The sequence below is a fragment of the Enterobacter sp. UPMP2060 genome, from assembly GCF_053709655.1.
On the sequence record NZ_JBSKJQ010000007.1, the window covers coordinates 111,450 to 169,120 of the forward strand.

Annotated in this window: 50 protein-coding genes (2 of these 50 cut by a window edge); 24 read left to right on the forward strand and 26 right to left on the reverse strand. The window is 56.2% G+C overall.

What is annotated here, in order from left to right; all coding sequences use genetic code 11:
- From kdsC to npr, 9 genes are all read left to right on the forward strand, one after another.
- A protein-coding gene (gene kdsC, locus ACWKXN_RS15440) for a 3-deoxy-manno-octulosonate-8-phosphatase KdsC (RefSeq protein ID WP_023309356.1) crosses the window boundary here: on the forward strand, positions 1 to 281 show its 3' end. The gene continues 286 nt to the left of window position 1, outside the view; the window shows 281 of its 567 coding nt (coding positions 287-567); the start codon falls outside the window, past its left edge; its stop codon occupies positions 279 to 281.
- Positions 278 to 853: an LPS export ABC transporter periplasmic protein LptC gene (lptC, locus tag ACWKXN_RS15445; RefSeq protein ID WP_454543994.1), complete on the forward strand. Its 576-nt coding sequence runs from the start codon at positions 278 to 280 to the stop codon at positions 851 to 853. The genes kdsC and lptC overlap by 4 nt, the downstream gene beginning before the upstream one ends.
- Positions 822 to 1,376 (forward strand): lipopolysaccharide ABC transporter substrate-binding protein LptA, encoded by a 555-nt coding sequence (gene lptA / locus ACWKXN_RS15450; protein WP_033146750.1) that lies wholly within the window; start codon positions 822 to 824, stop codon positions 1,374 to 1,376. Before lptC ends, lptA begins: the two co-directional genes overlap by 32 nt.
- 6 nt (positions 1,377 to 1,382) lie before the next feature.
- Positions 1,383 to 2,108 carry an LPS export ABC transporter ATP-binding protein gene (lptB, locus tag ACWKXN_RS15455; RefSeq protein ID WP_033146751.1) on the forward strand — a complete coding sequence of 242 codons (726 nt, stop codon included), beginning with the start codon at positions 1,383 to 1,385 and terminating at the stop codon, positions 2,106 to 2,108.
- A gap of 47 nt (positions 2,109 to 2,155) precedes the next feature.
- A complete protein-coding gene (gene rpoN / locus ACWKXN_RS15460) occupies positions 2,156 to 3,589 on the forward strand; it encodes an RNA polymerase factor sigma-54 (RefSeq protein ID WP_047060252.1) in 1,434 nt (477 codons plus the stop codon).
- Positions 3,590 to 3,611: 22 nt separating this feature from the next.
- The gene (gene hpf / locus ACWKXN_RS15465; protein ID WP_008501444.1) at positions 3,612 to 3,899 is read left to right on the forward strand and encodes a ribosome hibernation promoting factor; all 288 of its coding nucleotides are present in this window, start codon (positions 3,612 to 3,614) and stop codon (positions 3,897 to 3,899) included.
- A gap of 82 nt (positions 3,900 to 3,981) precedes the next feature.
- A complete protein-coding gene (ptsN, locus tag ACWKXN_RS15470) occupies positions 3,982 to 4,473 on the forward strand; it encodes a PTS IIA-like nitrogen regulatory protein PtsN (RefSeq protein ID WP_008501443.1) in 492 nt (163 codons plus the stop codon).
- Positions 4,474 to 4,518: 45 nt separating this feature from the next.
- Positions 4,519 to 5,373: an RNase adapter RapZ gene (rapZ, locus tag ACWKXN_RS15475; RefSeq protein WP_014885397.1), complete on the forward strand. Its 855-nt coding sequence runs from the start codon at positions 4,519 to 4,521 to the stop codon at positions 5,371 to 5,373.
- Positions 5,370 to 5,642: a PTS phosphocarrier protein NPr gene (gene npr / locus ACWKXN_RS15480; RefSeq protein WP_003861872.1), complete on the forward strand. Its 273-nt coding sequence runs from the start codon at positions 5,370 to 5,372 to the stop codon at positions 5,640 to 5,642. The genes rapZ and npr overlap by 4 nt, the downstream gene beginning before the upstream one ends.
- A gap of 39 nt (positions 5,643 to 5,681) precedes the next feature.
- Here npr and mtgA read toward each other — a convergent pair whose 3' ends face one another.
- From mtgA to lptF, 5 genes are all read right to left on the reverse strand, one after another.
- A complete protein-coding gene (gene mtgA, locus ACWKXN_RS15485; RefSeq protein WP_048981179.1) occupies positions 5,682 to 6,407 on the reverse strand; it encodes a monofunctional biosynthetic peptidoglycan transglycosylase in 726 nt (241 codons plus the stop codon).
- Positions 6,404 to 7,057, reverse strand: coding sequence for an isoprenoid biosynthesis glyoxalase ElbB (gene elbB / locus ACWKXN_RS15490; protein ID WP_182932120.1), 654 nt, complete (start codon positions 7,055 to 7,057; stop codon positions 6,404 to 6,406). Before elbB ends, mtgA begins: the two co-directional genes overlap by 4 nt.
- A 232-nt stretch (positions 7,058 to 7,289) precedes the next feature.
- Positions 7,290 to 9,623, reverse strand: coding sequence for an aerobic respiration two-component sensor histidine kinase ArcB (gene arcB / locus ACWKXN_RS15495; protein WP_143346430.1), 2,334 nt, complete (start codon positions 9,621 to 9,623; stop codon positions 7,290 to 7,292).
- 135 nt (positions 9,624 to 9,758) lie between these two features.
- The gene (gene lptG, locus ACWKXN_RS15500; RefSeq protein WP_096150976.1) at positions 9,759 to 10,841 is read right to left on the reverse strand and encodes an LPS export ABC transporter permease LptG; all 1,083 of its coding nucleotides are present in this window, start codon (positions 10,839 to 10,841) and stop codon (positions 9,759 to 9,761) included.
- Entirely contained in the window at positions 10,841 to 11,941 is a 1,101-nt protein-coding gene (lptF, locus tag ACWKXN_RS15505; RefSeq protein WP_319876790.1) for an LPS export ABC transporter permease LptF, read from the reverse strand. Before lptF ends, lptG begins: the two co-directional genes overlap by 1 nt.
- A 266-nt stretch (positions 11,942 to 12,207) precedes the next feature.
- Here lptF and pepA point away from each other — a divergent pair, with 266 nt between their 5' ends.
- From pepA to ahr, 5 genes are all read left to right on the forward strand, one after another.
- On the forward strand, positions 12,208 to 13,719 hold the full coding sequence (gene pepA / locus ACWKXN_RS15510) for a leucyl aminopeptidase (protein ID WP_023309366.1): 1,512 nt from the start codon (positions 12,208 to 12,210) through the stop codon (positions 13,717 to 13,719).
- An 86-nt stretch (positions 13,720 to 13,805) separates the two neighbouring features.
- On the forward strand, positions 13,806 to 14,249 hold the full coding sequence (gene holC, locus ACWKXN_RS15515) for a DNA polymerase III subunit chi (protein WP_008502815.1): 444 nt from the start codon (positions 13,806 to 13,808) through the stop codon (positions 14,247 to 14,249).
- A complete protein-coding gene (locus tag ACWKXN_RS15520; protein ID WP_454543995.1) occupies positions 14,249 to 17,104 on the forward strand; it encodes a valine--tRNA ligase in 2,856 nt (951 codons plus the stop codon). Before holC ends, ACWKXN_RS15520 begins: the two co-directional genes overlap by 1 nt.
- A 123-nt stretch (positions 17,105 to 17,227) precedes the next feature.
- Positions 17,228 to 17,731, forward strand: coding sequence for a GNAT family N-acetyltransferase (locus ACWKXN_RS15525; protein WP_064673374.1), 504 nt, complete (start codon positions 17,228 to 17,230; stop codon positions 17,729 to 17,731).
- An 83-nt stretch (positions 17,732 to 17,814) separates the two neighbouring features.
- Positions 17,815 to 18,834, forward strand: coding sequence for an NADPH-dependent aldehyde reductase Ahr (gene ahr, locus ACWKXN_RS15530; RefSeq protein ID WP_033146757.1), 1,020 nt, complete (start codon positions 17,815 to 17,817; stop codon positions 18,832 to 18,834).
- 92 nt (positions 18,835 to 18,926) lie between these two features.
- Here ahr and ACWKXN_RS15535 read toward each other — a convergent pair whose 3' ends face one another.
- Entirely contained in the window at positions 18,927 to 20,573 is a 1,647-nt protein-coding gene (locus ACWKXN_RS15535) for a dihydroxyacetone kinase subunit DhaK (protein ID WP_454543996.1), read from the reverse strand.
- Between the two features lie 138 nt (positions 20,574 to 20,711).
- On the opposite strand from ACWKXN_RS15535, the gene ACWKXN_RS15540 reads away from it, so the two are divergent.
- Positions 20,712 to 22,214 carry a helicase HerA-like C-terminal domain-containing protein gene (locus ACWKXN_RS15540; RefSeq protein WP_023309371.1) on the forward strand — a complete coding sequence of 501 codons (1,503 nt, stop codon included), beginning with the start codon at positions 20,712 to 20,714 and terminating at the stop codon, positions 22,212 to 22,214.
- Here the strand turns inward: ACWKXN_RS15540 and ACWKXN_RS15545 are convergent.
- A complete protein-coding gene (locus ACWKXN_RS15545) occupies positions 22,194 to 23,135 on the reverse strand; it encodes a TIGR01212 family radical SAM protein (RefSeq protein ID WP_454543997.1) in 942 nt (313 codons plus the stop codon). The genes ACWKXN_RS15540 and ACWKXN_RS15545 overlap by 21 nt on opposite strands.
- Positions 23,136 to 23,822: 687 nt before the next feature.
- Here ACWKXN_RS15545 and gltB point away from each other — a divergent pair.
- Together gltB and gltD are read left to right on the forward strand one after the other, a co-directional pair.
- Positions 23,823 to 28,283, forward strand: coding sequence for a glutamate synthase large subunit (gltB, locus tag ACWKXN_RS15550; RefSeq protein WP_048981173.1), 4,461 nt, complete (start codon positions 23,823 to 23,825; stop codon positions 28,281 to 28,283).
- Between the two features lie 9 nt (positions 28,284 to 28,292).
- A complete protein-coding gene (gltD, locus tag ACWKXN_RS15555; RefSeq protein ID WP_248235321.1) occupies positions 28,293 to 29,711 on the forward strand; it encodes a glutamate synthase small subunit in 1,419 nt (472 codons plus the stop codon).
- Positions 29,712 to 29,738: 27 nt separating this feature from the next.
- On the opposite strand, the gene sspB is transcribed toward gltD, so the two are convergent.
- The 5 genes from sspB to zapE form a co-directional block, all read right to left on the reverse strand.
- On the reverse strand, positions 29,739 to 30,236 hold the full coding sequence (gene sspB / locus ACWKXN_RS15560) for a ClpXP protease specificity-enhancing factor (protein WP_196350404.1): 498 nt from the start codon (positions 30,234 to 30,236) through the stop codon (positions 29,739 to 29,741).
- Between the two features lie 5 nt (positions 30,237 to 30,241).
- Positions 30,242 to 30,880 carry a stringent starvation protein SspA gene (gene sspA / locus ACWKXN_RS15565; protein WP_014885418.1) on the reverse strand — a complete coding sequence of 213 codons (639 nt, stop codon included), beginning with the start codon at positions 30,878 to 30,880 and terminating at the stop codon, positions 30,242 to 30,244.
- Between the two features lie 308 nt (positions 30,881 to 31,188).
- On the reverse strand, positions 31,189 to 31,581 hold the full coding sequence (rpsI, locus tag ACWKXN_RS15570) for a 30S ribosomal protein S9 (RefSeq protein WP_003860436.1): 393 nt from the start codon (positions 31,579 to 31,581) through the stop codon (positions 31,189 to 31,191).
- Between the two features lie 15 nt (positions 31,582 to 31,596).
- Positions 31,597 to 32,025: a 50S ribosomal protein L13 gene (gene rplM, locus ACWKXN_RS15575; RefSeq protein WP_006178824.1), complete on the reverse strand. Its 429-nt coding sequence runs from the start codon at positions 32,023 to 32,025 to the stop codon at positions 31,597 to 31,599.
- Positions 32,026 to 32,316: 291 nt separating this feature from the next.
- Complete coding sequence (gene zapE, locus ACWKXN_RS15580) at positions 32,317 to 33,441, reverse strand: cell division protein ZapE (protein ID WP_454543998.1); 1,125 nt, start codon at positions 33,439 to 33,441, stop codon at positions 32,317 to 32,319.
- Between the two features lie 189 nt (positions 33,442 to 33,630).
- Here zapE and zapG point away from each other — a divergent pair, with 189 nt between their 5' ends.
- The 3 genes from zapG to degS all read left to right on the forward strand — a co-directional run bounded on the left by zapG (position 33,631) and on the right by degS (position 36,727).
- Positions 33,631 to 34,029: a Z-ring associated protein ZapG gene (zapG, locus tag ACWKXN_RS15585; protein ID WP_008502832.1), complete on the forward strand. Its 399-nt coding sequence runs from the start codon at positions 33,631 to 33,633 to the stop codon at positions 34,027 to 34,029.
- Between the two features lie 171 nt (positions 34,030 to 34,200).
- Entirely contained in the window at positions 34,201 to 35,568 is a 1,368-nt protein-coding gene (degQ, locus tag ACWKXN_RS15590) for a serine endoprotease DegQ (RefSeq protein ID WP_023309385.1), read from the forward strand.
- Positions 35,569 to 35,659: 91 nt separating this feature from the next.
- Positions 35,660 to 36,727: an outer membrane-stress sensor serine endopeptidase DegS gene (degS, locus tag ACWKXN_RS15595; RefSeq protein WP_454543999.1), complete on the forward strand. Its 1,068-nt coding sequence runs from the start codon at positions 35,660 to 35,662 to the stop codon at positions 36,725 to 36,727.
- Positions 36,728 to 36,784: 57 nt separating this feature from the next.
- On the opposite strand, the gene mdh is transcribed toward degS, so the two are convergent.
- Positions 36,785 to 37,723, reverse strand: a complete 939-nt coding sequence (gene mdh, locus ACWKXN_RS15600; RefSeq protein WP_023309387.1) for a malate dehydrogenase — start codon at positions 37,721 to 37,723, stop codon at positions 36,785 to 36,787.
- 397 nt (positions 37,724 to 38,120) lie between these two features.
- Between mdh and argR the strand changes: the two genes are divergently transcribed.
- From argR to yhcN (ACWKXN_RS15615), 3 genes are all read left to right on the forward strand, one after another.
- On the forward strand, positions 38,121 to 38,591 hold the full coding sequence (gene argR / locus ACWKXN_RS15605; protein ID WP_023309388.1) for a transcriptional regulator ArgR: 471 nt from the start codon (positions 38,121 to 38,123) through the stop codon (positions 38,589 to 38,591).
- Positions 38,592 to 38,966: 375 nt separating this feature from the next.
- Positions 38,967 to 39,230 (forward strand): peroxide/acid stress response protein YhcN, encoded by a 264-nt coding sequence (gene yhcN, locus ACWKXN_RS15610; protein WP_023309389.1) that lies wholly within the window; start codon positions 38,967 to 38,969, stop codon positions 39,228 to 39,230.
- 111 nt (positions 39,231 to 39,341) lie between these two features.
- On the forward strand, positions 39,342 to 39,608 hold the full coding sequence (gene yhcN, locus ACWKXN_RS15615) for a peroxide/acid stress response protein YhcN (RefSeq protein ID WP_032659672.1): 267 nt from the start codon (positions 39,342 to 39,344) through the stop codon (positions 39,606 to 39,608).
- A 61-nt stretch (positions 39,609 to 39,669) separates the two neighbouring features.
- Here yhcN (ACWKXN_RS15615) and ACWKXN_RS15620 read toward each other — a convergent pair whose 3' ends face one another.
- The 5 genes from ACWKXN_RS15620 to aaeX form a co-directional block, all read right to left on the reverse strand.
- On the reverse strand, positions 39,670 to 39,942 hold the full coding sequence (locus ACWKXN_RS15620; protein ID WP_023309391.1) for a barstar family protein: 273 nt from the start codon (positions 39,940 to 39,942) through the stop codon (positions 39,670 to 39,672).
- Between the two features lie 45 nt (positions 39,943 to 39,987).
- Entirely contained in the window at positions 39,988 to 41,442 is a 1,455-nt protein-coding gene (locus ACWKXN_RS15625) for an NAD-dependent succinate-semialdehyde dehydrogenase (protein ID WP_182071502.1), read from the reverse strand.
- A 90-nt stretch (positions 41,443 to 41,532) separates the two neighbouring features.
- Positions 41,533 to 43,500 (reverse strand): p-hydroxybenzoic acid efflux pump subunit AaeB, encoded by a 1,968-nt coding sequence (gene aaeB / locus ACWKXN_RS15630; protein WP_048977697.1) that lies wholly within the window; start codon positions 43,498 to 43,500, stop codon positions 41,533 to 41,535.
- A gap of 5 nt (positions 43,501 to 43,505) precedes the next feature.
- Positions 43,506 to 44,438 carry a p-hydroxybenzoic acid efflux pump subunit AaeA gene (gene aaeA / locus ACWKXN_RS15635; RefSeq protein WP_454544000.1) on the reverse strand — a complete coding sequence of 311 codons (933 nt, stop codon included), beginning with the start codon at positions 44,436 to 44,438 and terminating at the stop codon, positions 43,506 to 43,508.
- 7 nt (positions 44,439 to 44,445) lie between these two features.
- Entirely contained in the window at positions 44,446 to 44,649 is a 204-nt protein-coding gene (aaeX, locus tag ACWKXN_RS15640) for a p-hydroxybenzoic acid efflux pump operon protein AaeX (RefSeq protein WP_003860416.1), read from the reverse strand.
- A 179-nt stretch (positions 44,650 to 44,828) separates the two neighbouring features.
- Between aaeX and aaeR the strand changes: the two genes are divergently transcribed.
- A complete protein-coding gene (gene aaeR, locus ACWKXN_RS15645; protein WP_023616809.1) occupies positions 44,829 to 45,755 on the forward strand; it encodes an HTH-type transcriptional activator AaeR in 927 nt (308 codons plus the stop codon).
- A gap of 77 nt (positions 45,756 to 45,832) precedes the next feature.
- On the opposite strand, the gene tldD is transcribed toward aaeR, so the two are convergent.
- From tldD to csrD, 8 genes are all read right to left on the reverse strand, one after another.
- Positions 45,833 to 47,278, reverse strand: coding sequence for a metalloprotease TldD (tldD, locus tag ACWKXN_RS15650; protein WP_029740073.1), 1,446 nt, complete (start codon positions 47,276 to 47,278; stop codon positions 45,833 to 45,835).
- Between the two features lie 84 nt (positions 47,279 to 47,362).
- Positions 47,363 to 51,166, reverse strand: coding sequence for an AsmA2 domain-containing protein YhdP (gene yhdP, locus ACWKXN_RS15655; RefSeq protein ID WP_454544001.1), 3,804 nt, complete (start codon positions 51,164 to 51,166; stop codon positions 47,363 to 47,365).
- 42 nt (positions 51,167 to 51,208) lie between these two features.
- Positions 51,209 to 52,678 (reverse strand): ribonuclease G, encoded by a 1,470-nt coding sequence (gene rng / locus ACWKXN_RS15660; protein ID WP_010436156.1) that lies wholly within the window; start codon positions 52,676 to 52,678, stop codon positions 51,209 to 51,211.
- Positions 52,668 to 53,261, reverse strand: coding sequence for a Maf family protein (locus tag ACWKXN_RS15665; RefSeq protein WP_023309398.1), 594 nt, complete (start codon positions 53,259 to 53,261; stop codon positions 52,668 to 52,670). Before ACWKXN_RS15665 ends, rng begins: the two co-directional genes overlap by 11 nt.
- Before the next feature lie 9 nt (positions 53,262 to 53,270).
- Positions 53,271 to 53,759, reverse strand: coding sequence for a rod shape-determining protein MreD (gene mreD / locus ACWKXN_RS15670; protein WP_023309399.1), 489 nt, complete (start codon positions 53,757 to 53,759; stop codon positions 53,271 to 53,273).
- Complete coding sequence (gene mreC, locus ACWKXN_RS15675) at positions 53,759 to 54,775, reverse strand: rod shape-determining protein MreC (RefSeq protein WP_033146767.1); 1,017 nt, start codon at positions 54,773 to 54,775, stop codon at positions 53,759 to 53,761. The genes mreD and mreC overlap by 1 nt, the downstream gene beginning before the upstream one ends.
- 62 nt (positions 54,776 to 54,837) lie before the next feature.
- Positions 54,838 to 55,881, reverse strand: a complete 1,044-nt coding sequence (mreB, locus tag ACWKXN_RS15680) for a rod shape-determining protein MreB (protein ID WP_000913396.1) — start codon at positions 55,879 to 55,881, stop codon at positions 54,838 to 54,840.
- A 282-nt stretch (positions 55,882 to 56,163) separates the two neighbouring features.
- Positions 56,164 to 57,671, reverse strand: partial view of an RNase E specificity factor CsrD gene (gene csrD, locus ACWKXN_RS15685; protein WP_048981162.1) — the 3' portion only. Its footprint extends 433 nt past the window's final position; only the last 1,508 of its 1,941 coding nucleotides appear in the window; its start codon lies off the right edge, out of view; it ends in the stop codon at positions 56,164 to 56,166.

Genomic DNA, 57,671 nt, shown 5'->3' on the forward strand with positions numbered 1-57,671 from the left:
ATCAGGGTCAATCCGATAAGATGGCGGCGTTTAAGGATTTACTGGGTAAACTGGCTATCGCGCCGGAAAACGTAGCCTACGTCGGGGACGATCTGATTGACTGGCCCGTGATGGCTGAAGTCGGGCTGAGCATCGCCGTTGCGGATGCGCATCCGCTGCTGATCCCCCGCGCTGACTACGTTACCCACATCAACGGGGGCCGTGGTGCCGTACGTGAAGTCTGCGATCTGCTTTTGCTGGCGCAGGGCAAGCTTGATGAGGCCAAAGGGCAATCGATATGAGTAAAACCAGACGCTGGATTATCATTTTGCTTTCGCTTGTCGCACTGGTATTGATTGGCGTGAACCTTGCCGATCGCGACGATCCGCAAACGGAAGTGGTCAACAATAACGATCCAACCTATAAAAGCGATCACAGCGACACCGTGGTCTACAGCCCGGAAGGCGAGCTGAACTATCGCCTGATTGCCCAGCATGTTGAATATTTTTCAGATGACGGTATTTCGTGGTTTACCCAACCTGTCATGACCACATTTGATAAGGACAAAGTGCCGACGTGGTCAATTAAGTCAGATCGGGCAAAACTGACAAATGACCGTATGCTTTATCTGTATGGCCACGTTGAAGTCAACGCCCTGACCGCTGACTCGCAACTGCGAAAAATTACGACGGATAATGCCCAAATTAACCTGGTAACCCAGGACGTGACCTCGCAGGATCTGGTCACACTGTATGGCACAACATTTAATTCCAGCGGTTTGAGAATGCGCGGGAACTTACGCAGCAAGAACGCCGAGCTGATTGAAAAGGTTAGAACCTCCTATGAAATTCAAAACAAACAAACTCAGCCTTAAAGTAATTATCGCCAGCGCGATGCTGGCGACCAGTCTCCCCGCGCTTGCTGTAACGGGCGATACCGACCAACCGATCCATATCGAGTCTGATACCCAGTCTCTCGATATGCAGGGCAACGTCGTCACCTTCACAGGTAACGTCGTCATGACTCAGGGCACCATCAAAATTAACGCCGACAAAGTGGTCGTGACCCGTCCGGGTGGCGAGCAGGGCAAAGAGATCATTGATGGTTACGGCAACCCGGCCACCTTCTACCAGATGCAGGACAACGGCAAACCGGTGAAAGGCCGCGCCTCGCATATGCACTATGAGCTGGCGAAGGACCTGGTCATCCTGACCGGAAACGCGTATCTGGAACAGCTGGACAGCAACATTACCGGCGACCAGATCACCTATCTGGTTAAAGAGCAAAAAATGCAGGCCTCCAGCGAGAAAGGCAAACGCGTCACGACTGTCCTGGTTCCGTCGCAGCTGCAGGACAAAGGCAAAGGCCAGGCCCCGGCACAGAAGAAGAGTAACTAATTCGTTATGGCAACATTAACTGCAAAAAATCTCGCGAAGGCCTACAAGGGCCGCCGTGTCGTAGAAGATGTCAGTCTGACCGTCAACTCCGGCGAAATCGTGGGGCTGCTTGGCCCTAACGGTGCGGGTAAAACCACCACTTTCTACATGGTCGTTGGCATTGTGCCGCGCGATGCCGGCAACATTATTATTGACGATGAAGACATCAGCCTTCTGCCGCTGCACGCGCGCGCGCGTCGCGGGATCGGCTACCTGCCGCAGGAAGCCTCCATTTTCCGTCGTCTTAGCGTTTACGATAACCTGATGGCGGTCCTGGAAATTCGTAACGATCTGACCAGCGAACAGCGTCAGGATCGTGCCAACGAGTTGATGGAAGAGTTCCACATTGAGCATCTGCGCGACAGCCTCGGTCAGGCACTCTCCGGGGGTGAACGCCGTCGTGTTGAGATTGCACGTGCGCTGGCCGCAAACCCGAAATTTATCCTTCTGGATGAACCGTTTGCGGGCGTTGACCCGATCTCGGTTATCGACATTAAACGCATCATTGAACACCTGCGTGACAGCGGGCTTGGCGTACTGATCACCGACCACAACGTCCGTGAAACGCTGGCCGTGTGTGAACGCGCGTATATTGTCAGCCAGGGCAATCTGATCGCCCACGGTACGCCGCAACAGATCCTCGAAGACGATCATGTTAAGCGCGTCTATCTTGGGGAAGACTTCAGACTCTGATAGGGTAGAGGTAACGTAACGCCGAACCGGAGAAAAACGCTCTGAACATGAAGCAAGGTTTGCAATTAAGGCTCAGCCAACAACTGGCAATGACGCCGCAGCTACAGCAGGCAATTCGCCTGTTGCAACTGTCCACGTTAGAACTTCAGCAGGAGCTCCAGCAGGCGCTGGACAGCAACCCCCTGCTGGAACAAACCGATCTTCATGACGAGGTAGATACTCAGCAGTCACAGGATACAGAAGCGCTCGACACCGCGGATGCACTCGAACAAAAAGAGATGCCCGACGAGCTACCGCTGGATGCCAGCTGGGATGAAATCTACACCGCCGGAACCCCTTCCGGTACGCGTGCAGACTACCAGGATGATGAGCTACCGGTCTATCAGGGAGAAACCACCCAGTCGCTGCAGGATTACCTGATGTGGCAGGTGGAACTTACCCCCTTCTCCGATACCGACCGCGCGATTGCCACCTCAATTGTCGATGCCGTTGACGACACCGGCTATTTGACCGTCACGCTGGACGATATCCTGGAAAGCATGGGCGACGAAGAGATTGAACTTGAGGAGATCGAAGCCGTTCTGAAGCGCATCCAGCGTTTCGATCCGGTAGGCGTGGCCGCAAAAGATCTGCGCGACTGCCTGCTGATCCAGCTTTCTCAGTTCAGCAAAGAGACGCCATGGCTCGACGAGGCGCGCTTAATCATCAGCGATCATCTGGATCTGTTGGCCAACCACGATTTCCGCAGCCTGATGCGCGTCACGCGCCTGAAGGAAGAGGTGCTGAAAGAAGCGGTGAATCTGATCCAGTCACTCGATCCCCGCCCGGGACAGTCGATCCAAACCAGCGAGCCCGAGTACGTGATCCCGGATGTGCTGGTCAGAAAACACAATGACCGCTGGGTCGTTGAACTGAACTCAGACAGCATCCCTCGCCTGCAAATCAACCAGCAGTATGCCTCCATGTGCACCAGCGCGCGTAACGACTCCGACAATCAATATATTCGTAGCAATCTTCAGGAAGCGCGATGGTTGATCAAAAGTCTGGAGAGCCGAAATGATACGCTGCTGCGCGTCAGCCGCTGTATTGTCGAACAGCAGCAGGCGTTCTTTGAGCAGGGCGAAGAGTATATGAAACCGATGGTACTGGCGGATATCGCCCAGGCCGTCGAAATGCATGAATCAACCATTTCCCGTGTCACCACGCAGAAGTATCTGCACAGTCCACGCGGTATATTTGAGCTTAAGTATTTCTTCTCCAGCCATGTGAATACCGAGGGCGGCGGCGAAGCGTCGTCAACGGCCATTCGTGCCCTGGTGAAGAAGTTGATCGCCGCGGAGAACCCCGCGAAGCCACTAAGCGACAGTAAGTTAACCACCATGCTGTCCGATCAGGGTATTATGGTGGCACGTCGTACTGTTGCGAAGTATCGAGAGTCTTTATCCATTCCGCCGTCCAACCAGCGTAAACAGCTGGTCTGACACAACCGATAAGGAAGACACTATGCAGCTCAACATCACTGGACAAAACGTCGAAATTACTGAGGCTTTACGCGACTTCGTGAACGCGAAGTTTGCAAAACTCGAGCAGTATTTCGAAAGGATCAATCAGGTCTATATTGTGTTGAAAGTGGAGAAAGTGACTCATATCTCGGATGCCACCCTGCATGTTAACGGGGGTGAACTGCATGCCAGTGCGGAAGGGCAAGACATGTACGCTGCTATCGACGGCTTGATTGATAAGCTTGCACGACAGCTCAATAAACATAAAGATAAACTGAAACAACACTAATTGTCCGGGCAGTTAACGGGTGCAGGACGGCCTGTTGTGAAACACAACAGGCCATTTGTACAGTTAGCGCTTAGGTGAAATTATGATGAACAACGATTCCGCTCTTCAACTGAGCAATGTCCTTAACCAGGAATGTACCCGCAGTGCGGTTCACTGCCAGAGCAAAAAACGTGCGCTGGAGATCATCAGTGAACTGGCTGCCAAACAGCTGGGCCTGCCGCCGCAGGTGGTGTTCGAAGCGATTCTGACCCGTGAAAAAATGGGCAGTACCGGTATCGGCAACGGCATCGCGATCCCGCACGGCAAACTGGAAGAGGATACCCTGCGTGCCGTTGGTGTGTTTGTGCAGCTTGAAACACCCATCGCCTTCGATGCCATTGATAACCAGCCCGTCGATCTCCTCTTCGCGCTGCTGGTACCTGCCGACCAGACGAAAACCCATCTGCATACGCTGTCGCTGGTCGCAAAACGTCTGGCCGATAAAACCATTTGCCGTCGACTGCGCTCGGCCCAAAGTGATGAAGAGCTCTATCAAATTATCACTGAAGCAGAAGGCAATCAGGATGATGCATAACCAGGAGATGGCCTTCACATCTGTTGTCCTGAGGAGAAACGGAACATGGTGCTGATGATTGTCAGTGGCCGTTCAGGGTCGGGGAAATCCGTTGCTCTGCGCGCCCTGGAAGACATGGGTTTTTACTGCGTCGATAACCTGCCGGTCGTGTTGTTACCCGATCTGGCCCGCACGCTGGCGGAGAGACAAACCTCTGCCGCGGTCAGTATCGACGTTCGTAACATGCCTGAATCGCCAGAGATCTTCGAACAGGCCATGAGCAACCTGCCTGACGCGTTCTCGCCTCAGCTGCTGTTCCTCGATGCAGACCGCAATACGCTGATCCGCCGCTACAGCGATACCCGTCGTTTGCACCCGCTATCCAGCAAGAACCTCTCTCTGGAGAGCGCTATCGATGAAGAGAGCGACCTGCTGGAGCCGCTGCGTTCTCGTGCCGACCTGATTGTCGACACCTCTGAGATGTCCGTTCACGAGCTGGCGGAAATGCTGCGTACCCGGCTGTTGGGTAAACGCGAGCGCGAACTGACGATGGTGTTCGAATCCTTCGGCTTTAAGCACGGTATTCCGATTGATGCGGATTACGTTTTCGACGTGCGCTTCCTGCCGAACCCGCACTGGGATCCAAAACTGCGTCCAATGACCGGTCTGGATAAGCCGGTGGCGGCGTTCCTCGACCGGCACACAGAAGTACACAATTTTATCTACCAGACGCGAAGCTACCTTGAGCTATGGTTACCTATGCTGGAGACAAACAATCGTAGCTACCTGACGGTGGCGATTGGCTGTACCGGCGGTAAACATCGTTCGGTTTACATCGCCGAACAGCTGGCCGACTATTTCCGCTCGCGCGGGAAGAACGTTCAGTCCCGTCATCGCACGCTGGAAAAACGTAAAACATGACCGTAAAACAAACCGTTGAGATCACCAACAAGCTGGGTATGCATGCACGCCCGGCGATGAAGCTGTTTGAGCTGATGCAGGGTTTCGATGCAGAGGTTCTGCTGCGGAATGACGAAGGCACCGAAGCGGAAGCGAACAGCGTGATCGCGCTGCTGATGCTGGATTCCGCCAAAGGGCGCCAGATTGAAGTAGAAGCCACCGGCCCTCAGGAAGAGGAAGCGCTGGCGGCGGTGATTGCCCTGTTTAACGCAGGGTTCGACGAAGATTAAGGTCTGCTATTCAGGCGGGTAGCGCTGCGCTTACCCGCCCTACATAAGATTATTACGCTGCATAAACTCCTCTCCACCCAGCTGATTCATCTGGCGCATAATCCACGCCTGTCGGCTTCGCACGTACCCTGATGGGGCACTGGCCTTAAAGCGGATAGGGTTCGGTAACACAGCGGCCAATAGCGCTGCTTCTGACATGCTCAGACGGCTGGCTGGCTTATTGAAATACCGCTGTGCGGCAGCTTCCACGCCAAATATGCCGTCGCCAAACTCAGCGACGTTGAGATAGACGGTCAGAATGCGTTTTTTGCTCCAGACCGTTTCCATCCCCAGGGTCAACCCTGCTTCCAGCCCTTTTCGCAACCAGCTTCGACCATCCCACAGAAACAGATTTTTGGCCGTCTGCTGCGACAAGGTTGATGCCCCGCGCACGCGGTTTTCATGGCGTTCGTTATGGGCTAGCGCCTTCTCAATGGCCGCCACGTCGAACCCCCAGTGCTCCGGGAATTTCTGGTCCTCCGCCGCGATGACCGCCAGCCCCATGAACGGGGAGATCTCGTCCATGCTCACCCAGTCAGAGTGGGCAACGTAGCTGAAATCGCCGCTGAACCACGCGCCGAGCTGGCGCTCAACCATAACGGCAGAGAACGGAACCGGCATAATGCTGAATAAAGCCAGCCCGCCTCCCCAGAATACCGCCAGCACAAGTACGATGCGCAAGAGAAAACGTTTCACCCCTGCGCCTGCGGCAAATTTACGCCTCATTCAGTCAGCACCAGCACGCGGGCCACCAGCTTTTCAATACCTGAGGCCGCCTCAGCGATATTGTTCGCCAGCATATACGCTGGCGTGGTGACAATTTTGTTATCTTCATCAACCACAATGTCATCAACCGGGCACGGAACGTGTTCGCCCCCCATTTCCTCGACGATCTCTGCGGTATCAATATCCGTCCCGATAGTCAGGCGCAGCGGGAAATCAAAAATCCTGGGCAGCATTGCCGGCGCGATGCAGATAAAGCCCTGCGGTTTTCCTGCCGCGTGCATGGCCTGCGACAGCGCTTTAAGATGAGGATCGATCTGACACTCCGCACCCTGCGCAGCAAAGGTACTGAGATTTTTGGCCGCGCCAAACCCACCGGGCAAAATGAGCGCATCAAGCTCTGTAGGGTCTGCCTGAATAAGAGGATGGATATCACCTCGCGCAATACGCGCGGCTTCAATCAGTACATTGCGGGTTTCTGCCATCGGCTCGCCGGTCAGATGATTAATCACATCCGCCTGATTTTTGTCCGGCGCAAAACAAATAACCTCTGCTCCCTGCTTAGCCAGGGCCAGCAGCGTGATTACGGCTTCATGTATTTCAGAACCATCGTAAACACCGCATCCGCTCAGCACGACACCAATCTTTTTCATCATGACAATCCTTTTCTGCAACTTGCTGAAGCACATTAATAATTTTGATTAAAACGCTATGCTTCACACATTTCACTGATTCATGTAACAAACCATTTAAGATTTGCTATCTTATCTGCGTGCGGCCTAAATTTTTCAGGCAGCGCCCTTTCGAAAATAACTTTAAAAAACAGGCGCAGCCACGATTTCCCTGGTGTTGGCGCAGTATTCGCGCACCCCGGTTAAGCCGGGGTCATTTTTTTCTGGCGTCTACCCAGGCTTTAAGCACCGCTACATCGTTTTGCCACTCTTGTTTCATCTCTTCAACCCAATCACCCACGTTATCTTCCCATGCAGGTAAATCAGGCGACTGAATCTGTTGACCCAGCTGCTGCAGATGGCGTAAGCCAACCGAGCCGGCGGCACCTTTGATTTTGTGTCCTTCTTCGACGATGCCTTTTTGGTCACGAGCCGTCAGGTTTGATTCCAGCACGCTCAGATAGCCCGGCATCATTTTTTCGAACACCGCCAGACCATCGGTAATCAGTTTCGGACCCACCAGATCGATGTACTGCTCCAGCATCGCGGTATCGAGTATCGTTTGGGCTTTTGCGCTATCAACAGACGTCATGGTGCTCTCCTCTTCATCACGGGTATCCCAGAACTTCTTAATCATGGCGGTCAGAGCAGGCACCGCCAGCGGCTTGCTGAGTACATCGTCCATACCGGCATCGAGATACTCTTTTTTGTCTTTCAGCACGTTCGCCGTCAGCGCCACCAGCGGCGGCAGCTCGTCGGCCGCGTACTGACGCGTCAGCTCACGAGAGATATCCAGCCCGGTCATATCCGGCAGCTGGATATCGAGCAGAACAAGATCGTATTCGCCCGGTTTAAACATATCCAGCGCGGCCTTACCGGTCATCGCGACATCCACGCTGTTGCCCAGTTTTTCCAGCACCGAGCGCGCCACAATCACGTTCAGCTCAATGTCTTCTACCAGCAGGACGTGCAGCGCGGGCAGCGGCATGTCGTCGTTTTCAAAGGTATCCTCAACTTCCTCCGCCACCGCCGGCGCATGGACCGTCAGCGTGAAGGTTGACCCTTTGCCCGGCTGGCTGACAACGGTGATATCGCCACCCATACTCTTCGCCAGCCGCTTAGAGACCGCCAGGCCAATGCCCGTTCCTGTCGCCGGTTTCCCGCCGTTGCTGTCCTTCACCTGGTAGTACATCGCGAAAATTTTGTCCTGCTCCTCCTGCGGAATACCCATCCCGGAGTCTTCCACCTCGAAGTGCAGCATATCGCCTTCGTCATAGCGGATGCGCACCGCCACCTGCCCCTTCTGGGTAAATTTCACCGCGTTGCTGATAAGGTTCCACAGGATCTGGCGCAGACGCGTGCCGTCGGTCACCACTTTATGCGGCAGCGGCAGGGTTGGCTCCATGACAAAGCTCAGTCCCTTCTGCTGCGCCTGCAGGCCGGACAGGTTTTCGAGGTCGGCAAGGAAGCTGGTGAAATCAACCGGCTGATTATCAAGCTGAACTTTACGGCGCTCCATCTTATCCATATCAATAATATCGTTGAAGATATTACCCAGCGTGACCGCGGATACATGGATAGTCTTGAGGTATTTTTCCTGCTCTGCGGTCAGGTCGGTATCCAGCAGAATACGGCTCAGCCCGACAATCCCATTAAGCGGCGTACGCAGCTCGTGGCTGATGGTGGAGATAAAGGTAGTCTTGTCGCGGCTGGCGCGCTCCAGGGCATCCTGGTAGCGCTTACGTTCGGTGATATCGCGGCCAAAGCCCATCAGGCCGTGGCGTTTCCCCACGCGGTCATAGTAGGGCACCTTACGGATCTCAAAGCAGGCTTTGCGTCCGTCCGGGTAATCCAGCCACTGTTCATAGGTCAGCGAGACGTTATGGCGGAATACTTTTTCGTCCGTCTCCATGACCTTAGCCGCCGCCTCTTCAGAGTAAACGTCCTGCGGCTTCAGGTTAATCAGCTGCTTCTCGCTTTTCCCGGTGAGCAGCTCCATCGCCCGGTTACAGCCGGAAAACTCTTTATCTTCATTACGGTAAAACACCAGATCCGGCGAAGCATCAAGGAACGACCGCAAGAAAGAGGATTGCTGCTCAAGCTGGATCTGCGTGACCTCGCGCTCTTTCATTTCGATTTTCAGCTGTTCCAGCGTGGCCTGACGCTCGGCTTCCGCCTTCTCACGATCGGAAATCTCCTGATTCAGCTGCGCAATGTTGTCTTTAAGCTGGACGTTGAGCTTCAGATCGCGCTCGCGCATCTCTTCCAGTTTATCGACCAGTTTTGACAGACGCTGACGGGACTCTTCCAGCTGTTCAACCACCACGGAAAGGAAATAGACCGCCCAGGGCGTAATGAGCAAGCCAAAGAAGATGGAGCGGATGACGTCGATACTCTCGACCTGACCATGCAGAACCATGGTGACGGCCATTTGCACGACAATGGCCAGAACGACCAGCGCCAGCGCAAGCAGCATGGAGAAACGCACCAGCCCAAGCTTCATCATCAGGTCGACGTAATACTGGGCAAGCATTCGAATTTGCTTCATAGAGGATCCCTTCACGACTTTATCGCTCAATAATACTCAAATTCAGGGCGAGGCGTTGAAGGTTGTGAGAAAAAGTGCGGGGTGAAACAGGAGATTAGCCTCGCTTCCGGTTAACCGGAAGCGAGGAGAGGTCAATCAGGAGCGTTTCAACAGCAGCCAGAGGCTGATCAGGAGGAAACTGGCGCTTGGCAGCAGCGCACCAATTATCGGCGGAATGCCATAAACCAGCGTCAACGGACCGAAGATCTGATCGAGCACGTAGAACACAAAGCCGAAACTGATACCGGTCACGACGCGCACGCCCATCGGCACGCTGCGTAACGGGCCGAAGATAAACGACAGCGCCATCAGCATCATCACCGCCACGGACATCGGCTGGAAGATCTTGCTCCACATGTTGAGCTGATAACGTCCTGCGTCCTGCCCGCTCGACTTCAGGTATTTCACATAGTTGTGCAAACCGCTGATGGAGAGCGCGTCAGGATCCAGCGCCACAACACCGAGCTTGTCAGGCGTCAGGTTGGTCTTCCACGTACCGGTTACCGTCTGAGAACCGGCGATCTGTTTCGGATCGGTCAGGTTAGATTCATCAACCTGGGACAAACGCCACTGTTTATGTTCGGCGTCAAATTTCGCCGAAGAGGCGTGGCGGACTGACTCCAGACGGCGCTGGTCATCGAAAGCATAGATGCTCACCCCACCCAGTTCATCATTCCCCTTCACCCGTTCGATGTAGACGAAGTTTTTACCGTCTTTCGCCCATAAACCTTGTTGGGTCGAGAGCAGCGAGCCGCCGTACATGGCCTGCGCACGGTAGTTACGCGCCATCTGTTCACCCTGCGGCGCGACCCACTCGCCAATCGCCATGGTCAACAGCACCAGTGGGATCGCGGTTTTCATGACCGACAGCGCAACCTGCATGCGGGTAAAGCCCGAGGCCTGCATAACGACCAGCTCACTGCGCTGCGCCAGCATCCCCAGTCCCAGCAGCGCGCCCAGCAGGGCCGCCATCGGGAAGAAAATCTGCACATCTTTCGGCACGCTGAGCAGGGTATACATCCCCGCGCCCATCGCGTCATAGCTCCCCTGGCCGGCTTTTTTCAGCTGATCGACAAATTTGATAATGCCGGAGAGCGACACCAGCATGAACAACGTCATCATGATGGTGGTAAAAATGGTTTTACCGATATAGCGATCAAGAACGCCAAACGCCTGCATTAGATGGCTCCTTTACGCGAGAATCGGGCACGTATGCGGCGCACAGGCACCGTATCCCACAGGTTTAATCCCAGCGCCAGTAAGATGTACAGGCTGTTGACGAACCATGTCCAGACCATAGGGTCCAGCTTACCCTTCGCGCCGTTAGAACGAATCGAGGTTTGCAGCAGGAAATAGATCAGGTAAAGCAGCATCGCCGGCAGCATAGAGAGCACGCGGCCCTGGCGCGGGTTCACCACGCTCAGCGGAACGACAATCAGCGCCATCATAAACACGGTGAAGACAAGCGTAATACGCCAGTGGAACTCAGCACGCGCTCTGTCGGTATCGTTATTCCACAGGGTACGCATGTCCATTTGCTCGGTATCCGTTGGATCGAGCGCCACCGCCTGATGGCCGATAATGGCCTGATAGTTCTGGAAATCCGTAATACGGAAGTCGCGCAGCATGGCGGTGCCTTCGAAACGGGTGCCTTTGTTCAGCGTCACGATCTGAGAACCATCTTTGCGCTGAGCAAGCTGGCCGGAGTCTGCAACCACCACGGAAGGACGCGCGTTACCTTTGGGACGTAACTGCGCCAGGAATACGTCGTTGAATTTACTGCCGTCAACGCTCTCAATGAACAGCACGGAGTTACCGTCGGTCGCCTGCTGGAATTGCCCCTGGGCTAAGGCTGCCATGCCGGGGTTGGCTTTCGCTTCGGCCAGCACTTCGTCCTGATGACGGGAAGACATGGGACCCGCCCACATCACATTCACCGCTGCGACAATACCCGTGAACAGCGCCAGTATCATGGCCGCTTTCACCAGTACCGCTTTGCTCAGGCCACAGGCATGCATCACCGTGATTTCACTCTCGGTGTAGAGTTTCCCAAGCGTCATGAGCAGGCCAAGGAAAAGACTTAGCGGCAGGATGAGCTGCGCCATTTCCGGGATCCCTAAGCCAAGCAGGGAAAGCACCAGATTTGTTGGAATTTCGCCGTCAACGGCCGCACCGAGGATCTTAACCAGCTTCTGACAGAAAAAAATCAGCAGCAGGATGAAGAGAATCGCCAGTTGGCTTTTGAGCGTCTCCCGCACCAGATATCTTATGATTATCACTTTAAATACGCCCGTAAAAACCCGTCTCTTTGCTGGAAAATCGCTTGTTTCATGGCTTAAACGTCATTTATTCTCTTGAGTCGTCGAAATCATCGCTAAGATTAAAACATCCGGCGGATTCACGCTTCAGGACTTTTTCTGACGTGTCGAAACCGTAGTAACGTAAGATTAACACGAAGTCACCACAACAGCGGACATGAGTTACGAAAGGTTTCAATTCTATCCGTAGCTGCCGCCGTTGTCTTTAAGATTCAGGAGCGTAGTGCATGGAGTTCAGTGTAAAAAGCGGTAGCCCGGAGAAACAGCGGAGTGCCTGCATCGTTGTGGGCGTCTTTGAACCACGCCGACTCTCCCCGATCGCCGAGCAACTCGATAAAATCAGTGACGGCTATATTAGCGCCCTGCTGCGCCGTGGCGAACTGGAAGGCAAACCTGGGCAGACGCTGTTACTGCACCATGTTCCGAACGTACTGTCAGAACGTATTCTGCTGATTGGCTGCGGCAAAGAACGCGAGCTGGATGAACGTCAGTATAAGCAGGTAATTCAGAAAACAATCAATACGCTGAATGATACTGGCTCAATGGAAGCCGTCTGCTTCCTGACGGAGCTGCACGTTAAAGGGCGTAACACCTACTGGAAAGTGCGTCAGGCGGTTGAAACGGCAAAAGAGAGCCTGTACAGCTTCGATCAGCTGAAGACCAATAAAAGCGAGCCGCGTCGTCCTCTGCGTAAAATGGTCTTTAACGTGCCAACCCGTCGCGAGCTGACCAGCGGCGAACGCGCGATCCAGCACGGTCTGGCGATCGCGGCCGGCATTAAAGCGGCCAAAGATCTCGGCAACATGCCGCCTAACATCTGTAACGCGGCGTACCTGGCCTCTCAGGCGCGTCAGCTGGCCGACGCCTACAGCAAAAACGTCATTACCCGCGTCATCGGCGAACAGCAGATGAAAGAGCTGGGGATGCACTCTTACCTGGCGGTCGGTAACGGCTCGCAGAACGAATCCCTGATGTCCGTCATCGAGTACAAAGGCAATCCGTCCGAAGACGCGCGCCCGATTGTGCTCGTCGGTAAAGGCCTGACCTTCGATTCCGGCGGTATCTCCATCAAGCCTGCCGAAGGCATGGATGAGATGAAGTACGACATGTGCGGTGCGGCGGCGGTTTACGGCGTGATGCGCATGGTCGCGGAACTGCAGTTGCCTATCAACGTGATCGGCGTACTGGCGGGCTGCGAAAACATGCCTGGCGGGCGCGCCTATCGTCCGGGTGACGTTCTGACCACCATGTCCGGCCAGACCGTTGAAGTGCTGAACACCGACGCCGAAGGGCGTCTGGTGCTGTGTGACGTGCTGACCTACGTTGAGCGCTTCGAGCCGGAAGCGGTGATTGACGTCGCCACCCTCACCGGTGCCTGCGTGATTGCGCTGGGTCACCACATCACCGGCCTGATGTCGAACCACAACCCGCTGGCGCACGAGCTTATTGGTGCCTCAGAGCAGGCCGGGGACCGCGCATGGCGTCTGCCGCTGGGTGACGAGTATCAGGATCAGCTGGAGTCTAACTTTGCGGATATGGCGAACATTGGCGGACGTCCTGGCGGGGCGATCACCGCGGGCTGCTTCCTGGCACGCTTCACCCGCAAGTACAACTGGGCACACCTGGATATCGCGGGCACCGCATGGCGCTCCGGTAAAGCCAAAGGCGCAACCGGCCGTCCAGTGGCGCTGCTGTCGCAGTTCCTGCTGAACCGCGCAGGTTTTAACGGCGACGAGTAAGTCAAAACGGCAGTAAACCGTAGGCCGGGTAAGGCGAAGCCGCCACCCGGCTTAAGCATTTAAAGTGAGCACAAGAAGCCCCATATATGAAGAATGCAACGTTCTACCTTCTGGACAACGACACCCATCAGGATGGCCTCAGCGCCGTAGAACAGCTGGTGTGTGAAATTGCCGCAGAACGTTGGCGCGCAGGTAAACGCGTTCTGATTGCCTGTGAAGATGAACAGCAGGCGATTCGCCTGGATGAAGCGCTGTGGGCGCGCCCGCCGGAGAGTTTTGTGCCGCACAACCTGTCGGGCGAAGGCCCGCGCGGTGGAGCACCGGTTGAAATTGCCTGGCCGCAAAAGCGCAACAGCAGCGCGCGCGATATTCTGATTAGCCTGCGGATAGATTTTGCAGATTTTGCCACCGCTTTCACAGAAGTGGTAGACTTTGTCCCTTACGAAGAATCTTTGAAACAACTGGCGCGCGAACGCTATAAAGCGTACCGCCTGGCTGGTTTTAACCTGAATACGGCAACCTGGAAATAATGGAAAAGACATATAACCCACGCGATATCGAACAGCCGCTTTACGAGCACTGGGAACAGCAGGGCTATTTCAAGCCTAACGGCGACGAAAGCAAAGAGTCCTTCTGCATCATGATCCCGCCGCCGAACGTCACCGGCAGTTTGCATATGGGTCATGCTTTCCAGCAGACCATCATGGACACCATGATCCGCTACCAGCGCATGCAGGGTAAAAACACCCTGTGGCAGGCGGGGACTGACCACGCGGGTATCGCGACCCAGATGGTGGTTGAGCGTAAAATTGCCGCTGAAGAAGGAAAAACCCGCCACGACTACGGTCGCGACGCGTTCATCGACAAAATCTGGCAGTGGAAGGCGGAATCCGGCGGCACCATTACCCGTCAGATGCGCCGTCTCGGCAACTCTGTGGACTGGGAGCGCGAGCGCTTCACCATGGACGAAGGCCTGTCCAACGCCGTTAAAGAAGTCTTCGTCCGCCTGTACAAAGAAGACCTGATTTACCGCGGCAAACGCCTGGTAAACTGGGATCCGAAACTGCGCACCGCCATCTCTGATCTGGAAGTGGAAAACCGCGAGTCTAAAGGCTCCATGTGGCACATCCGCTATCCGCTGGCCGATGGCGCAAAAACCGCAGACGGTAAAGATTACATGGTGGTCGCAACGACCCGTCCGGAAACCCTGCTGGGCGATACCGGCGTGGCCGTTAACCCGGAAGATCCGCGTTATAAAGATCTGATCGGCAAATTCGTGGTGCTGCCGCTGGTAAACCGCCGTATTCCGATTGTGGGCGACGAACACGCCGACATGGAAAAAGGCACCGGCTGCGTAAAAATCACCCCGGCGCACGACTTCAACGACTATGAAGTTGGTCGTCGTCACGCCCTGCCGATGATCAACATTCTGACCTTCGACGGTGATATCCGCGAAAGCGCAGAAGTGTACGATACCAAAGGCAACGAATCCGACGTTTACTCCAGCGACATCCCGGCTGAGTTCCAGAAGCTGGAGCGTTTTGCCGCGCGTAAAGCCATCGTGGCTGCCGTTGACGCGCTCGGCCTGCTGGAAGAGATCAAACCTCACGATCTGACCGTGCCGTACGGCGACCGTGGCGGCGTGGTTATCGAGCCAATGCTGACCGACCAGTGGTACGTGCGTGCCGACGTGCTGGCGAAACCGGCTGTCGAAGCGGTTGAAAACGGCAGCATTCAGTTCGTGCCGAAGCAGTACGAAAACATGTACTTCTCCTGGATGCGTGACATTCAGGACTGGTGTATCTCCCGTCAGCTGTGGTGGGGTCACCGTATTCCGGCGTGGTACGACAACGAAGGCAACGTTTACGTTGGCCGTAGCGAAGACGAAGTGCGTCAGGAAAACAACCTGAGCGCGGACGTTGCGCTGCGTCAGGACGAAGACGTGCTGGACACCTGGTTCTCCTCCGCGCTGTGGACCTTCTCCACCCTCGGCTGGCCAGAAAACACCGACGCGCTGCGTCAGTTCCACCCAACCAGCGTGATGGTGTCCGGCTTCGACATTATCTTCTTCTGGATTGCCCGCATGATCATGATGACCATGCACTTCATCAAAGACGAAGACGGCAAGCCGCAGGTTCCGTTCCATACCGTCTACATGACCGGTCTGATCCGCGACGACGAAGGCCAGAAAATGTCCAAGTCCAAGGGTAACGTTATTGACCCGCTGGACATGGTTGACGGTATCTCTCTGGAAGATCTGCTGGAAAAACGTACCGGCAACATGATGCAGCCGCAGCTGGCTGAGAAAATCCGCAAGCGCACCGAGAAGCAGTTCCCGAACGGGATCGAGTCTCACGGTACCGACGCCCTGCGCTTCACCCTGGCGGCACTGGCCTCAACCGGTCGTGACATCAACTGGGACATGAAGCGTCTGGAAGGTTACCGTAACTTCTGTAACAAACTGTGGAACGCCAGCCGCTTCGTGCTGATGAATACCGAAGATCAGGATTGCGGCTTCAACGGCGGCGAGATGACGCTGTCTCTGGCAGACCGCTGGATCCTGGCGGAATTCAACCAGACGGTGAAAGCGTTCCGCGAGGCGCTGGACAGCTACCGCTTCGATATCGCGGCGGGCATCCTGTATGAATTCACCTGGAACCAGTTCTGCGACTGGTATCTGGAGCTGGCGAAGCCGGTGATGAACGGCGGCACTGAGGCGGAGCTGCGCGGCACGCGCAATACGCTGATTACCGTTCTGGAAGGTCTGCTGCGCCTGGCGCATCCGGTCATTCCATTCATCACCGAAACCATCTGGCAGCGCGTGAAGGTGATTGCAGGCATCAACGCCGATACCATCATGCTGCAGCCGTTCCCGGAATTCGATGCGGCCAAGGTTGATGAAGCGGCGTCCGCGGATACCGAGTGGCTGAAACAGGCGATCGTTGCGGTACGTAACATCCGTGCTGAAATGAACATCGCCCCAGGCAAACCGCTGGAGCTGCTGCTGCGTGGCTGCAGCGAGGCGGCCGTTCGTCGCGTCACCGAGAACAACACCTTCCTGAAAACCATGGCGCGTCTGGAAAGCATCACCGTGCTGCCTGCGGATGACAAAGGTCCGGTTTCCGTGACCAAAATCATCGACGGCGCCGAGCTGTTGATCCCAATGGCGGGCCTGATCGACAAAGACGCCGAGCTGGCTCGTCTGGCGAAAGAAGTGGCAAAAGTCGACGTGGAAATTGGCAAAATCGAAAGCAAGCTGGCGAACGAAGGCTTTGTCGCCCGCGCGCCGGAAGCGGTCATCGCGAAAGAGCGTGAGCGTCTGGTTGCCTTCGCAGATGCGAAGACCAAGCTGATCGAGCAGCAGGCGGTTATCGCAGCCCTGTAATGCTTTTACCCCTTACGCTTCAGGGCGTAAGGGGTATCCTTCCTGAAAACTCCTCGCTTGCACTCCCCTTTCTGCGGTGCTATTAACAGCAGTTATGTGTCAATTTTTGTAATGAGTAATGCTATGAGCGTGATTACCCCCGTCGCGACGACGATGCGCCGGATCGCTGAGCAGGATAACCCGGCAATCGCCGCCGTTATCCGCACCGTTTCTGCCGAATATGGCCTGACGGCTGACAAAGGCTACACGGTTGCCGACCCGAACCTGGACGAGCTTTACCAGCTCTACAGCCAGCCAGGGCATGCCTACTGGGTAATCGAGCAGAACGGCCTGGTGGTGGGCGGCGGCGGCGTGGCGCCCCTCAGCTGCAGCGAGCCGGATATCTGTGAGCTGCAGAAAATGTATTTTCTGCCAACGGCGCGCGGGCAAGGGCTGGCGAAAAAGCTGGCGCTGATGGCGCTGGACCACGCGCGCAAGCAGGGTTTTACCCGCTGCTACCTGGAAACCACCGCTTTCCTCAAAGAGGCCATCGGCCTGTATGAACATCTGGGCTTTGAGCATATCGATGCGCCGCTGGGCTGTACCGGCCACGTTGATTGCGAAGTCAGGATGCTGAAAAGTCTGTAACTTTCGTTCCTGCCCTCTTCTGTTAAGCGGCTGTAAACTGAATGCTCTACACTCTCAGTTCACACCACAACGGGGGAAACACGATGTCGAAGATAAAAAGCTACGCCGCACCGCAGGCGGGTGCAGAACTTGAGCTGTACGAGTACGATGCGGGCGAACTAAAAGCAGAAGACGTCGAAGTACAGGTTGATTACTGCGGGATCTGCCACTCGGATCTCTCGATGATCGACAACGAATGGGGCTTCTCGAGCTATCCGCTGGTTGCCGGGCACGAAGTCATTGGCCGCGTCGTGGCGCTCGGTAGCGCCGCACAGGACAAAGGGCTGAAGGTAGGCCAACGCGTGGGCATTGGCTGGACGGCACGCAGCTGTGGTCACTGCGACGCCTGTATCAGCGGGAATCAGATCAACTGCCTCGAGGGCGCCGTTCCCACTATTCTGAACAAGGGCGGTTTTGCCGACAAACTGCGCGCCGACTGGCAATGGGTGATCCCGCTGCCGGACAGCATTGATATCGAATCCGCCGGGCCGCTGCTGTGCGGCGGTATCACCGTCTTCAAACCCCTGCTGATGCACCACATCACCGCCACCAGCCGCGTGGGCGTCATTGGTATTGGCGGCCTGGGGCATATCGCCATCAAGCTGCTGCATGCGATGGGCTGTGAAGTCACGGCGTTCAGCTCGAACCCGGCGAAAGAGAAAGAAGTGCTGGCGATGGGTGCGGATAAAGTGGTGAACAGCCGCGATCCTGACGCGCTGAACGCGCTGGCTGGGCAGTTTGACCTGATCATCAACACCGTTAACGTCGATCTCAACTGGCAGCCGTACTTTGAGGCGCTGGCCTACGGCGGTAACTTCCACACCGTAGGTGCCGTGATGAAGCCGCTGCCGGTTCCGGCGTTTACCCTGATCGGCGGGGATCGCAGCGTGTCAGGCTCCGCGACCGGTACGCCGTTTGAGTTGCGCAAGCTGATGAAGTTTGCCGGACGCACCAAAGTGGCGCCGACCACCGAACTGTATCCGATGTCGAAAATCAACGAAGCGATCCAGCACGTGCGTGACGGCAAAGCCCGCTACCGCGTGGTGTTGAAAGCGGATTTTTGATGTGACATAGGCGGGGAATGTGCGGCCTGATGCCCTCACCCCAACCCTCTCCCACAGGGAGAGGGCGCACACACTAAAAACGGTAACGGTCGTTACCGTTTTGCATCTACCATGGCCTTAAACACCTCAGCCACCGCAACCGCACCGGGATCCATTACCCCATCCAGATTCTCTTTATTCACATACGACGAGCGCCCCGCACCGGCTTTCGCCATTTTCGCCGTTGCTTCGGCACCGTGCTGTGCTGCCTTCGCCGCTGCCTGAAGATCGCCATTCTTCAATGCTTCAAGCGCCGGTTGCAGCGCGTCGATCAGGGTACGATCGCCGAGATCTGCCCCACCGTACTGCTTCATCTGCGCCAGCCCGCTGAGCAATGCCTCGGGCAGCGGCTGACCATCGTGAAGCTTTTGCCCGGCCGCGGTGAAGAAGATCGACATCAGCACCCCGCTCGATCCGCCCATCACCGTCGCCAGCCGCTCGCCCACCAGCAACAGCAGCGTCGATACGTTATCAAGCGGGAGCTTGCGATCCTCCAGACGCTGCGCAATATCCCGCGCCCCTTGCGCAAAAGTGGAGCCGGTATCGCCGTCGCCCACTTTGGCATCCAGCGCGTTCAGTCGGTTTTCCAGCTGGAGCAGCGTTTTCGTCACCGAGGAGACATACTCGCCCACCCGCAGATTGTCCGACGGGGTGTATTCCACGCGATCGTGAATGGCGGTATGCGCCACGGTGCGCAGTGGCGCAAACGCCACGGGCTTCTGCCAGCCCAGCGTTTCGACCTCGGCGTGAATCGCCTTTTCAAAGAAGTCATTGAGCTTCAGCAGCGTGAGCGAAAAGCCCTTCATGTCCAGCGCGCTCACCAGCGGCGCGGGGCCTATCAGGTACGCGATCTCCTCTTTCAGCGCCGAATGCGCCAGCTCTTTGGTCAGCAGCGCCATCTCCAGCGCCGATACGCCGCCGAGATTGTTAATCAATACCGCAAACCGCCCTTCTCCCGCCTGCGCGCGTAACGGCGTCACCAGCGTGTCGATAATGGCTTTACTGTTCTGCGTATCCACGACGGAAGCACCGGGCTCGCCGTGAATGCCCAGCCCCAGCTCGACATGGCCCTGCTTAATGCGCCCCTCTTCCTCGTCGCTGCCCGGCAGGTTGCACGTTTGCATCGCAACGCCCAGGCTCCAGAGGTTATCGCAGGCCTGTTGCGCAATATCCCGCACCTCGCTTAGCGATTTACCGTGCTCCGCCGCATAGCCCGCAATCTTGTGCACCAGTGCCGTACCGGCAATACCGCGCGGCTGTTTGTTATCCGGCAGCGCGATATCGTCCGCCACGATCGCCATCTCCACCTTCAGGCCGTAGCGTTTGGCCTTTTCTGCCGCCAGACCAAAGTTCAGGCGATCGCCGGTGTAGTTTTTGACGATCAGCAGACAGCCGCGATCGCCCGTGACCGCCACAATGGCGTTCAGCACCGCATCCACGCTCGGCGAGGCAAACAGATCGCCACACACTGCCGCCGTCAGCATCCCTTTGCCAACAAACCCGGCGTGCGCGGGTTCGTGGCCTGAGCCGCCGCCGGAGATCACCGCCACGCGGCTTTTGTCCCAGTCGCCGCGTGCGACGATCCTGATGGCCGGATCGATATCAAGTTTGACGAGATTTGCGTGTGGCGCAGAAAGCAGTATGCCTTCAATGGCATCGTTGACCAGCTGTTTGCGATCGTTATAGAAGAATCTGGACATCGTTTCCCACTATTTTTGTGAACCGTATGCAAAAGCATAGTCCGCGCTGGATAATGCGCCGCAAAGTCAGCAATTTACTCAGCCAAATTGCGGCCAGATTGCCTATACTCCCCCCAGGACAAAGAGAGGAAGCGCATCATGAGTACACCATTGTTAATTGCCAGGACGCTGGAAAAAGAGCTGTATTTACTGCCCGCGATGGCGAACCGCCACGGTCTGATCACCGGAGCGACCGGGACGGGGAAAACCGTCACCCTGCAAAAGCTGGCGGAGTCGCTTTCGGAGATTGGCGTACCGGTCTTTATGGCTGACGTGAAAGGCGATTTAACCGGTGTGGCTCAGGAAGGAACGGCCTCTGAAAAACTGCTCGAACGGCTGAAGAATATTGGCATTACGGACTGGACGCCGCATAACAATCCGGTAGTAGTGTGGGATATCTTTGGTGAGAAAGGCCACCCGGTGCGCGCCACCGTCTCCGATCTCGGCCCGCTGCTGCTGGCCCGCTTGCTTAACCTCAACGACGTGCAGTCCGGCGTGCTGAATATTATCTTCCGCATCGCCGACGATCAGGGACTGCTGCTGCTTGATTTCAAAGATCTGCGCGCCATTACGCAGTACATCGGCGATAACGCCAAATCCTTCCAGAACCAGTACGGCAATATCAGCAGCGCCTCGGTGGGTGCCATTCAGCGCGGGTTACTGACGCTGGAGCAACAGGGCGCCGAGCACTTCTTCGGCGAGCCGATGCTGGATATCAAAGACTGGATGCGCACCGACAGCAGCGGCAAAGGCATCATCAACATTCTGAGCTCCGAGAAGCTCTACCAGATGCCAAAGCTCTACGCCGCCAGCCTGCTGTGGATGCTCTCCGAACTGTACGAACAGTTACCCGAAGCGGGCGATCTGGAAAAACCGAAGCTGGTCTTCTTCTTCGACGAAGCGCACCTGCTGTTTAACGACGCGCCGCAGGTATTGCTGGATAAGATTGAACAGGTCATTCGCCTGATCCGCTCCAAAGGCGTTGGCGTCTGGTTTGTTTCACAAAACCCGTCGGATATCCCGGATAACGTGCTCGGCCAGCTCGGTAACCGCGTGCAGCACGCCCTGCGCGCCTTTACGCCGAAGGATCAGAAAGCGGTGAAAGCCGCCGCGCAGACCATGCGCGCCAATCCTGCCTTTGATACCGAAGCGGCGATTCAGGCGTTAGGCACCGGTGAAGCGCTGATCTCATTCCTGGATGCTAAGGGCAGCCCGTCCGTGGTAGAACGCGCCATGGTGATTGCCCCCTGCTCGCGCATGGGGCCGGTTACCGACGATGAACGCAACGGCCTGATTAACCACTCTCCGGTTTACGGGAAGTACGAAGACGAGGTGGATCGCGAGTCTGCGTTCGAGATGCTGCAAAAAGGGGTGCAGGCGACAACCGAATCCCAGGATGCGCCTGCCGCTAAAGGGCAGTCTGTCGCCGTGGATGACGGTATTCTCGGGGGGCTCAAAGACATCCTGTTCGGCAGCACCGGGCCGCGCGGCGGCAAGCGCGACGGCGTGGTACAAACCATGGCGAAAAGCGCGGCGCGACAGGTCACCAATCAGATAGTGCGCGGCATGCTGGGAAGTTTATTAGGCGGCCGTCGCCGGTAGACGGGGAACCCACGGGCGGCCAAGCGCCGAACCCTGCACGCCGTTCTCCTGCAGATAGCGGTCGATTCCCACCATCCCCGTCCAGCGGTTCTCACACCATAGCGGTGCCAGAAGCGTTGGACGGCGGGCGCTGGCCGAGATGCGGTGGTAGACGATTTCCGGCGGGGTGTGCCGAATCATCTCCCCCGCCGTCACCGTATAGTCTTCAAGCTCAATACCGTTTAACCGCCCGGCTTCCCAGGCTTTCGCCATAATGCTTCCCGTAACGATATGCAGCGGGTGCAGCTTAATGCCGTCCACGCCGGTCTCAACCACCTTTTCCAGCGTTTCAAGGCCGTGCTGCTGCCCTTCACCCGGCAAGCCGACAATCAGATGCGAGCAGACCTTCAGCCCGCGCTCGCGGGCCAGGCGCGTGGTGCGCTGGTAGCAGGCGAAATCATGGCCACGGTTAATACGGTGCAGGGTTTTGTCATGCGCGGTCTGCAAGCCCAGCTCCAGCCAGATCTCGTAGCCTTGTTCTTTGTACTCGCTGAGCAGGTCCAGCACCGCGTCCGGTACGCAGTCCGGGCGCGTGCCCACGCACAGCCCAACGATGTTAGCCTGGCTGACGGCCTGCTGATACATAGAGCGCAGCACCTGCACCTCCGCCCACGTGCTGGTGTAGGCCTGAAAATAGGCCAGATATTGCTTCGCGCGGTTCACCAGGCTCGCCTGATGGGCAAGCTGTTCAGCGATAGATTTATGCTGCTGGGCTTCGTCAGCAAAGGACGCAACGTTACAGAAGGTGCAGCCGCCGCGCCCGATGGTGCCATCGCGATTCGGGCAGCTAAACCCGCCGTGCAGCGTCAGCTTATGAACCTTTTGCCCGTACCGCTGCAAAAGATCCCCACCAAACATATTGACTAATTTCTGTAACTGCATAATCTGATAGACCGTCCCGGAGAAAGGGGACAAGCCTGCCACTTTTAGCCTCTGTCGGCGATGACCTGGATCAATCGCCCTGGACGGCCTTTATCTATATGAATAAATACTCAGGATTACTGCAATTTCATTCACGCCATTCGTGATTACTTTTCCTTATGTTCTGATTGTTTTTTTCATTTATAGCGCCAACACTGAAAAACAGTGGGTTTATGCGGGTTTGCAGCCAATGCCAGATTATTATTCTGCTATAAAACTGCTATTCAGCACGCTACATTGATAATACCGCTTTCATATAGTGAGTCAGATCACACTCCGCTGCGTCCTGGCAGGGCATGCAATCAATGTAAAAATAGTTAAATACTATTTAATTTCAAATACATAAACTCTCTTTAGCACATTTTTGTATAAATAAGATTGCCATTTGACCTGTGTACCAATTCCCGATAAGTTGGAAATCCGCTGGAAGCTTTCTGGATGAGCGGCCTGCTCATCATATTTATGCAGTAATTGAGATTCCCTCTGAAGCAAGTCCTCAAACTTGTTTACCTGCGCGAAAGGATGAAAAAGAGGGCGAATGCGAGGTCCGCGTATGAAACGCAAACCCCGTCGCCATGCTCTTTCTGTGCCTGTGCGCCACGGTAAAGTTCAGTGGGAAGCCCGACGAGCCTGGGGAGGTTCACTGATATGTTGTACGATAAATCCCTTGAGAAGGATAACTGTGGTTTCGGCCTGATCGCCCACATAGAAGGCGAACCTAGCCACAAGGTAGTGCGTACTGCTATTCACGCACTGGCCCGAATGCAGCACCGTGGCGCTATTCTTGCCGATGGTAAAACGGGCGACGGTTGCGGCCTGCTGCTGCAAAAACCGGATCGTTTCTTCCGCATCGTGGCGGAAGAGCGCGGCTGGCGTTTAGCCAAAAACTACGCTGTCGGCATGCTGTTCCTGAACCAGGATCCTGAAAAGGCTGCCGCCTCACGCCGCATCGTCGAAGAAGAACTTCAGCGTGAAACCCTGTCGATTGTCGGCTGGCGCAATGTGCCAACCAACGAAGGGGTGCTCGGTGAAATCGCCCTCTCCTCGCTGCCTCGTATTGAACAAATTTTCGTCAACGCGCCTGCGGGCTGGCGTCCGCGTGATATGGAACGCCGTCTGTTTATCGCCCGCCGCCGCATTGAAAAACGTCTCCAGGACGATAAAGAATTCTACGTCTGTAGCCTCTCTAACCTGGTGAACATCTATAAGGGTCTGTGTATGCCGGCTGACCTGCCGCGCTTCTACCTGGACCTGGCGGACCTGCGTCTGGAATCGGCCATTTGCCTGTTCCACCAGCGCTTCTCCACCAACACCGTTCCGCGCTGGCCGCTGGCTCAGCCGTTCCGCTACCTGGCGCACAACGGCGAGATCAACACCATCACCGGTAACCGCCAGTGGGCCCGCGCACGTACCTATAAATTCCAGACGCCGCTGATCCCTGACCTGCACGATGCCGCGCCGTTCGTGAACGAAACCGGCTCTGACTCCAGCTCCATGGATAACATGCTGGAACTGCTGCTGGCGGGCGGGATGGACATTGTGCGCGCCATGCGTCTGCTCGTGCCACCGGCCTGGCAGAACAACCCGGATATGGACCCTGAGCTGCGCGCGTTCTTCGACTTTAACTCCATGCACATGGAGCCGTGGGACGGCCCGGCGGGCATCGTCATGTCCGACGGCCGCTTTGCCGCCTGTAACCTGGACCGTAACGGTCTGCGTCCGGCGCGCTACGTCATCACCAAAGACAAGCTCATCACCTGCGCCTCTGAGGTCGGTATCTGGGATTACCAGCCTGACGAAGTGGTCGAGAAAGGCCGCGTCGGTCCGGGCGAGCTGATGGTGATCGACACCCGCGGTGGGCGCATTCTGCACTCTGCCGAAACCGATCACGATCTGAAAAGCCGCCATCCGTACAAAGAGTGGATGGAGAAGAACGTCCGTCGCCTCGTGCCGTTCGAAGATTTATCGGATGAAGAAGTGGGTCGCCGCGAACTGGACGACGATACGCTTGCAAGCTTCCAGAAACAGTTTAACTACAGCGCGGAAGAGCTGGACTCAGTGATTCGCGTGCTCGGTGAAAACGGCCAGGAAGCGGTCGGCTCCATGGGTGATGACACCCCGTTTGCCGTACTCTCCAGCCAGCCGCGCATCATTTACGACTACTTCCGCCAGCAGTTCGCGCAGGTGACCAACCCGCCGATCGACCCGCTGCGCGAAGCGCACGTGATGTCGCTGGCCACCAGCATCGGTCGCGAGATGAACGTCTTCTGCGAGGCCGAAGGCCAGGCGCACCGTCTGACCTTTAAATCGCCGATCCTGCTGTACTCCGATTTCAAACAGCTCACCACCATGAAAGAGGAGCACTACCGCGCCGACACGCTCGATATTACCTTCGACGTGACCGAAGCGAGCCTCGAAGAGACGGTGAATGCGCTGTGTGACAAAGCCGAACAGATGGTGCGTAACGGTACCGTTCTGCTGGTGCTGTCCGACCGCAATATTGCGAAAAACCGTCTGCCGGTGCCTGCCCCGATGGCGGTGGGCGCTATCCAGACGCGTCTGGTCGACAAGAGCCTGCGCTGCGACGCCAACATCATTGTGGAAACCGCCAGCGCCCGCGACCCGCACCACTTTGCCGTGCTGTTAGGCTTTGGCGCGACGGCGATCTACCCGTACCTGGCCTACGAAACATTGGCACGCCTGGTGGATACCCGCGCGATCGACAAAGATTACCGCGCGGTGATGCTGAACTACCGTAACGGCATCAACAAAGGTCTGTACAAGATCATGTCCAAAATGGGCATCTCGACCATTGCCTCCTACCGCTGTTCGAAGCTGTTTGAAGCGGTCGGCCTGCATGACGAGGTCGCCAACCTCTGCTTCCAGGGCGTGGTCAGCCGCATCGGCGGCGCCGGTTTTGCTGACTTCCAGCAGGATCTGGTGAACCTGTCCAAACGCGCCTGGTTGGCACGTAAGCCGCTGGATCAGGGCGGTCTGCTGAAATACGTTCACGGCGGCGAGTATCATGCCTACAACCCGGACGTGGTGCGCACGCTGCAGCAGGCGGTTCAGAGCGGTGAATACAGCGATTACCAGCAGTACGCTGAGCTGGTAAACAACCGCCCGGCGGCAACGCTCCGCGACCTCATTGCCCTGAATCCGGGTGATGAAGCGGTCAGCATTGACGACGTTGAGCCTGCATCGGAACTGTTCAAACGCTTCGACACCGCAGCGATGTCCATCGGCGCGCTGAGCCCGGAAGCCCACGAAGCGCTGGCGGAAGCCATGAACAGCATCGGCGGCAACTCCAACTCCGGCGAAGGCGGTGAAGATCCGGCGCGTTACGGCACCAACAAAGTGTCCCGTATCAAGCAGGTGGCATCCGGTCGCTTTGGCGTGACGCCTGCGTACCTGGTCAACGCCGACGTGATCCAGATTAAAGTCGCTCAGGGTGCTAAACCGGGCGAAGGCGGCCAGCTGCCGGGTGATAAAGTTACCCCGTACATCGCCAAACTGCGCTATTCCGTGCCGGGCGTGACGCTGATCTCCCCGCCGCCGCACCACGATATCTACTCTATCGAGGACTTAGCGCAGCTGATTTTCGACCTGAAGCAGGTCAACCCGAAGGCGATGATCTCCGTGAAGCTGGTTTCCGAACCGGGCGTCGGCACCATCGCGACCGGCGTGGCGAAAGCCTATGCGGACCTCATCACCATCGCCGGCTATGACGGCGGTACCGGCGCCAGCCCGCTCTCCTCCGTGAAATATGCGGGCTGTCCGTGGGAGCTTGGCCTGGTGGAAACCCAGCAGGCGCTGGTGGCGAACGGCCTGCGTCACAAGATCCGTCTGCAGGTGGACGGTGGCCTGAAAACCGGCCTCGACATCATCAAAGCGGCGATCCTCGGCGCGGAAAGCTTCGGCTTCGGTACCGGCCCAATGGTTGCGCTCGGCTGTAAATACCTGCGTATTTGCCACCTGAACAACTGCGCAACCGGCGTTGCTACCCAGGACGAGAAGCTGCGTAAGAACCACTATCACGGGCTGCCGTTCAAAGTGACCAACTACTTTGAGTTCATCGCCCGCGAAACCCGCGAGCTGATGGCGCAGCTGGGCGTGAAGCGTCTGGTGGACCTGATTGGCCGCACTGACCTGCTGAAAGAGCTGGAAGGCTTCACCGCGAAGCAGCAGAAGCTGGAGCTGTCTAAGCTGCTGGAAACCGCGCAGCCGCACCCTGGCAAAGCGGTCTACTGCACCGAGAACAACCCGCCGTTCGATAACGGTGTGCTGAACGCGCAGCTGTTGCAGCAGGCGAAACCGTACGTGGACGACAAGCAGAGCAAAACGTTCTGGTTTGATATCCGCAACACCGACCGCTCCGTGGGCGCCTCCCTTTCCGGCTACATCGCGCAAACGCACGGTGACCAGGGGCTGGCAGCGGATCCGATTACCGCGCACTTCAGCGGTACCGCGGGTCAGAGCTTCGGCGTATGGAACGCAGGCGGCGTTGAGCTGTATCTGACCGGCGATGCCAACGACTACGTCGGTAAAGGCATGGCGGGCGGTCTGCTGGCGGTGCGTCCTCCGGTTGGCTCAGCCTTCCGCAGCCATGAAGCCAGCATCATCGGTAACACCTGCCTGTACGGCGCGACCGGCGGTCGTCTGTTTGCAGCAGGCCGTGCGGGCGAGCGTTTTGCGGTGCGTAACTCCGGTGCTATCACCGTGGTGGAAGGCATTGGCGATAACGGTTGTGAATACATGACGGGCGGGATTGTTTGCGTTCTGGGTAAAACCGGCGTGAACTTCGGCGCGGGCATGACGGGCGGTTTTGCGTATGTCCTGGATGAAGACGGTGAGTTCCGCAAACGCGTGAACCCGGAGCTGGTGGAAGTGCTGGACGTTGATACGCTGGCTATCCATGAAGAACACCTGCGCGGTTTGATTACCGAACACGTGCAGCATACCGGTTCTTCGCGCGGCGAAGAGATCCTGGCGAACTGGCCGGCGTTCTCTGCGAAATTCGCGCTGGTTAAGCCGAAGTCCAGCGATGTTAAAGCCCTGTTGGGTCACCGTAGTCGTAGCGCAGCAGAGCTGCGCGTGCAGGCGCAGTAAGGAATTCAGATGAGCCAGAACGTATACCAGTTTATCGACCTGCAGCGTGTTGATCCGCCAAAGAAACCGCTGAAGATCCGCAAAATTGAATTTGTTGAAATCTACGAGCCGTTTTCAGAAGGCCAGGCCAAGGCACAGGCAGACCGCTGCCTGTCCTGCGGGAACCCTTACTGCGAATGGAAATGTCCGGTACATAACTACATCCCGAACTGGCTGAAGCTGGCTAACGAAGGACGTATTTTTGAAGCCGCCGAGCTGTCTCACCAGACCAACACCCTGCCGGAAGTGTGCGGCCGCGTGTGTCCTCAGGACCGTCTGTGCGAAGGTTCCTGTACGCTGAACGACGAGTTCGGCGCGGTGACAATCGGCAACATCGAGCGCTATATCAACGATAAAGCCTTCGAGATGGGCTGGCGTCCGGATATGACCGGCGTGAAGCAAACCGACAAGCGCGTGGCCATCATCGGCGCGGGCCCGGCGGGCCTGGCCTGTGCGGACGTGCTGACCCGTAACGGCGTGAAGGCGGTGGTCTTTGATCGCCACCCGGAGATTGGCGGCCTGCTGACCTTCGGTATCCCGGCCTTCAAGCTGGAGAAAGAGGTGATGACCCGCCGCCGCGAAATCTTCACCGGCATGGGCATTGAGTTCAAACTGAACGTGGAAGTGGGCCGCGACGTGCAGCTCGACGACCTGCTGAAAGATTACGACGCCGTGTTCCTGGGCGTAGGCACTTATCAGTCCATGCGCGGTGGTCTGGAGAACGAAGATGCGCCAGGCGTGTACGACGCGCTGCCGTTCCTGATTGCGAATACCAAACAGCTAATGGGCTACGGCGAGACCGCCGATGAGCCGTTCGTCAGCATGGAAGGCAAACGCGTGGTGGTGCTGGGCGGCGGTGATACCGCGATGGACTGCGTGCGTACCTCCATTCGTCAGAATGCGGCACACGTGATCTGCGCCTACCGTCGTGACGAAGAGAACATGCCGGGCTCCAAACGCGAAGTGAAAAACGCGCGTGAAGAGGGCGTGGAGTTCCAGTTCAACATCCAGCCTCTGGGTATTGAAGTGAATGCCAACGGTAAAGTGAGCGGCGTGAAGATGGCGCGCACTGAGATGGGCGCACCGGATGCGAAAGGCCGTCGTCGCGCCGAGATCGTCGCCGGTTCTGAGCACGTGATCCCGGCCGATGCCGTGGTGATGGCGTTCGGTTTCCGTCCTCACAGCATGGAATGGCTGGCGAAGCACAGCGTTGAGCTGGATTCGCAGGGCCGCGTGATTGCGCCAGAAGGCAGCGACAACGCATTCCAGACCAGCAACCCGAAAATCTTCGCCGGTGGCGATATCGTTCGCGGTTCTGACCTGGTGGTAACGGCGATTGCCGAAGGCCGTAAAGCGGCTGACGGGATCCTGAACTACCTGGAAGTGTAAAAAAAACAGGCCCGATTGGGCCTGTTTTTATTTCACGACGCGAAGAGCCGGACGACCACCGCGCGGAGGCGGATCGTCATCAGGATCATTGTCGTCATGATAATCGGGTTTATCGCCATCGATAAGTGACATCACCGTGTCGCTTTCGCGCTCATCGGATGCGTTGTCATCATTCAGGCTGGCAACATCTTCATCATACGCCGCTTCCGGCTCGAACATGGTACCCGCACCGTTTTCACGCGCGTAGATAGCCAGCACGGCTGCCAGCGGCACGGAAACCTGACGCGGCACGCCGCCGAAACGCGCGTTGAAGCGCACTTCATCGTTTGCCAGCTCCAGGTTACCCACCGCACGCGGCGCAATGTTCAGTACGATTTGTCCGTCACGCGCGTATTCCATTGGAACCAGCACGCCCGGCAACGTCACATCCACAACCAGGTGCGGCGTGAGCTGGTTATCCAGCAGCCATTCATAGAAGGCGCGCAGCAGATAAGGACGGCGTGGGGTAAGTTGTGACATTTCCACAGTCATTAGCCTCGGCCGAGACGCATTTCACGTTCCGGTTCAGTTAAAGATGCCAGGAAAGAGTCGCGTTCAAATACGCGAGTCATATAGCCCTTCAGCTCTTTCGCGCCAGGACCGCTGAACTCTACGCCCAGGGTTGGCAGACGCCACAGCAGCGGTGCCAGGTAGCAATCCACCAGGCTGAACTCATCGCTCAGGAAGAACGGTTTCTGACCAAACACCGGCGCGATTGCCAGCAGCTCTTCACGCAGTTGCTTACGTGCAGCGTCGGCTTCAGAAGCGGAACCGCTGGTAATCACGTTCATCAGCGAGTACCAGTCTTTTTCGATACGCTGCATGTACAGGCGGCTTTCACCACGCGCGACAGGGTAAACAGGCATCAGTGGCGGATGCGGGAAACGCTCATCCAGATATTCCATAATGATACGGGATTCCCACAGGGTCAGCTCGCGATCCACCAGCGTCGGTACGCTTTGGCTCGGGTTGAGATCGATCAGATCCTGAGGCGGGTTATCCTTTTCCACATGCTCGATCTCAAAACTGACACCCTTCTCGGCCAGCACGATACGAACCTGATGGCTATAAATGTCAGTAGGACCAGAAAACAGCGTCATTACCGAACGTTTGTTGGCAGCGACAGCCATGAAAACCTCCAGGTATATTCAGAATTTTTACTGCTACCAGCCCAACAGGGGCCAGCCAGATGTTGTATCGCCCATCCCAGAGAAAACACATTGTTCAAGAAACGAACAAAAATCGAGTATTCACCGATATTTGGGCAGAAAATTGGATGATAGTTTACCAGATTTTGATGGCTTTGTGGTGAGGGGATTCTGGAAATGTGGAAAAAGAGAAGATATATGCATGGATATTGTGGATAACCTGCGCATTATCCATAAAAAAACCCGCCGAAGCGGGTTTTTCGCCAATCGTTCTGCGTAAGCAGAATGGATTAACGTTTGGAGAACTGTGGACGACGACGTGCTTTACGCAGACCCACTTTCTTACGTTCAACCTGACGCGCGTCACGAGTAACGAAGCCAGCTTTACGCAGTTCAGAACGCAGGGATTCGTCGTACTCCATCAGAGCGCGGGTGATACCGTGACGGATCGCACCTGCCTGACCGGAGATACCACCACCTTTAACGGTGATGTACAGATCCAGTTTTTCTACCATATCAACCAGTTCCAGCGGCTGGCGAACTACCATGCGGGCAGTTTCGCGACCGAAGTATTGTTCCAGAGAACGCTGGTTGATTACGATTTTACCACTGCCCGGTTTGATGAAAACGCGAGCTGCGGAACTTTTGCGGCGACCAGTGCCGTAGTATTGATTTTCAGCCATTGCCTATAATCCCGATTAGATGTCAAGAACTTGCGGTTGCTGTGCCGCGTGGTTGTGCTCGTTGCCTGCGTAAACTTTCAGTTTACGGAACATAGCACGACCCAGCGGGCCTTTTGGCAGCATGCCTTTAACCGCGATTTCAATCACACGCTCAGGACGGCGGGCAATCATCTCTTCAAAGGTCGCTTCTTTGATACCACCGATGTGGCCAGTGTGGTGATAGTACACTTTGTCAGTACGCTTGTTGCCGGTTACAGCGACTTTATCAGCGTTCAGAACGATGATGTAATCACCGGTATCAACGTGCGGAGTGTATTCCGCTTTATGCTTACCGCGCAGGCGACGAGCCAGTTCAGTAGCCAGACGGCCCAGAGTTTTACCGGTCGCGTCAACAACATACCAGTCGCGCTGTACGGTTTCTGGTTTAGCTGTAAAAGTTTTCATTAAAAGCTTACCCAAATAATAAGTTACACGTTGGTGAACACCCAAACGTTTAGTCAGTTGAGGTTCACACGACAAAGTCCGGCAAACCTACCCCTTCGAATAGCACATGCCGACACATAGAAAGTTTCGGGAAAAAAACCTTCTCGTAACGTGGGGTCGCAAGATTATAGAGAAGTTGAGGTCAAAGATCGACCCTTAAATGTGATTTGGAATGGGTTTTTCGAGGGTGGGTATTGTGCGGTCTGGTGCCCTCACCCCCAGCCCCTCTCCCACGGGAGAGGGGGGCATTTGTTACGGCATATGCTCCAGCTTCAGGTATTCTTCGCTCTGCATCTCCTGCAGGCGCGACAGGCAGCGCTGGAACTCAAACTTCAGCCGCTCGCCCTGGTAAATCTCATATAAAGGTACCTCGGCGCTGGCCACCAGCTTGACGTGGCGCTCATAAAACTCGTCCACCAGCGCAATGAAGCGCCGTGCTTCGCTCTCCATCAGCCGCGTCATCACCGGTACGCCCAGCACCATCACGGTGTGGAACAGACGCGAAAGCGCAATGTAGTCGTGCTGGCTGCGGGCATCCACGCAGAGCGTCGTAAAGGAGACCGCCAGCGTTTGGTTTTCGACGCCGAGTGTGGGCAGCGGGCGATGGTTAATCTCGAGTTCAGGGGCGTGCTCGCGTTTTGCTCCCGCCAGCGCCAGCCAGAGTTTATCCATCTCGCGGGTGGTATCGGCATTTAACGGCGAAAGCCACAGGTGCGCCTGGGTCAGCGTGCGCAGACGATAATCGACACCGGCATCGACGTTCATGATGTCGCAGTGCTGCTTGATGACATCGATGGCGGGCAGGAAGCGTGCGCGCTGCAGGCCGTTACGATAGAGCTCATCCGGCGGGATATTCGACGTGGCCACCAGCGTGATCCCGCGGGCAAATAGCGCTTTCATCAGACCGCCTAGCAGCATGGCATCGGTGATGTCGGACACAAAAAACTCGTCGAAGCAGAGCACGTCGGTTTCAGCTTTGAACCTGTCGGCCACAATCTCCAGCGGATCGCTTTTGCCCTGCAGTGCGGTCAGCTCTTCATGCACCCGCAGCATAAAACGATGGAAGTGCAGACGCTGCTTACGTGCGCCAGGCAGGCTCAGATAGAACATGTCCATCAGCCAGGTTTTTCCGCGACCGACCCCGCCCCACATATATAAACCGCGCACCGGCGCGTGAGCCTGTGGCGCTTTTTTACCGAGCAAACGCCCAAACGCCGCCTTTAGCCCACCGTTCTGTTCGACTTCGGCGGGTTTTGCCGTGAGCTCCTGATAAATCATCTCCAGACGGTTTACCGCCTCACGTTGAACGTCATCAGGCTGATGAGTGCCCTCGTTAAGGGCCAGTTGATATCGCGATGCAGGGGACAGGTTTTGCATAATCTTATTGTTATTCCTTCAATTAACGCTCACCAGCAGAGGTGACTGATGAAAAAAAGGCCGTTCTACACTACGCGATGATACGTCAGGATTCCACTTCTGCAGAAATAGCGGTTATAGTGGCATTATCAGGCACAGGCAGGAGCCGAGCCAACACCCTACGGAACAACAAGACAACGGGAGAAGTTCATGACCTGGGAATATGCGCTAATCGGTTTAGTCGTCGGCATCGTCATCGGTGCTGTGGCCATGCGTTTCGGTAATCGCAAATTGCGTCAGCAGCAGTCACTGCAGTACGAACTGGAAAAGAACAAAGCCGAGCTGGAAGAGTATCGTGAAGAGCTGGTCAGCCATTTTGCCCGCAGCGCCGAGCTGCTGGACAACATGGCAACCGACTATCGTCAGCTGTATCAACATATGGCAAAAAGCTCCAGCAGCCTGCTGCCGGAAATGACCGCGGAAACCAACCCGTTCCGCAACCGTCTGGCTGACTCTGAAGCCGGTAACGATCAGGCGCCCGTTCAGATGCCTCGCGACTATTCCGATGGCGCGTCCGGCCTGCTGCGCGGCGGTGTAAAACGCGATTAATCGCACAACCTGAATTTATTTTACGGGCGCAGCGATTGCGCCCGTCCTTTCCTGATGACCCCAGCTATCATTTAGTTAAACACCTCATTGTTCAGCGGTTTAAAATTCAATAACATCAACGTGTTTTTAGGGCCGTTTTTCCTTTATTCCAGGTTACGAGAGTCAACATCGATGAAGAAAAAAAACCAGCTGTTGAGCGCTATCGCGTTAAGTGTCGGGTTATCTCTCTCGGCGTCCGTCCCTGTATTTGCCGCCATTCCCTCCCAGGTGCCTGGCCAGGCGGCTATTCCAAGCCTCGCGCCAATGCTGGAAAAAGTGTTGCCTGCGGTCGTCAGCGTTCAGGTTGAGGGCACCGCAGTACAAAGCCAACGCGTCCCTGAAGAACTGAAAAAATATTTCGGCGATGAGTCTCCCGACCAGCAGGCGCAGCCTTTTGAAGGCCTGGGCTCTGGCGTCATTATTGATGCGGCAAAAGGCTATATCCTGACCAACAACCACGTCATCAGCCAGGCCGATAAGATCAGCGTCCAGTTGAACGATGGCCGTGAATTTGATGCCAAACTGATCGGCGGCGATGACCAGAGCGACATCGCGCTGCTGCAGGTGCAAAACCCAAGCAACCTGACCCAGATTGCCATCGCGGACTCCGACAAACTGCGCGTCGGCGATTTTGCCGTCGCCGTAGGCAACCCCTTTGGCTTAGGGCAGACCGCCACCTCCGGGATCGTCTCGGCGCTCGGGCGCAGCGGCCTCAATCTGGAAGGGCTGGAAAACTTTATCCAGACCGATGCCTCAATCAACCGGGGTAACTCCGGCGGAGCGTTGCTCAACCTTAACGGCGAGCTGATTGGGATTAACACGGCGATTCTGGCCCCGGGCGGCGGCAGCATCGGGATCGGTTTTGCTATCCCCAGCAATATGGCCAAAACCCTGGCGCAGCAGCTGATCCAGTTCGGTGAAATCAAACGCGGGCTGCTGGGTATTAAAGGTATGGAGATGAGCGCGGATATCGCAAAAGCGTTCAATATCAACGTACAGCGCGGGGCGTTTGTCAGTGAAGTGCTGCCAAACTCCGGCTCGGCAAAAGCGGGCGTGAAATCGGGGGATGTGATCGTCAGCCTGAACGACAAACCGCTGAATAGCTTTGCAGAACTGCGCTCACGGATTGCCACGACGGAACCTGGCGCCAAAGTGAAGCTGGGCCTGATCCGTGACGGTAAGCCGCTTGACGTTGAGGTGACGCTGGATAAGAGCACTTCATCCTCGGCCAGCGCGGAGCTTATCGCCCCGGCGCTACAGGGGGCTACGTTGAGCGACGGGCAGCTGAAGGACGGTACGAAAGGCATCAGCATCGACACCGTCGAGAAGAGCAGCCCTGCCGCACAGGCCGGATTGCATCAGGATGACGTGATTATCGGTGTCAACCGCAACCGCGTGCAGTCTATTGCCGAACTGCGCAAGGTGCTGGAAAGCAAACCAGCGGTTATTGCCCTGCAGGTCATGCGTGGCAATGAGTCCATCTATATTCTGTTGCGCTAAGCATTTGCGACCCGGACATCACCGCTGCGTGTGATGTCCGGATAACTCATGTTATGCTGCAAATCGTTCCTTTTTTAACGACACGCGCATCATGCTTTTAAAGCTCTTACGTTCTACTGTCATCGGTTTGATTGTCGCTGGCCTGCTGCTGCTGGCGCTGCCGTCTTTACGTCAGTTCAATAAACTGTCGGCTCCCCAGTTCGATAGCACGGATGAAACGCCGGCCACCTATAACCAGGCCGTCCGCCGTGCCGCACCTGCCGTGGTTAACGTCTATAACCGTGGTCTGAATACCTCAGCCCATAACCAGCTGGAGATCCGTACCCTCGGCTCCGGCGTAATCATGGACGAGCGCGGCTACATTATTACCAACAAGCACGTGATTAACGATGCCGACCAGATCATCGTCGCCCTGCAGGATGGCCGCGTGTTTGAGGCGTTACTCGTTGGGTCTGACAGCCTGACCGACCTGGCCGTTCTGAAAATTAACGCCACGGGCGGTTTGCCGGTCATCCCGATCAACCGTAAACGTACCCCGCATATTGGTGACGTCGTACTGGCTATCGGTAACCCTTACAACCTGGGCCAGACCATCACCCAGGGGATTATCAGCGCGACCGGTCGTATCGGTTTGAACCCCTCCGGGCGGCAGAACTTCCTGCAAACCGATGCCTCCATCAACCACGGTAACTCCGGCGGGGCGCTGGTCAACTCGCTGGGCGAGCTGATGGGTATAAATACCCTCTCGTTCGATAAAAGTAACGACGGTGAGACGCCGGAAGGAATCGGCTTTGCCATTCCGTTCCAGCTGGCGACCAAAATTATGGATAAACTGATCCGCGACGGACGCGTGATCCGCGGCTATATCGGTATCGGCGGGCGCGAAATTGCGCCGATGCATATCCAGGGCGGCGGTATCGATCAGATTCAGGGCATCGTGGTTAACGAGGTGGCACCGGGAGGTCCGGCGGCTAACGCGGGAATTCAGGTAAACGATGTCATTGTGTCGGTCAACGGCACGCCAGCGGTCTCTGCGCTGGAGACGATGGATCAGGTTGCAGAAATTCGCCCGGGTTCTATCATCCCTGTTGAGGTCATGCGCAACGATAAGAAACTGACGCTGCACGTGACGATTCAGGAATACCCGGCCACTAACTGACAGGCATAAAAAAACGGAGCGATAAGCTCCGTTTTTTTTACCGGGAGACGGTTCGTTTTACTTGTTAACGAACTCTTCGCCCAAGGTGATATCTTTCTTCAGCGTATCCAGCATGCCTTCCATCGCGTGTTGTTCAAACGCGCTCAGCGTACCAATGGATTTACGCTCTTCGATACCGTTTTTACCCAGCAGCAGCGGCTGAGAGAAGAAGCGAGCGTGTTCGCCATCGCCTTCAACGTAAGCGCATTCAACAACGCCTTTCTCGCCCTGCAGAGCGCGAACCAGTGACAGACCAAAACGCGCAGCCGCCTGGCCCATAGACAGGGTTGCAGAACCGCCACCCGCCTTCGCTTCCACCACTTCGGTGCCCGCGTTCTGGATGCGTTTAGTCAGGTCAGCCACTTCCTGCTCGGTGAAGCTCACGCCTGGGATCTGCGACAGCAGAGGCAGGATGGTGACGCCAGAGTGACCGCCGATTACCGGTACTTCCACTTCTGTTGGCTGCTTGCCTTTCAGCTCAGCAACAAAGGTGTTGGAACGGATGATATCCAGCGTGGTTACGCCGAACAGTTTGTTTTTGTCGTAAACACCCGCTTTCTTCAGCACTTCTGCCGCGATAGCCACGGTGGTGTTCACCGGGTTAGTGATGATCCCGATGCATGCTTTCGGGCAGATTTCTGCAATCTGCTGCACCAGGTTTTTCACGATGCCCGCGTTGACGTTGAACAGGTCTGAACGATCCATGCCTGGCTTACGCGCCACGCCTGCAGAAATCAGCACCACGTCGGCACCCTGCAGCGCAGGACGTGCATCTTCACCGGAGAAGCCTTTGATTTTTACAGCAGTCGGGATGTGGCTCAGGTCAACCGCCACACCTGGGGTTACCGGAGCAATATCGTACAGGGAGAGTTCTGAGCCTGAAGGCAGTTGGGTTTTCAGTAGTAGGGCAAGCGCCTGGCCGATACCACCAGCAGCGCCGAGGACTGCGACTTTCATCCTAAACTCCTTATTATGGTTAACTTAAGTATCTGTAAATCCGTTGCGGCGACCATAATTCAGCAAGTAAATAATTACAATTTTCGTAGCTAAAGAATTTGAGGTCACGCGACTTTATCTCTCACCAGAAGACTATCTGACGACAGAGGGCAACGCATTAAGAGGTGGTTACAATACACCCTGCCCCGCCACCAAAACAACATCATTTTGATAACATTTAATTTACTTTTAAGCTTATTTGCGCGGCGTGACCCAGGCATGTTTTCTGATAACGAAATCTGATAAAATCACTCCCTTTCATAACATTATTTCAGCCTGGCGCTGAGTAGATAATTTGCATAAAAATTCATCCACATGCATAATAATGTTGTTTCTATCGTCATATTCCGGGTGACTTATGCGAAGCTCGTCTAAGCAAGAAGAATTAGTAAAGGCGTTTAAGGCGCTACTCAAAGAAGAGAAATTCAGTTCTCAGGGAGAAATTGTTCAGGCGCTGCAGGAACAAGGCTTCGATAACATCAACCAGTCGAAAGTCTCCCGCATGTTAACGAAATTTGGCGCGGTGCGTACGCGTAACGCCAAGATGGAGATGGTGTATTGCCTGCCGGCAGAACTTGGCGTGCCGACCACCTCCAGCCCGCTCAAAAACCTGGTTCTGGATATCGATCATAACGACGCCGTCGTGGTGATCCACACAAGCCCGGGTGCCGCGCAGCTGATTGCCCGCATGCTGGACTCGCTGGGTAAAACGGAAGGTATCCTCGGGACTATCGCCGGTGATGACACCATCTTTACCACACCGGCTAGCGGTTTCTCCGTGAAAGATCTCCACGAAGCCATTCTGGTACTGTTCGAACAGGAACTCTAATCCCCTCTCCCCGTAGCGCCGCTGCGGGGATCGTTCTGCTTCCGCTGCGTTCTCCCCTCTTTTCTACTGCCTTTCACTTTGACAAATAGTGCTTTTTACCACCTATTAACATTCATCTGGTGAATGCTAAATCAAAAAATCGCACAAAAAATCAAAAGCTGATATCCATATGATTTTATTAGATATAACCAACGTAAATGAACAAAAAACACCCAATATTATGCGATTTGGTTATAAAAAACAGACTGGTTAACACGTAATAACAATAGAAACCATTAGTCTGGTATTAATTTTTACCGTTATTAGTGTATACTTGATTTTGTGATGAGGGTCACGAAACAAGACCCCACTAAAAAATTCGACGAGGTAAAAATCATGAAAATCAAATCAACTGTAGCGGCGCTCAGCGTCCTGTCCGTCCTGTCATTCGGTGCTTTCGCAGCTGACTCTATCAATGCTGACCAGGCGCAATCCCGTCAGGCCATCGGTACGGTTTCTGTCGGCGCGGTCGGCACATCGCCAATGGACATGCATGAGATGCTGAACAAAAAAGCGGAAGAACAGGGTGCGTCATCCTATCGCATCATCGAAGCGCGTTCCGGTGACCACTGGCACGCCACCGCTGAGCTGTACAAATAAGTTTTAGTAATAGCTGAAAACGAAAATCTCCACTCAACGGCACCAGGCATAAAAATAGCGGCTCAACCCTTCTCGCCGTTGAGTAAAAAACCCTATTCAGGAGTAAAGACTATGAAAACCAAATTGATCATCGCAACCCTCGGTCTGGCATCCGTTCTCTCTTTCGGCGCAAGCGCAGCCGTACAGCAGGTGAATGCCGACCAGGCACAAAATCTACAGCGTATGGGCAGCGTCTCCGTAACGTCTGTCACCGGTTCACCGATGGATATTCGTCACGAACTTGCCGCCAAAGCTGAAAAAGCAGGCGCCAGCAGCTATCGCGTCACCGAACTGAATCAGGGTGACCACTGGCATGCAACGGCAGAACTGTATAAATAAACCCTCGTCGTATCTCATCATACGACTTGCCCCTGGCCTCATGGTCAGGGGCTTTTTTCATTCAATGCCGCGCGTTAAAGCGCAGTTGCCCTTCAAGCTCTTCTTCCGCTTCATCGAACAGCAAGATCAGCGCGCCAAAACGTCTTCGCAGCTTATCGGGCAAATGGATGAACTCAATTTCCAGCGGTAGCGGCAACTGACTGCCGGTGACCACGTCCCACAGCGTATCCAGATTCGTCACGCTTTCCCGTTCAAGATCAAACGCCCGGATAAATTCACGGTAGAAGTCTTCCTGACTGTCGATCTCGTCAAAATCAAACGTATAGGTTTTCATTGCCAGCCACCCAGTCCAGGCGAGCGGCAGATGCCGCCCTGTCTATTATAATCCCCCAATATGCAGGGTTTTAACTTCCAGATACTCTTCCAGCCCCAGCACGGAGCCCTCTCGTCCAAGGCCTGACTCTTTTACGCCGCCAAAGGGCCCAAGCTCCGTGGAGACGGCGCACTCGTTGATGCCGATCATCCCGCTCTCGATGGCCTGTGAAACGCGGAAGACCCGTGAGAGATTCTGGGTGTAGAAGTAAGCCGCCAGCCCATAGGGCGTGTTGTTGGCGCGCTGGATGACTTCATCTTCCGAGGTGAAACGGAAGCACGCCGCCACCGGGCCAAACGTCTCTTCTTCTGCCAGCTTCATGCCTTCATGGCAGTCGCCCAGCACGGTTGGCATCCAGAAATTTCCGCCAAGCGGATGAGGCTTACCCCCAGCCAGTACGGTTGCGCCCCGGACAACGGCGTCGTCGACATGCTCACGCACCTTATTGACCGCCGAAGGTTCAATCAGCGGCCCGACGACCACCCCCTCCTCAAGACCATTACCTACCTTCAGCGCATTCACCGCATCGGCGAGTTTATTCACAAATTTGTCGTAGACGGTTTCCTGAATATAAAAACGGTTCACGCTGACGCAGACCTGCCCGGCATTGCGGAACTTGTTGGCGATCGCGCCCTTAACCGCTGCGTCGATGTCCGCATCCTCAAAAACGATATACGGGGCATTTCCCCCCAGCTCCATCGAGACTTTTTTCATGGTTTCTGCGGCGTTACGCACCAGCGTTTTGCCGACGGAGGTTGAGCCGGTAAAGGAGATTTTACGCACGTCGCGGCTAGCCATGATCGCATCGCTGATTTCATGCGTATTCCCGGCGACGGCGTTGAGAACACCGTCGGGCACACCGGCCTGTTTCGCCAGCGTAAGCAGCGCAAACGCGCTGAGCGGCGTGTTGTTGGCCGGTTTAATGACCCCGGTGCATCCTGCTGCCAGCGCCGGGCCTAACTTGCGGGTGAGCATGGCCATCGGGAAGTTCCACGGCGTAATCGCCGCGACCACGCCAATAGGTTCACGGGTCGCCAGAATGCGTGAGCCGGGTTTTATCGGCGGAATAATTTCACCGTTCGCGCGCTTGGCCTCTTCGGCAAACCACTGGATAAAGCTGGCGGCGTACTCGACTTCTCCCTCCGCTTCTTTCAGGGGTTTGCCCTGTTCGGTGGTCATCAACCGCCCGAGCCAGCTTTTATTCTCAATAATCAGTTCGTACCAGCGGTAGAGAATCGCCGAGCGTTCTTTCGCGGTTTTGGCACGCCATGCCGGGAAGGCCTGGGTAGCCGCTGCAATGGCGTCTTCGGTTTGCGCTTTACCCGCTTTAGCGACTTTAGCAATGACCTCGCCGGTCGCGGGATTCAGCACATCAAAGGTTGTATCCAGCGTTTTCCAGATTCCGTTGACCAGATAACCGGTCTGAAAAAGGATGTGGTCCTGAAGCGCCTGGGTCGTCATGTGTTCTCCCTTTCTGAAATGTAAGAACGTGCTGGAATAAGTATAGCCACAAAAAAACCGACGCTTTTGGCGTCGGTTTTTTTACTTCAGTCAGTTATCCGTGAGGGCATTCTGATAGCGATGCAGCATAAACACCAGCCGTCCTACCGGCTCGGTCACCTGAGGCGGCGCCTCCCAGTGCTTGAGCTTTTCCTGATAGGTATCGAGCTCTTCAAGCAGCTGCGTAAAGTAGCGACGCCGTTTGTCATCGCTGCTGGCAGAAAGCACGTGATCGGCGGTACGACGCAGCTGGCGGTGGTATGCCGACAAATCGTCGTTGATCGGCACGGGCGCGTTACGCAAACGCTGGTGCGCAATGATCATGGTTAACGCCAGGCGGAACTTCGCGATATCGCCCGGGAACTTGTTCAGCAGCAAAAACAGCTGCTGGTAGAGCGCGGGCAGGTGGTTCTCTTTACGGCGCGCGGTATTGGTTGTCAAAGATGACACGGCAGCCGACACGAACTGGTTCAGCAGCACGCGGCCCGTTCTTGCCTGCGAGTTATCCCGCACCAGCAGTATCACCATCATGGCCAGGAAGCAGCCCACCAGCTGGCCTAACGCGCTGTCGAGGAACTGGCTGAAATGGAAGGTCATCGGGTTATCGAGCACGATGATGTTAATCGTACTCGCCAGCGCCCCCAGCGATCCCAGACGCCGCTTTTGCACTTCAATGCCGATAAAGAACGCCATTACCGCCAGGCTAATACAGAGCAGCAGCATGCTCTGTTGCGTCGACGGGATGATGACCAGGAAATAGAGCGCGCCTATCGGCAACGCGGCAATCGTGCCGTAAAGGAAATCAATGGCGACCATACGCGGATTAGGCAGACGCATCGCCAGTGCGGTCACAACGGCAATCATCACCATCGCGCCGCTGCCGGACGTCCAGCCCGTCCACAGCCAGAACAGCGTGCCGAGCATGCAGGCAAGCGTCGTACGCCAGAAATTGACCATTGCGTGATGGCGCTCGGCGGATTCCGCCTTGATCACCACTTCACCCTGCAGCACCTCTTCTTCCGCCGCGCTGATTTTGGTGTTACCGATCACGCCGCGCTTCAGAAGCAGATAGCGCGTCGCGGCGCCGACCCAGGTGTAGATGGTTACCGGCGTGTCGCGCTCCCCGGTCCAGGCAATCACCCGGCGCATGCGCTTAAGCTGCTTATGCACGTCCTGTACGGTTTCCACCGGCTCGGCAAACAGTTCGCGGAACGTATCGGTGACCGCTTCCGGCCGAGTGTTCTGAATCAGATAGGTTTCACAGGCCTGGGTAATCAGCGTCAGAGAGACGGTGTTGAGGGCTTTCAGGCGTCGATTCGCGCGGGCCCAGCGCGACGACTCCATATTAAGGTTGCTGCGCATTCCTTCCAGCGCCTGCGTACGACGTACCAGCCCGCTCCAGGCTTTATCCACCTCTTCGCTATCGCCATGCTTAATGCACAGCTGCATCAGCTGATACTGGGCAACAATCAGCGCGTCGAGCTCACGGTCAACTTCCTGCTTGATGGAGCGTGGGGAGAAAAGCAGGTCAGCGACGATCGCGCTGACAATACCAATCACAATCTCGCTGCAGCGCTCAACCGCAAACTGCGGGGCGAGCAGCGGTTCACTTTGGATAGTGATGACAATAATCAGCGCGGTATAGCCCGCCAGTCCCCAGGCGTAGGAGTTCTCCACTTTCACCAGAGACGAGAGCCAGGTGCAGAAACCCGCCCAGATACAGCACACCATCAGCATCAGCAGCGGGGTGCGGATCATCAAAATAATAATGGTCAGCGCCGCGAAACAGCCGATAAACGTCCCGATGATACGCAGCATCCCGCGATAGCGGATCGCGCCAGAATAGGGCTCCCCGCCCGCGGCAAAGGCAGGGCCCGCCGCGACAATCGCAGCCGTCAGCACTGCCCAGCGAGGGGTTTCAAGCTGGAAGTGAAAGCCAACAAACAGCGCCAGCACGATGGCGCACGCCAGCTTCACGGCGAAGCGAATGTGCTGGCTGGCGATGGAAAAGATACCCATGGCGATTAACCAAACTCGCGCAGGCGGTGGGCAATTTTACGGAAGAACGAGTCCTGGCTGGCATCCCGGTCCTTTTCACCGGTGATCACCACCGTCGCCGTGGTACCCGCAGGCCACAGATTTCCCTGCTGTTCATCCAGATGAATACGTACCGGCACGCGCTGGGCCAGACGCACCCACTCCAGGTTGGAATCGACCGTCGCCATCCCTTTGGCATCGTTAGAACTGCTGGAGTTAGTCACCCCTGCGGCAACGCTGTCGACGGTGCCTTTAAAGACGCGGTTGCTGCCGAGCGGCGTGATTTCCGCCCGGTAACCTGGGCGCACGCCTTCCAGCTTGGTCTCTTCCATATAGGCGAGCACGTAGAAGGAGTTCTGTTTAACCAGCGCCACGGCGGTTGAGCCACGGGTAATGAATTCCCCGGCATAGACGTTAAGGTTGGTGACCCAGCCATCGGATGGCGCGCGGATCACGGTGCGCTCGAGATCGAGCTTCGCCAGATCGCGCGTTGCCTGCGCTTTCGCCAGCTGGTGCAGCACGGTTTGCAGCACGTTGTTGGACTGGTCAATCTCTTCGCGGGACATTGCCTGAACGCCCAGCTGATTACGGCGACCTGCCTCGCGGCGTTTCTCCGCAGCCAGCGCCTGATAATAGGTCACGTCCGCTTCCGCCTCTTCCAGCGCTTTCTGGTAACGAGGCTGGTCGATGGTGAACAGGACCTGATCTTTTTTCACCAGCTGGTTATCGTGGACGTTGACCGCCGTGATAAGGCCGGCCACGTCAGGGGCTATTGCCACCACATCGGCGCTGAAGCGTGCATCACGCGTCCACGGTGATTCGGTGTAATAAACCCAGGCGCGGAAAATAGCGATGAAGGCGAGGATAACCAGCGCCATTGTGATGGCAGTGCGGGAGATTTTTCTTGTTAGCGTTTTCACATCAACCTCAGACAAACATGCGCGATATCAGATAAAACAGGCAGCAATACAGCGCGGTATTGAACAATGCAGGGTGCCAGACGAAATCGTAGATCCCGGTAGGGACCAGCACCTTGCGCACCAGCCAGAAGATCGCCAGTGATAAAAGAAGCTCGAAAAATATCGGTGGGAACGACAGACCGAACACCACGATAACGGGAAACAGACTCATGTTGACCTTGATAAGAGAGAGTGCAGGCTTCAGAATTTTTTAGCGCACGCCACCGCAGGAGAGCAAGAAACGCCGGGCGAGAATGGCGCAGCCGTTATGTAATAAATAATATATTAACGTAACTGTTATGCTGTTATCTATAATATGTGATCTAAATCACTTTTAAGCCAGAGTGAACAATGGAACGTTTAAAACGCATGTCGGTCTTCGCCAAAGTGGTTGAGCTGGGCTCTTTTACCGCCGCTGCACGCCAGCTTCAGATGAGCGTCTCATCCATCAGCCAGACGGTGTCCAAACTGGAAGATGAGCTTCAGGTCAAGCTGCTCAACCGCAGTACCCGCAGCATTGGGCTGACCGAAGCGGGTAAAATTTACTATCAGGGCTGTCGCCGCATGCTGCTTGAAGTGCAGGATGTTCACGAACAGCTCTATGCCTTCAACAACACCCCCATCGGCACGCTGCGCATCGGGTGTTCTTCAACTATGGCACAAAATGTTCTCGCTGCCATGACCGCGGATATGCTGAAAGAGTACCCCGGTCTTACGGTCAATCTGGTGACGGGTATCCCGGCGCCGGATCTGATTGCCGACGGGCTGGACGTGGTGATCCGCGTCGGCGCGTTGCAGGATTCCAGCCTGTTCTCGCGACGGCTGGGCAGCATGCCGATGGTCGTCTGCGCCTCGAAAAGCTATCTGGCGCAGTACGGCGTTCCGGAGAAGCCCGCCGATCTCACCAACCACTCGTGGCTGGAGTACAGCGTGCGGCCCGATAATGAATTTGAGCTGATTGCCCCGGAAGGGATTTCTACCAAACTGCTGCCGGAAGGGCGGTTTGTCACTAACGATCCGATGACGATTTCACGCTGGCTGGTGGCCGGCGCCGGGATCGCCTACGTGCCGTTAATGTGGGTGATCAACGAGATCAACAGCGGCGTGCTGGAGATCCTCTTCCCGCGCTACCAGTCCGATCCGCGCCCGGTGTACGCCCTGTATACCGAAAAAGACAAACTCCCGCTCAAGGTTCAGGTGTGTATTAACTATCTGACCGAGTATTTTGTGGACGTGGCGGAGCTGTTTCAGGGGATGCGGGGGAGAAGGAAAGAGTAGGCCTTTTTCCATAAGGACGCGGGAGAAAAGACAGCGTGGAGCAGTACCCTCTCCCCTTTGGGGAGAGGGTCAGGAAATTACGCCGTGCCGCCCACCGTTAGGTTGTCCACCTTCAGCGTTGGCTGGCCCACGCCAACCGGCAGGCTCTGGCCCTCTTTACCGCAGACGCCCACGCCGTTATCCAGCTTCAGATCGTTACCGACCATGGAAATCTGCTGCATGGCTTCAATACCGGAGCCAATCAGCGTCGCCCCCTTCACCGCTTTGGTCACTTTACCTTTCTCGATCAGATACGCTTCTGACGTGGAGAAAACAAACTTACCGGAGGTGATGTCCACCTGGCCGCCGCCAAAGTTTGGCGCAAAGATACCGTAATCGACGGATTCGATAATCTCCTGCGGCGTCGATTTGCCCGGCAGCATGTACGTGTTGGTCATGCGCGGCATCGGCAGATGCGCGTAAGATTCACGGCGTCCGTTGCCCGTCGGCGCGACGCCCATCAGGCGCGCGTTGAGTTTGTCCTGCATGTAGCCTTTCAGCACGCCGTTTTCGATCAGCACATTGTACTGCCCTGGCGTACCTTCATCGTCGATAGCCACCGAGCCGCGACGATCGCGCATGGTGCCGTCATCCACCACGGTGCACAGCTCAGAGGAGACAAGCTGCCCGATTTGACCGCTGAACACGGACGTCCCGCGACGGTTAAAGTCGCCTTCCAGGCCGTGGCCTACGGCTTCGTGTAACAGTACGCCCGGCCAGCCGGCGCCCAGCACCACCGGGAATGAGCCCGCCGGCGCCGCGACGGCATTCAGATTCACCAGCGCCATGCGCACGGCTTCTTTCGCCCAGGCGTCGGCGCGTGCTTCACCGTCAACGTCGCCCAGGAACCAGTCATAGCCGAAACGACCGCCGCCGCCGCTTGAGCCGCGCTCGCGTTTGCCGTCGTCATCGACCTGCACGCTGATGGAGAGACGCACCAGCGGGCGAACGTCTGCCGCAAGGGTACCATCCGTTGCCGCAACCAGAATCAACTCATACACGCCGCTCAGGCTGGCTGAAACTTCCTGCACGCGTTTATCCGCCGCGCGGGCGACTTTGTCCACCCGACGCAGGATATCCAGCTTCTCTTCACGGCTCATGCTCTGCAGCGGATCGATGCTGGTATAAAGCGCTGAGTGCTGCACTTCTCCCAGGGTTTTCACGCGACCATCGCCGGTATCACGCACAATGGTACGTGCGGCCTGGGCGCTCTGCTCGAGTGCGGTGAGGCTAATCTGATCGGCATAGGCAAAACCGGTTTTCTCGCCGCTGACGGCACGGACGCCGACGCCCTGGTCGATGTTGTAGGAGCCATCTTTGATGATGCTGTCTTCTAAAACCCAGGATTCGTGATAGCTCGACTGGAAATAAAGGTCGCCGTAGTCGAGACGGCGTTCGGTCAGTTGACCAAGAATGGAGAACAGGTCCTGATGGCTCAGGCCGTTCGCTGCGAGCAAATGTTCACTTACCAGGTTCAGACTCATCGTATTGCTACTCGTTCGTTGCCGCCCGTGGCGGTATAAAGATCGTATTTATTGAGAGTGAGGCAATTACCTGCCCACGTCAAATCATTGCTGTGCATCTTTGCGCGGCTGGCGCAGCACCTCGTTAATCTGCGGTTTATCTACCGGACCGGTAATGCGGTAGCGCAGAATGGAGACCTTGCTCCACAGCGGCCCCAGCACTTTGCTGGCGGCAAACACTGCCGCACCGACAATCGGGTTCACCACAAAGGCCGCCGCCACGCCCACGCTCGCGGAAATTTCCGGCGCCACCACGGCTTCCATATCCAACTCGCGACGCACGAGGTTAACGGAGCCTTTCATAGCGATATCCGCTTCCAGGCCATCCACCAACGTGTCGTCCGTATGCAGAACACCGTCCTTGATCCACGCCGTGCTGTGGATGGAATCGTAGTAGAAACCTTCGCTGAAGGTATCGCTGAAATCGAAGCGCAGCTTGCGCAGCAGCGCATCAAAACTCAGCAGGCGCAGGATCTGCCCGGCGCGCCCCGTGCTCACGTCGGCAATTTCACCTTTGCCGAAGCGGGTTTTCAGAATGCCGTTCAGCGAGGCCTCATCCGGCTTCCACGGAGCGTCACGCCAGTGAAGATCATAATCGACGTCAAACGACGAGCCGCGCAGCGGCGTGCTGATACCAAAGAAATTGGCTGCCGCATCCAGCTTGTTGCCTTTAATGTCGCCCTTGAGGGACGTTCGCTGCTCGCCCGGGTTATTCACCCATTCCCCTGCGGCCGTCATGCGGCCAAAACCGGTATCAACCAGGCCGCCGGAGAGCGTAAGCGTGTTGGCCTGAATAGTGAAATCACCGTCAATACGGCCATATTTCTGCCCCCACAGCCAGCACTCCGCGCAGCGCAGCTGGAGATCGGGCCAGCCGCTAAAATCGACGCTGGAGACATTACTCAGCGGCGAGGCTTCTGCCGGTTTATCTTTCCCGCTCGCGGCGCTTGCCGGGTTGTAGTAGAGGTAGCGGATCGCCGCCTGCCACGGCGCGTGATTGCGCATGGTCAGCGTGCCGTTGATCTCCCTTCCCTGGGCCTCCACCTTCGTGCCGTTAGCGCCAGGCTGTGAAACCAGGCTCAGGTTGTTCCACTGCTGCCCACCCAGCATCAGTGACGGCGTGCGTACGGTAATGGCTTGCGGGAACTGGGCGGTTTCATCAACGTTTTGCCCAACGCCTTTCTGGAACAGCGCCAGCCACTCTGCACCGTCCATCGGCGGGAGATTCAGCTCAATGCCCGACTGCTCCGGCAGAGGCGGCGTGGAGCGGCTATCCGTTGTCCAGATGGCTTTGTCGAGGGTGAGCTTGCGGTTAAGCAGCCAGCGGCTGTTGAAGTGGTTTGTCCCGCCCGCGCTTCCGGTCAGCGCGAAGCTGTTCAGGTTGCCATCGACGTTCAGCTTTACCGGCAGCGGCTGTCCGGCCTGTCTATCCAGCGGCGCAGGCAGCTGGCTCTGAAGGTTTTTCAGATCGCCCGTGATGTCGACCTTATACTGGGCGCCCGCGTGATAAGGCAGGTCGATTGCCACTTTACCCTGCCAGGCGACTGCGCCCTGCACTGACGCCTCAATGGGTTTCGGCAGGACCTCCATGCGCGCTGGCTGCCAGTTACCGTCCAGATTGACGGCTACCTGATAAGCCTTTTCACCCTCGGTGGTCGTGAAGTCGATATTAACGGGCTGATTAAACCAGCTGGCCGTAAGCGGCTCGCTCTTCAGGTTTCCGTTGTCAAAGCTGAACTGCCCGCTGAGATTTTTCAGCGTGCTCTCAAGGGGTTTGATGAACAGGCTGTTGTTCTTAAGGCGGACGTCGCCTTTGGCGGTGGTCATCTCGCCGTCCAGCGGGATATCAAGATGTAAGCGAGCATTCACATCGCCATCAAGCTGTAGCTGCTGGAGCGTCGCCGCCAGCGAATCTTTCAGGGGCGTCTCCTCAAAGTACGGCCCCACCGCTTTGCCCGGGCCATTGATGTCGGCATCAATCAGCAGCTTCTCTTTGGAGTAATCCGGGATGTTGGCCGTCAGGTTGCTGGCCGTCACGCCGCCCAGCGCCACGCTGTCGGACTTCATCCATAGTCCGTCATTGAGGAAGTTGAGCTCGATATCCAGGTCTTTCAGCGCGGGCCAGCCGGGCTGGAACGCAAATGTCGCGTTATGCAGCGGCACCAGCACCTGGAACTGGCCTTCATTATGTTTGTACGGGAAAAGATGCGGGTTACCGCCGTACACCAGCGTGGCATTGTCCGCCTGACCGCCCTGAATCGCGCCGCTGAGATAGTCCACCAGGGCTTTTCCCATCAGGTTTTCCGGGAAGTAGCGCCAGGCCTGAGAGCCGTCATCGGTGCTGATCCCGGCCAGAATGCCCAGCCACGGCTCGTCACCTACAGGCTGCAGATAGCGGAAATCGCCGCGCGCGTGCACCGCTTTGGCTTTCACATCGATATGGCGACCATCAAGCTGGAAGCCCTTGTCGTTACGGAGCCAGTTAAGCACCGCGCTGCCCTGTTCGATTTCCAGCGGCGCGCGGAAGACCGTCTCGTAAGGCATTTTGGCATCGTGCATATCAACCGTTAGCCTGCCGTTTTCCACGCTGCCTTCCAGCTTGCCGCTAAAGTGCTCCGCCCCCGGCAGCAGCTTCCACTGCTTCCAGGCAAGATCTTTCCACGTTGCCTGGAAGCGGGTTTTTTCCGTCGCCTGGAGCGGAATATCCAGCGCCAGAGCGTCTATTTTCCCGCTCGGCTGCGTTGCCAGCCAGATCTCGCCCAGGTCCGGAGAGAGCTTTGCCGCCATCGAGCGCAGGCCTTCAATGGCCGCCAAATCCAGGTTGCTGGCGCGGATGCGCAGCTCGTCGCTGCGTTTACTGGCCGTGCCGCCGACGTCCTGCTCCGGCATCCAGGCCAGCGTCAGCGCACCGCGCGGCCACGGCTTGCCGTCCATGGTGATGCGCGTATCCGGAATGGCAAACTGCCAGCCCTCTTTCTCCTGCGTCACGTGCGCGGTGAGGTTATCGACGGAAAGCTGATGCTGCTGTTTTTCGCCTTTCCAGCTGGCGCCCCCCTGCTTGAGCCAGATATCGCCGCTGGCAAATTCGCCTTTGGTCAGGGTCAGCCAGCCTTCAAGGCTGAAGCGGGCAGTCTCCAGCTGCATATTTTGCTGGAGCCAGTCGCCCAGCCACGGCTTCACGTCAACATCGTCGGCCTGCAGCCAGACTTTGCCGTTGTTTAACAGACCGTCATCGTCCCGCAGATCCATCCGTACCTGCATCACACCGTGCTGGCCATTCAGGCTTGAGAGATTGACCTGCCCCTCGGCGCGGTGACGTTCTTTACCGTTGAGCCAGGTCAGCTGGGGGATCGCCAGTTCGGCGCGCTGGCCGGAAAGGGTAATGAAGCTCACTTCGCTGTCGCGCAGATCGAAGTGATCGAACTGACGGAGGAAAAGATCGCTGAAGCGGTTGGCTTCCAGACCCTGACCGCTATCGCCGCCGGACAGAGGCGTATTGGTCAGGAACTGGAGTTGATAAAAGGTGAGATCGCGAAACTGCCAGCGCAGATGCAGCAGGCTTTGCCAGACGTCCAGCGCCAGGGTCACGCGTTTGATTTTCAGGTGGCCGCCATCTTTGAGGCTGGCGTTTATATCCCGGACATCGAGCGTCGGGCCAAAATTCTGCCAGTTAGCGCTAATCTGGCTTACGTTCACCGGCACGCCGGTGGTGGATTCGATTTTAGCCAGCAGCTGCGGACGCCAGCTGTCCAGATGCGGTAATACGAGGCGTAGCCCGCTCACGAGCAACGCGACAATCACGACCAGCGTTGCCCCTGTAAGCAATAAAATCCCCGGCAATCGCCTCACGCATCTCTCCTTGTCAGCTTTCGTCACGCAGCGTACTGCGTCTTACATCATCACGACGTCAAACTGCTCCTGGTTATAGAGCGGTTCAATTTGTACTTTTACCTGTTTGCCGACAAAGATTTCCACTTCCGCCAGCGCGTGTGACTCTTCGCCTTTCAGCGCTTCAGCCACCGCAGGGGAAGCATAGACCAGAAAACGATCGGAGTCGTAGGCATGATGGACACGAACGATTTCACGCATAATTTCGTAGCAGACGGTCTCAACCGTCTTTACCGTTCCGCGCCCATGGCAGGTTGGGCATTCATTACACAGCACATGCTCAACGCTCTCGCGGGTACGCTTACGCGTCATTTCCACCAGCCCCAGCTGCGAGAAGCCGTTAATGCTGGTTTTCACGCGATCTTTGCTCAGCGCCTGCTCAAGCGAGTGCAGCACGCGACGACGATGGTCTTCATTACTCATATCGATGAAGTCGATGATGATAATGCCGCCCAGATTGCGCAGACGAAGCTGCCGCGCAATGGCCTGCGTGGCTTCGATGTTAGTGTTGAAGATGGTGTCATCCAGGTTGCGATGGCCGACGAACGCGCCGGTGTTGATATCGACGGTGGTCATCGCTTCGGTCTGATCGATGATCAGATAGCCGCCTGACTTCAGCTCAACCTTACGCTCCAGCGCGCGCTGGATCTCGTTTTCGACATCATAGAGATCGAAAATCGGCTGACGCCCTGAATAATGCTCCAGCAGGCCAGGCATCTCCGGGATGTACTCAGCGGTAAATTCCAGCAGCGCTTCATAGGTCAGGCGCGAGTCCACGCGGATGCGGTCGAGCTGGGCATCGGCAAAGTCGCGCAGAACGCGCTGAGCAAGGGCCAGCTCACCGTAGAGCTGGTAGCGGGTCTGGTTGCGTTTTTTACGCTCCATCACCTTGGTCCAGACGCGCTTCAGGTAAGCCGCATCCGACGCCAGGTCTTCTTCGCTGATCCCTTCCGCAGCGGTACGGATGATAAACCCGCCCTGTTCATCGCAGTAGGCGCTGACCACTTTCTTCAGACGCTCGCGCTCGGTTTCGCTCTCAATACGTTGCGAAACGCCCACGTGCGACGCGCCGGGCATAAAGACCAGATAGCGGGAAGGTAAGGTGATGTCGGTGGTCAGACGGGCGCCTTTGGTACCGAGGGGGTCTTTCACCACCTGCACCATCAGATCCTGTCCCTGACGCACCAGTTCAGAAATATCGCGCACGGCAAACTGTTTTTGCTCTTCGCCCGCGACGCACTCGGTGTGCGGCATGATATCGGAGGCATGTAAAAACGCCGCCTTATCCAGTCCAATATCTACAAAAGCCGCCTGCATACCCGGTAGTACACGACTGACACGACCTTTGTAGATATTGCCTACTATTCCGCGCCGCGCTTCACGCTCAATATGAATTTCCTGAAGAATGCCACCATCAATATAGGCCACACGGGTTTCCGATGGCGTTACGTTTACCAACAATTCAGCCGTCATAATTATCCCTTCCCTCACGCAGTGAGTTAAAATTGCTCAGCAACTCATACGTTTCCACCAGCGGTAAGCCGACTACGGCGTGATAGCTGCCATTAATCTTCCTGACAAAACAGCCACCCAGCCCCTGAATACCGTATGCACCTGCTTTATCCATTGGTTCACCGCTGGCAATATAAGCGGCGATGTCGTCGTCGGTAAGTACTCTGAATGTCACTTCGGTCACCACCAGGCAATCCAGCACGTGCTGGCGGTCAGCCAGCGCGACGGCCGTCATCACCTGATGCGTTTGTCCGGACATTTTGTGCAGCATGCGCGCCGCATGATCGGCGTCGCGCGGTTTCTCAAGCACTTCACCGTTCAGAATAACGATGGTATCTGCTCCCAGCACGGGAAGATCGCGTGGCACACTGGCCACGCCCGCCTGCGCTTTCTCGCGCGCCAGGCGAGACACGTACTGTTGAGCGCTTTCGCCCTCAGCACGTTTTTCTTCAATGCCGGTAACGATGCGTTCAAAAGAGACGCCTAGCTGCGTCAGGAGTTCCTGACGGCGCGGGGAGCCGGAAGCGAGATACAAAGACGTCATAGAAACCTTTTATTGCACAGCAAACTGCTGGCGAACCTTACGCATCAGCAGGAATAACCAAGGCCAGAGCACACCGTTTACTACACTACTCCAGAACACTTCCGGTCGGAAAGAGACGTTGATCACTAAAAACTCTGCCCAGAAAACAACGATATCCGCAGCGAGCGACAATAGCATCACTACCAGGGCCTGTTGCCAGAGCGCAAGGTTACGAAAGAGCTGGAATTTGAGTGCGACGAGGTACGCAATAATGCTCATGGACAAGGCGCGCACGCCAAGCGTAGAGCCGCTAATGAGATCCAGTATGGCACCCATCACGAAACCTGTGCCGACATTTACGCGATGCGGCAGGGCAAGGATCCAGTAGAGTAAAATGAGTAATACCCAGTTTGGCCGGAAAACGAGAATGTCATCCGGCCAGGGCATCACTTGCAGTAACAGTGCAATGAGAAACGAGAGCCAGATGACCCAGCGTCCCTGGCTACGATAGCTTGCCACTACTGCCCTCCCGAAGAGAGTTTAGGCGGTGGCGGCGCATCCGGCAGCGGCTGCGTTAACCCGGTTGCCGGCGCCGGTACTGGCGCAGGCGGCCCCATGGAATCCGCAGGTGGGAGAACCTGCGGCATCATCTGCATCAGGCGCTCGTTCGCCACGCGATGCACCTCTTCAGGCGTCATCGGATTAGAACCGTTACGATCGGCGCCCCACAGCAGCAGCAGATAGCGCAGACGCTGCAAACCGGCGGTTGGACGGGCCTGAATCACGGTATAGGCACGCTGGGTGTCCAGCTTGACCGAAGAGACCACCGCAACCGGATAACCTTCAGGGAAGCGTCCACCCAGGCCGGACGTCACCAGCACGTCGCCCACGCGGATATCCGTGTTAGCCGGCAGGTGTTCCAGCTGCAGGTCGTCCGTACAGCCGTTACCGGCCGCAATCACGCGGATGTCGTTGCGCAGAACCTGGATCGGCAGCGCATGCGTGGCATCGCAAATCAGCAGCACGCGGCTGGTCAGTTTAGCCACGGCAACAACCTGGCCCACAACGCCTTTATCGCTGATAACAGGCTGACCTTCATACACCCCGTTCACGCTCCCTTTGTCGATCACAACCTGATCGCTGTAGGGGTCGTTCACGGTGGAGATCACCTGCGTGACCATTTTCTGCTCATCCTGACGCAGCGGCGAGCCGAGCAGCTCACGCAGACGCGCGTTTTCCTGCTTGTATTGCCCCAGCATCAGCAGTTCGCTGTTTTTCAGCAGCAGTTCCTGACGTAATGCCCGGTTTTCGAGTTCGAGTTGGTCGCGCGAAGACAGCGTTTGAGAAACGGAGTCGAGCAGTTCACGGGGACCATTTGAAACAAAGTAGAAAGGACTGACGGCGGTATCCATGTACGTTCTGATCTGGCTGAACGTACCGAGGCGGCTATCGGCAATAATGACCCCAAGCGCAACCAGAACCGCCAGAATAAGGCGAAACTGTAGCGATGGGCCACGGCTAAAAATTGGCTTCATAGGCTATGCGTATTCTCGCGTCAGAGAGAAAGGGTAGCAAATTGCTACCCTCTCAAACTCGACTACTCTTCGCTGAACAAATCGCCGCCGTGCATGTCGATCATTTCCAGCGCCTTGCCACCACCACGGGCGACGCAAGTCAGTGGATCTTCTGCAACTACGACAGGAATACCTGTCTCTTCCATTAACAGGCGGTCGAGGTTACGCAGCAGCGCACCACCACCGGTCAGAACCATACCGCGCTCGGAGATATCGGACGCCAGCTCTGGTGGGCACTGTTCCAGCGCAACCATTACCGCGCTCACGATGCCCGTCAGTGGTTCCTGCAGAGCTTCCAGAATTTCGTTGGAGTTCAGGGTGAAACCGCGTGGAACACCTTCAGCCAGGTTACGGCCACGTACTTCGATCTCACGCACTTCATCGCCCGGATACGCGGAGCCGATTTCGTGTTTGATACGCTCTGCGGTGGCTTCACCGATCAGAGAGCCGTAGTTACGGCGCACATAATTAATGATGGCTTCATCGAAGCGGTCACCACCGATACGTACGGAAGAGGAGTACACCACGCCGTTCAGAGAGATAACGGCCACTTCAGTGGTACCACCACCGATATCCACCACCATAGAACCGGTAGCTTCGGAAACAGGCAGGCCAGCACCGATGGCCGCAGCCATTGGCTCTTCAATCAGGAACACTTCACGTGCACCTGCACCCTGGGCAGATTCACGGATTGCGCGACGCTCTACCTGGGTTGCGCCAACCGGCACACACACCAGAACACGCGGGCTTGGACGCATGAAGCTGTTGCTGTGAACCTGCTTGATGAAGTGCTGAAGCATTTTTTCAGTCACGAAGAAGTCGGCGATAACGCCGTCTTTCATTGGGCGAATGGCGGCGATGTTGCCAGGGGTACGACCCAGCATCTGCTTCGCGTCATGACCCACTGCAGCAACGCTTTTCGGCGAGCCTGCACGATCCTGACGAATGGCCACAACGGAAGGCTCATTCAATACGATGCCTTGTCCTTTTACATAAATAAGGGTATTCGCGGTACCCAGGTCAATGGACAGGTCATTGGAAAACATGCCACGAAATTTTTTCAACATACTAAGGGATAATCCTGAAAGCTGGGGCGGAAAACAAAATCCGCTTACTTTACCAACCACACGCAGCAGCGACAAGGCGCAAAAATCATCTGCAACGGTGAAAATTTGTGCAGTACGTTTCCTGATGTTACAAAATCATCCCCTGATTCCCTCAGGGCTGAGTAAACAGTAGCGTTCCCCACTGACGTTTGTAACCCGTTACAGGTCGTTCACTGGCTTTTTGCTCGACATACTCAAAGCTACAGGCGCGATATTCTACGTGAAAACAGCGTAAACGGCAGGTCAAACAGAGTATCTTTGCAAATATTTTTTCACGTTGGTGTCAAGCGGTTGAGAGGCAGCAAAAAAATCCCCCTGACCGCCCATCACGCCGCGCGCTGTTAACATCTGCCATTCGCTTCTGGAGCGCACGCCCGTGGCGAATACTTGTGTTCGCGTACCCTTGCACGCTTCTACCAGACTCTGTACCAGCAGCTGGTTTTCCGTACGCTTCTCAATATTCCTTACCAGCCCCGGATGTAGCTTTAATAACTCCACATCCAGTTCCTTGATCCAGTTGGTGCTGACCAGCGTTAAACCTGCCTGCGTCACAGCGATACGTGCACCGAGCGCATTGATCAAACGTACCACCGGACGTAACCGGCTGATGTGTTGACCTACATCGGCCTCAGCAAGTTCAAAAATAATGTGTTTACGTTGCGATTTTTCGCATTGCATTAGCGTATCACGTAGCCAGCGCTGAAAACGTGGGCGTATTAACGACTCCACGGTGACCTGTAACGCCAGGTTTTCTTCAGGCCAGAAGGATAAAAACGGAATCAGCCGGGTAATTTGCTGGCGGTCATACTCTTCGGACAGGCCAAATTGCAGCACCATCGGCAGATATTCCGCAGAGATGACCTCTTCGGTACCGTCAAAAATACGACACATCAGTTCACGGTGATGAACGTTGCCGTTTTTCATGACCGCGGGTTTTTGATAAATACGTGGCCCGCCGCGGCTGAGCATTTGCTCAATCAGCGTGCGCCAGCGCACGTTGCCGCGCCCTTTTTCCGGCAGCGAGTCATCGTAAACCGCCCATCCGTTGGCTCCCTGCAACACGGCGTTGCGGGTAGCGGCTTCCGCATGCTCCATCACCTGTTCAGTCGATTGTCCGCCACGCCAGGCGCAGATCCCCATGTGGACCATATCGTCCCTGTCGAGCATTTTGCTCTGCGGCAGCGCATCTACCGCCTTCAGCAGCTGGCTGGCGATGCTTTCGGATTCCTTCAGCGTACGGTGAGGCAACAGCACGGCAAAGTCGCTGCGGTGATAGCGGGCCAGCAGCGCGCCCGGGTAGCGCATAATAAAGGTGGAGAGCAGGTTGATCAGCGTAAAGAGGTTTTCTTCCGCGGCACGCTGTCCCCAGGTGTCGCGCAGGAGATCGAAATCGGGCAGACGAATCATCATCACCACCCCGTGAGTCCCCACTTTTTCTGAATCGTCGAGCAGCGTGGCGAGCTGATTATCAAAGAAAAGACGGTTGTTAAGGCCAGTTTTATTATCCTGCGCCGCATAAGAGCGGATCAGCGTATCCATACGGCTGCGCTGGTCGCTGGCAAACTGGATTTCGGAGAGCAGGGTATCGAGCGCGCTGCTGGCGCGTGACGGCCACTCGTGAACAGAGCCACGCACCTGCGGGCCGCGTTCACCGTTCAGGATCCGCACGGAGCGCATCTCCAGCAGCTCCTGACCGGAAAGCTGGCGGCGCAGCCAGCGGACCGCGAGAAAGATCAGCAGGACGATAAACG

Coding starts and splice junctions, on each gene's coding strand:
- aaeX (WP_003860416.1), bottom strand. CDS start 44,649: ATGAGTCTGTTTCCCGTTATCGTGGTGTTCGGTCTGTCGTTCCCACCG.
- rpsI (WP_003860436.1), bottom strand. CDS start 31,581: ATGGCTGAAAATCAATACTACGGCACTGGTCGCCGCAAAAGTTCCGCA.
- aaeR (WP_023616809.1), top strand. CDS start 44,829: ATGGAACGTTTAAAACGCATGTCGGTCTTCGCCAAAGTGGTTGAGCTG.
- npr (WP_003861872.1), top strand. CDS start 5,370: ATGACCGTAAAACAAACCGTTGAGATCACCAACAAGCTGGGTATGCAT.
- yhcN (WP_023309389.1), top strand. CDS start 38,967: ATGAAAATCAAATCAACTGTAGCGGCGCTCAGCGTCCTGTCCGTCCTG.
- aaeB (WP_048977697.1), bottom strand. CDS start 43,500: ATGGGTATCTTTTCCATCGCCAGCCAGCACATTCGCTTCGCCGTGAAG.
- ACWKXN_RS15625 (WP_182071502.1), bottom strand. CDS start 41,442: ATGACGACCCAGGCGCTTCAGGACCACATCCTTTTTCAGACCGGTTAT.
- rpoN (WP_047060252.1), top strand. CDS start 2,156: ATGAAGCAAGGTTTGCAATTAAGGCTCAGCCAACAACTGGCAATGACG.
- ptsN (WP_008501443.1), top strand. CDS start 3,982: ATGATGAACAACGATTCCGCTCTTCAACTGAGCAATGTCCTTAACCAG.
- ACWKXN_RS15545 (WP_454543997.1), bottom strand. CDS start 23,135: ATGCAGTTACAGAAATTAGTCAATATGTTTGGTGGGGATCTTTTGCAG.
- lptA (WP_033146750.1), top strand. CDS start 822: ATGAAATTCAAAACAAACAAACTCAGCCTTAAAGTAATTATCGCCAGC.
- lptG (WP_096150976.1), bottom strand. CDS start 10,841: ATGCAGGCGTTTGGCGTTCTTGATCGCTATATCGGTAAAACCATTTTT.
- hpf (WP_008501444.1), top strand. CDS start 3,612: ATGCAGCTCAACATCACTGGACAAAACGTCGAAATTACTGAGGCTTTA.
- arcB (WP_143346430.1), bottom strand. CDS start 9,623: ATGAAGCAAATTCGAATGCTTGCCCAGTATTACGTCGACCTGATGATG.
- ACWKXN_RS15525 (WP_064673374.1), top strand. CDS start 17,228: ATGAGCGTGATTACCCCCGTCGCGACGACGATGCGCCGGATCGCTGAG.
- ACWKXN_RS15665 (WP_023309398.1), bottom strand. CDS start 53,261: ATGACGTCTTTGTATCTCGCTTCCGGCTCCCCGCGCCGTCAGGAACTC.
- rapZ (WP_014885397.1), top strand. CDS start 4,519: ATGGTGCTGATGATTGTCAGTGGCCGTTCAGGGTCGGGGAAATCCGTT.
- rng (WP_010436156.1), bottom strand. CDS start 52,678: ATGACGGCTGAATTGTTGGTAAACGTAACGCCATCGGAAACCCGTGTG.
- degQ (WP_023309385.1), top strand. CDS start 34,201: ATGAAGAAAAAAAACCAGCTGTTGAGCGCTATCGCGTTAAGTGTCGGG.
- mreC (WP_033146767.1), bottom strand. CDS start 54,775: ATGAAGCCAATTTTTAGCCGTGGCCCATCGCTACAGTTTCGCCTTATT.
- mreB (WP_000913396.1), bottom strand. CDS start 55,881: ATGTTGAAAAAATTTCGTGGCATGTTTTCCAATGACCTGTCCATTGAC.
- ACWKXN_RS15520 (WP_454543995.1), top strand. CDS start 14,249: ATGGAAAAGACATATAACCCACGCGATATCGAACAGCCGCTTTACGAG.
- ACWKXN_RS15620 (WP_023309391.1), bottom strand. CDS start 39,942: ATGAAAACCTATACGTTTGATTTTGACGAGATCGACAGTCAGGAAGAC.
- sspA (WP_014885418.1), bottom strand. CDS start 30,880: ATGGCTGTCGCTGCCAACAAACGTTCGGTAATGACGCTGTTTTCTGGT.
- zapG (WP_008502832.1), top strand. CDS start 33,631: ATGACCTGGGAATATGCGCTAATCGGTTTAGTCGTCGGCATCGTCATC.
- argR (WP_023309388.1), top strand. CDS start 38,121: ATGCGAAGCTCGTCTAAGCAAGAAGAATTAGTAAAGGCGTTTAAGGCG.
- mtgA (WP_048981179.1), bottom strand. CDS start 6,407: ATGAGGCGTAAATTTGCCGCAGGCGCAGGGGTGAAACGTTTTCTCTTG.
- degS (WP_454543999.1), top strand. CDS start 35,660: ATGCTTTTAAAGCTCTTACGTTCTACTGTCATCGGTTTGATTGTCGCT.
- elbB (WP_182932120.1), bottom strand. CDS start 7,057: ATGAAAAAGATTGGTGTCGTGCTGAGCGGATGCGGTGTTTACGATGGT.
- lptB (WP_033146751.1), top strand. CDS start 1,383: ATGGCAACATTAACTGCAAAAAATCTCGCGAAGGCCTACAAGGGCCGC.
- ACWKXN_RS15540 (WP_023309371.1), top strand. CDS start 20,712: ATGAGTACACCATTGTTAATTGCCAGGACGCTGGAAAAAGAGCTGTAT.
- holC (WP_008502815.1), top strand. CDS start 13,806: ATGAAGAATGCAACGTTCTACCTTCTGGACAACGACACCCATCAGGAT.
- ahr (WP_033146757.1), top strand. CDS start 17,815: ATGTCGAAGATAAAAAGCTACGCCGCACCGCAGGCGGGTGCAGAACTT.
- gltB (WP_048981173.1), top strand. CDS start 23,823: ATGTTGTACGATAAATCCCTTGAGAAGGATAACTGTGGTTTCGGCCTG.
- yhcN (WP_032659672.1), top strand. CDS start 39,342: ATGAAAACCAAATTGATCATCGCAACCCTCGGTCTGGCATCCGTTCTC.
- tldD (WP_029740073.1), bottom strand. CDS start 47,278: ATGAGTCTGAACCTGGTAAGTGAACATTTGCTCGCAGCGAACGGCCTG.
- lptC (WP_454543994.1), top strand. CDS start 278: ATGAGTAAAACCAGACGCTGGATTATCATTTTGCTTTCGCTTGTCGCA.
- ACWKXN_RS15535 (WP_454543996.1), bottom strand. CDS start 20,573: ATGTCCAGATTCTTCTATAACGATCGCAAACAGCTGGTCAACGATGCC.
- gltD (WP_248235321.1), top strand. CDS start 28,293: ATGAGCCAGAACGTATACCAGTTTATCGACCTGCAGCGTGTTGATCCG.
- mdh (WP_023309387.1), bottom strand. CDS start 37,723: ATGAAAGTCGCAGTCCTCGGCGCTGCTGGTGGTATCGGCCAGGCGCTT.
- pepA (WP_023309366.1), top strand. CDS start 12,208: ATGGAGTTCAGTGTAAAAAGCGGTAGCCCGGAGAAACAGCGGAGTGCC.
- rplM (WP_006178824.1), bottom strand. CDS start 32,025: ATGAAAACTTTTACAGCTAAACCAGAAACCGTACAGCGCGACTGGTAT.
- zapE (WP_454543998.1), bottom strand. CDS start 33,441: ATGCAAAACCTGTCCCCTGCATCGCGATATCAACTGGCCCTTAACGAG.